Raw genomic sequence first — 55,932 nt, forward strand, 5'->3', positions numbered from 1 at the left:
TGTGGGTCGCCGACGAGGTGCAATGCGGCTATGGCCGCTCGGGCCGCTTCTACGCCTTCGAGCACTATGGCGTCGTGCCTGACGTGACGGCGCTGGCAAAATCGCTGGGCGCCGGCAAGGCGGCGGTCGGCGCCATGATCGCCAGGCGCGATGTCTACATGAAGGCCTATGGCACGCCGAAGACGGCGATGATCCACGCCATGGCGACCTTCGGCGGCATGGGCGAGGCCTGTGTCACCGCGATCGAGGGGCTGAACGTGCTCTATGACGAAGGCCTGATCGACAATGCGGCCTCGACGGGCGACTACCTCCTGCGGCGCTTGCAGGCGCTGAAGGAGAAGTATCCGAAGATGATCAAGGACGTGCGCGGCAAGGGGTTCATGATCGGGCTCGAGTTCCACGATTTCTCGCAGACGCTGCCGATGGTGCTGCGGCCGGTGGTCAGCGTGCTCGACGACAAGCTGAAGGGCTCGCTCTCGGGCTTCGTCGGCTCGCTGCTGCTGCGCGATTACGACGTGCTCGTCGCCTTCACCGAATACAACCGCAACGTCATCCGGCTGGAGCCGCCGCTGACCTGCCAGCGCGAGCATGTCGACCGCTTCGTCGATGCCTTCGACAGCCTGCTGTCGCGCGGCATCGTGGCTATCGTGAAGGATTTCGTCAAAAGCCAGGTTCGCTGAGCAGGACGATGCTGACCAGGCCGCCCATTGTCCCGACCAATCCGCTCGACCGGCTGACCGGCGCTGGCCTGGCGTGGGGCGAGGGGACCTATGCGCGGTTCGCCGCACCGATCGGGGCGGCTGCCTTCGCGCTCTATATCCTGCTGACGGCGGTGACGGCGTGGATCATGCCCGACGCCAACTGGGACATGGTGCCTTATCTGGCGATCGCCGAGGAAGGCAGCTATCCCGACCCGCAGGCCCTGCATGATTATGCCTACAGCGCGGTCAAGGCCGGCGTCTCGGCGGCCGACTACAAGACGCTGACCGACGATGGCGGTGGCTTCCGCAGCCACATGGCGGAGAACGCCGCCGACTTTCATTCGCTGCTCGGCATGTACCGGATCAAGTTCCTCTATGCCGAGATCCTGTCCGGCCTCAGCCATGTCGTGTCGCCGGTCGAGGCGATGCGGCTCGTCTCGGTGGTCTCGGTGCTGCTGTTCGGCGTCATCACGCTGCTCTGGCTGCGATCGGAAGGCGCGCTGGCGCTGGCGCCGGTGATCGGCGCGGTGCTGATCATGGCCGATTTCGGCGACGCGGCGCGGGCCTCGACGCCGGATCTGATGTGCGCCGCGCTCTTCCTCGGAGGGCTCTATGCCTATGTGCGCAAGCGCGAGGCGGCGACTGCGATCCTGCTCTTCCTCGCCTTCATGGCGCGGCCGGACAACATCGTCTTCCTGGCCATCTTCGCCGTGCTGCTGGCCGCCTTCCGGCAGAAGGCATGGGGCGCGCTCGCAGGCTTTGCCGCCTCTTTCGTTGCCTATTTCGCCATCTCGCATTGGGCCCAACACCCCGGCTGGTGGCCGCATCTGTGGTTCTCCACCATCGAGCAGCATTACAATATGGACGGCTTCGAGCCGCCCTTCTCGGTCGTGGCCTATCTCCGGGCTTTCGCGGTTTCGCTGCTGCGCGCCGTCACCATGAACAGTTGGGTAGGTGTCTGCGTGCTGGCGCTGGCCGGCTGGTATGCGCTCGGTCGCGCCGGCTTCCGGCTCGAGCGCCGCGCCGGCATCCTGCTTGCCGCGCTGGTGCTCGGCGTGCTGGCGAAGTTCACGGTGTTTCCGATCCACGATACGCGCATCTACTTCCCCAATCTCCTGCCGCCCTTCCTGCTGCTTGCCGGCCCGCTGATGGCGCTGTGGGCCTCGGCCGGGCAGCGCGGCGCCACGCAGCACGTCAATGCCGCAGACAAGCCCGGAGACACACAATGAGTTCCGTTTCCAGCCTGGCGCGCCTTGCGCTGTCGTTCGTCCTGCCCGCCGGGCTGCTCGATCGCGGACCGGCGTTGCGCGGCACGAAATTCCTCGCCAAGGCGGCGCTGAAGGCGCGCTTCGGTGGCAGACCGTTCCAGATGGTCAATGTCGGCGCCTGCGACGGCGCGCTGTTCGACGATGTCACGCCATGGCTGCACCGCATTGCGCGGGCGCGTGCCGTGCTGGTCGAGCCGGTTCCCTACAACCAGAAACGGCTGCGCGCCAACTATCCCGATACGGAACGCTTCATCATCGAGCCGGTGGCGGTGACCCGGACCAAGGGCTCGATCACCGTCCATACTTTCGATGCCGCGGCACTCGAGGCCGGTACGCTGCCGATCGAGTTCATCGGCTGCTCCTCCGTCACCGACACCAATCTGATGTCGGGCAAGAACGCCTGGGGCGAGGCGGATTCCAACTTCAACAAGTTCGCGCCCTATCTGAAGGACATCGAGGTGCCCTCGGAACCTTTGCAGACGCTGCTCGACCGCAACGGGATCGCCCATATCGACGCCTTCCTCGTCGACTGCGAAGGCGCGGACTGGATGGTGTTCGACCAGCTCGACCTCAAGCGCTACCGTCCCGGCATGATCAAGATCGAAGTCGGCGCGCTGCCGGCGGCCGAGATCGGCCAGGTCGTGGTCAAGCTGAAGACCGCCGGCTACCAGGTCGGCTTCCAGGCCGAGGACGTCTGGGCTTTCGCCTGACAAAACGCCAGTGACGGTCGGCTTCTGCCGAGGGTCGCGCCGTACCTGCGGCGTGTCGCAAACAGGCGGTAGCTCAATCCTCGTCCTCTGCATATTGTGCCCCATTCGAACGGGCGCTGGCGCGCCCGCTTACCACTTTGGAGTCACGGGCAATGGCAGGGTTTCCGGAAAAGGCGAAGGTCGTCATCGTCGGGCTGGGCGGGATCGTGGGCGCTTCGGTCGCCCATCACCTGATCGAGCGCGGATGGGACGATATTGTCGGCATCGACAAGTCCGGCATCCCGACCGATATCGGCTCGACGGCGCACGCCTCCGACTTCTGCTACACCACCAGCCACGACTTCCTGTCGTGCTGGACGACGCTCTATTCGATCGATTTCTACGAGAAGATGGGCCACTACGCGCGCGTCGGCGGCCTCGAGGTCGCCCGCGTCGGCGATGACGGGCGCATGGCGGAGATCAAGCGCAAGATCGCGTCGGCCAAATCCTTCGGCACCCGCGCCCGGCTGATCGAGCCGGCCGAGATCAAAGAGAAGTTTCCGCTGATCGAGGAGCATCTGGTGCAGGGCGGGCTCTGGGATCCGGATGCCGGCCTCGTCATCCCGCGCTCGCAGACGGTCGCCGGCAAGCTGGTCGACCAGGGTGTCGCCTCCGGCAAGCTCCAGTCCTTCGCCAATACGTCGGCCAAGTCGCTGATCGTCGAGAACGGACGCATCAAGGGTGTGGTGACCGAGCGCGGCACGATCATGGCCGACTATGTGGTCGTCTGCACCGGCATCTGGGGCCGTTTGACCGCGGCGCTGGTCGGCGAGGACCTGCCCGTCATGCCGATCGACCATCCGCTGACGTTCTTCGGCCCCTACAACGAATTCGCCGGCACCGGCAAGGAGATCGGCTGGCCGCTGCTGCGCGACCAGGGCAACTCCGCCTATATGCGCGACACCGGCGACCCCAAGACCGCCGAGGGCGGACAGATCGAATGGGGCTACTACGAGGAGACCAATCCGCGTCTTTGCCATCCGCGCGACCTTTTGGAAAAGGACCAGGCGCGGCTGTCGCCCTCGCAGCGCGACCTCGACATGGAGCAGATCCTGGCGCCGCTGGAGCGCGCCATGGAGCTGACGCCGATCCTCGGCGAGCTCGGCTACAATGAGGGCCACTCCTTCAACGGCTTGCTGCAGGTGACGACCGATGGCGGTCCGTCGATGGGCGAGAGCCAGAAGGTGAGGGGCCTCTGGTACGCGGTCGCCATCTGGGTCAAGGACGGCCCCGGCATGGGCAAGCTCATCGCCGATTGGATGACCGACGGCCGCACCTCGATCGACCATCACGCCATCGACTATGCGCGCTTCTACCCGCACCAGACGAAGGAAGAGTTCATCTGGGATCGCTGCACCGAGACGGCGATGAAGGTCTACAATCCGGCGGTGCATCCGCGCGAGCCGTTCTCCAAGGGCCGCGACATCCGCCGCTCGCCGTTCTGGGAGCGCGAGAAGGAGCTCGGCGGCTATTTCATGGAGCTGGGCGGCTGGGAGCGCGCCCACGGTTATGCCGCCAACGAGCACCTGCTGGAGAAGTATGGCAACCGCGTGCCGGTGCGCCAGGACGAGTGGGACAACCGCCATTTCTGGCGCGTTTCCAATGCCGAGCATCTGGCAATGAGCGAGGACTGCGGCATCGTCAACCTGTCGCACTTCTCGATGTATGACGTCGAGGGGCCCGACCACGTCGCGCTGCTGGAATGGCTTTGCGCGGCCAAGATCGGCGGCGATAACAACATCGGCAAGGGCATCTACACCCACTTCCTCGACGAGGAAGGCATGGTGCGCGCCGACTTCACCGTCATCCGCATGGCCGATCGCTGCCGGGTGATCGACGGCGCCGATGCCGGCCCGCGCGACTTCCGCTACATGCAGCGCACCGCTCAGGACAAGGGCTTCGACGTCACCGTCACCGACGTGACGGAGAAGTACGTCACCATCGGCATCTGGGGTCCGAATGCGCGCACGACCCTGCAGAAGGTGGTCGAGAACCCCGAGGGGCTGACACTGGAGAATTTCCCCTTCGCGGCGATCAAGCCGATCCGCATCGGCGGCAAGGATGTGACGGCCTTCCGCATCTCCTATGTCGGCGAGCAGGGCTGGGAGCTGCATATGCGCTACGAGGACGGCCTTGCCGTCTGGGACGCGCTGCGCTCGACCGGCGTCATGCCGTTCGGCGTCGAGACCTATGCCAATACGCGCCGCATGGAAAAGAGCCTGCGGCTGCAGAATGCCGACCTGTTGACCGAGTACAATCTGCTCGAAGCCGACCTTGCCCGTCCGAAGGTCAAGGAAAACGACTTCTGCGGCAAGGCCAAGCACCTGGAATACCGCGTGCGCGAACACCAGCCGGCCATGCTGTGCACGCTGGTGATGACCGAGAACGTCGATCAGAACGGCGTCGCGCGCTATCCGGTCGGCACCATGCCGGTGCTGGATCCGTCGACCGGCGAGACGCTGGTCGATGAGCTCGGCCGCCGCTCCTTCACCACTTCGGTCGCCTATGGCCCGACGATCGGCAAGAACATCGCGCTCGCCTATCTGCCCTGGGCCTATGCCCAGGAAGGGCGCAAGCTCAAGGTCGAATATTTTGGCGAGACCTATCCGGTCGAGGTTGCCGGCGTCGGCTACAAGCCGCTTTACGATCCGGAGAACCTGAAGCCGCGTAGCTGAGTTTTGCGAACCGCACGAAAGGCCCGGCCCTGTGCCGGGCTTTTCGCTTTGTTCCGCCGTGATTCTCGCTTACCGTTGCGGCATGTCTGCTTTTGCCAGTGCAAGACATCTCCTTCCGGGCTGCGTCGCGCTGGCGTTGGTGCTTGGCACGGCGCCGGCCTCCTCCGCCGAGCCTGTCGATATCGAACTGGTTCTGGCGGTCGACGTCTCGCTGTCCATGTCGCCCGAAGAACTCGAGATCCAGCGACATGGCTATGCGGCGGCCCTGACGCATGCTCTCGTGCTCAAGGCCATTGCCGATGGCGCCTATGGCAAGATCGCCGTCACCTATGTCGAATGGGCGGGCAGCAACTGGCAGCGTGTCATCGTGCCGTGGACGGCGATCGCCAATCGCGCCGATGCCGAGCGGGTGGTCGAGCAGCTCAACGCGCACCCGCCGGACAGCGCCAGGCGCACCTCGATTTCCGGCGCGCTGGAATTCGGCAGCGATCTTTTCGCCGAAAGCAGCTTTCAGGGCGCCAAGCGCGTCATCGACATTTCCGGCGACGGACCCAACAACCAGGGCGCGCCCGTCAACTTGGCACGGGACATCGTTGTGAGCCAAGGCATCACCATCAACGGGCTGCCTTTGATGACGCGGGGCGGCTTCACCGGCGCCTATGACGTCAACGATCTCGACCGCTACTACAGCGACTGCGTCATCGGCGGACCCGGCGCCTTCATGATCCCGGTCAATGACTGGACACAGTTCCCGGAAGCGATCCGCCGCAAGCTGGTGCTGGAGCTTGCCGGCGCGGCTTCGCCGCAATGGGCGGCGGATGAGGCTACCCATCCGCCGGTGGTCCTCGCCCAGGACAAGCCCGTCGCGGATTGTCAGGTTGGCGAGAAAATGTGGCGCGACCGCAGCTGGATGTTCGACAGCCGCTAGGGCAGGTCAGCTTTTGACAGTATCGGAGATCCGCTCCCCAGCATTGGTCTTGACGCAATTCCGGGCGGAAGACCGCTACGTACCTTTCCTGGAACTGCTCCAGTTGTCATGCCCCGCTTGCCTGTCCGGCGCGAGCCATGCAAAGTCGTCGCGTCGTGCCGATCTACGGCTTCCATGCGCAAAACGAGGAGACGTCCCATGAAACCTGTTGCAGTCCTGATGGCGGCCGCATCGCTGCTTTGCGCTGGCAGCGCCAGTGCACAGTTTTACGGTGAAGCGGGCTGCGCCATGTTCGAGGACTCGAATTTTCGCGGCCGCGCGCTGGAATTGGGGGCGGACGATTCGGTGAGCTTCCGTGGCGGCCAGTTCTGGAACGATCGCGTCTCCTCGGTGATTGTGAGCCGCGGCTGCACGCTTGTCGCCTATTCGGACACCAGGATGCGAGGCCGGTCGATCGAGATCAATCGCAGGGTCCGCGATTTCAGCAATACCGGCTGGAACGACCGCATCTCATCCGCCGAATGTTATTGCGGCGAGCGGTACTAGAATCGCTCAAGTCAGGCCGGGGCGGGGAACAGCTCCGGCTATTGGCTTTGGGCGCCGACCAGGCTCAAGCCGCCAGCAGCTGCTTGCGGTCGACGCGCTCCTGCTGCGGCGAGCGGGCGTAGAGCTCGCGGTAGCATTTGGAGAAATGCGAGGCGGAGACGAAGCCGCAGGCGACCGCCACCTCGACCACCGGCAACGACGACTGGATCAGGAGATGGCGGGCGCGGTCGAGCCGGATCTCCAGATAGTAGCGGGCAGGCGAGCGGCCCATCTCGGTGCGGAACAGGCGCTCGATCTGCCGGCGCGACAGGTCGACATGGTCGGCGATCTCGATCAGCGACAGCGGTTCGGAGAGGTTCGCCTCCATCAGTTCGATGATGGTCAGCACCTTGGAGTTCTGCACGCCGAGGCGCGCCCGCAGCGGCAGGCGCTGGCGGTCGGTCGGGCTACGCACGCGGTCGGTCAGCACCTGCTCGCACACCCGGTTGACCAGGCTCTCGTCGAAATCGTCGCCGATCAGCTTCAGCATCATGTCGAGCGCAGCGGTGCCGCCGGCGCAGGTGTAGATGTTCTGGTCGATCTCGAACAGGTCGGCAAAGACATTGGCCTTCGGGAAGGCCTCGGAGAAGCCAGGCAGGTTCTCCCAGTGGATGGCGCAGCGCTTGTTGGACAACAGGCCGGCTGCGGCCAGGATATGGGCGCCGGTGCACAGCCCGCCGACGGCGACGCCGCGATTGTATTCCTCGCGCAGCCAGGCGAAGGCCGACTTGTTCTGGTAGCGCTCGACATTGACGCCGCTGCAGACGATGGCCATGTTCGGCCTGTCCGGTCCAGCCATCTTCCTGCGCTCCTCCTCGAGCGAGGTGTTGACGGCGCATTCGACGCCGTTCGAGGCGCGCACCGGCTTGCCGTCGATACTGGCCAGGCGCCAGCTGTAGGCCTCGTAGCCGAGCATCCGGTTGGCCGACCGCAGCGGGTCGAGCGCCGTCGCGAAGGCGATCATGGTGAAGTCGGGGATGAGGAAGAATACGAACGATCTCTTGATCGGGTGCTTTACGGCATTCACGGGAAACCTCACGCGGCCATGACGCGAACAGGATGTCGCGAATAGCATAGCGACATCAGGAAAAACCATTCCTGTCAATCGGGTAGAGCGGTTTGGAGTGATTATATTTGCGACATGGGTCGCAAATGGGCAATTGCCTGGCGAATGGGCCCCGGCGTGCTACCGGAGCGGGCAGGCCGGCGTGGACCGACAGGCAAAAGAAACGCCGCCCCGGCGAGGCCGAAGCGGCGTGGAGGTCAACCTCGAAGCGGCGGCAGGGAGGCGCCGCGCTGAAGTCTTGATGTCAAGCGACGAAGCCGAGGCGCGCGGCAGCCATGGCGCCGGTCTGGCCGGGCATGGTGTTCGAAAGGCGCTGGCGCTCGAGCGCGGTCGTCAGGTTCATTTCGCGGCGGGCGAAGAGGCGGGCAAAAAGCTTCATTGTCATCTCCATTCGGTTGCTCAGACGGGTCGCCTTCGCTTGATGGAGTGGGGCAGCTCGTTTGCTGCGCGTGATATAGGCTTGTGTGAGTGAAAACTAAATCGCAAAAGCGAAGCACTTGTTATGAAAAGCGACACGGATTGCGACATTTTTGGGCAAGTTGCCCGGAATTTACGATTATTTACAATGCGTTAAATCGAAAACTGCGGTGTTATGCGATTGGCTCATATGCGTCATGCAGCCGTAGCATGGCTTCGAAAAATAATTTGAATGCAAACAAATTGGGCCCTCTGCGAATAGAGAAGGCCTGCCGGGCTGGGTTCACCGGGCAGGCCTTGGGTTTTTGATACACACGATTTACTTCGCTCCGGCCCAGGATCCGACACCGAGGCGCGCGCCGGACTTGGCGTCGGCGGCTTCCGGCCAGCCGATATCCTTCTGCAGTTCGATCGGCAGCGCATGGATGGCGCGTTCGGTCTGGTAGCGGGCGCGGGCCGCGCTGAATTCGGTCGCAAACCGACCGATGGACGACAGGATAGACATTTCATTCTCCTTTGCGTTGGACCGGGAATTGCCCGGCGGAAGCGTTAAGTCGGGTCTGTTTGAGCTTCATTTCATGTCGATTGCAGGTCTGTGCCGTGGTCGTTTCATGGCTGCTTTTGGCAACAGCCTGGTTCGATGGAGTTGACTATCCTCCCAAATTGGAGTTCAATCAAACGAAATGGAATGATCGTTCACATCAGAAAAATTGAAGGCTGATCCCGATGAACGCCCCGCTCAATCACCCCCTGCCGCTGCTCGATCTTGATGTCCTGCGCACCTTCGTGGCAATCGCCGAGACCGGCAGCTTCACCACCGCCGCCACAGCCGTCTTCCGCACGCCTTCGGCCGTCTCCATGCAGATCAAGAAGCTGGAGGACATTCTCGGCCGCTCCGTCTTCGCGCGCGACGCGCGCTCGGTGACGCTGACGACGGATGGTGAGATGCTGCTCGGCTATGCCCGCCGGCTTTTGTCGATCAACCGCGAGGTGGTGTCGAAGTTCATCATTCCCGACATTGTCGGCGTGGTGCGGCTGGGCTCGCCGGACGATTATGGCGAGCGCGTGCTGCCGCATGTCTTGAAGCGTTTCGCGCAGTCGCATCCCTCGATCGCGGTCGACGTCACCATCGACCAGAGCAGCAATCTGCGCCGGCGCATGGACGACCGGGCGCTCGACATCACGCTGCTGACCAACTCCTACAAGACCAGCGCGCTCGGCGCCGAGGTGCTGTTGACCGAACCGATCGTCTGGGCCGGCGCCAAGGGCGGCTGCGCGCATCTGCGCGAACCGCTGCCGGTGTCGCTGTGGGAAGAGGGCTGTGCGTGGCGGGCAGGGGCACTTGAGGCGCTCGGCCGCGAGGGCCGCAACTACCGGGTCGCCTATATGAGCGCGCACACGGCCGGCCAGCGCGCGGCGATCATGGCCGATCTGGCGGTGGCGCCGCTGCCGAAGTCCTTCCTCGGCAACGAGATGGTCGAGCTCGGGCCGAAGAACGGCATGCCCGACATCGGCACCTACAATCTCGCCATGGTGGTGGCGCCCGACGCCAGCGCGCCGGTGAAGGCGGTCGCCGACCACATCCGCGCGACCTTCGAGCTGTTCCGGGAAACCGGCAAGTTTTGAGCCTCGGCGGTAAGGCCGGCCCAGGGTCAGGTCGTGGCCTGACCCTGCAGCAACCAGCCGCGGGCCTTGACCGGGCGCGTCCTGGTTTCTCCATTCAGGAAGGCGACGATGCTGTCGCGCGCGCGCCGCGTCTCGGGCATCTCGATCAGCGGCCAGACGTGGAACATGCCTTCCTCGTAGACGACCTCCACCTCGACGCCCGCGGCGCGCGCCTTCTCGGCGAAGATCAGATTGTCGGGGCTGAGCAGGTCGTGCGAGCCGGTCAGAAGCAGCGTCTTCGGCAATACCGAAAGGTCGCCGTAGAGCGGGCTGATGTGCCAGTCGGCGCGATCGATGCCGGCGCTGTAGAGCCGGATCGCCTCCAGCCCGCCAGCAATGCCAAGCCACGGATCGTTGCGCTCGGCCTCGAACACTTCAGGGTTGGAGAGCGACATGTCGAGCCCGGGTGAGATCAGCACATGGCGCGCCGGCAGCGGCAGGGCGTCCTCAGCCGCCATCATGGTCAGCACCACGGCCATGTTGCCACCGGCGGAATCGCCCATGAAGACGATATCTTCGGCGTCCGTCTCGTCGAGCATCTGCCGGTAGACCTCGCCGACCATGCCGAACATGTCGTGGAAATCGTGCTCGGGCGCGATCGGATAGATCGGCACGGTGATGCCGTAACCCAACCGCTCGGCCATCTCGGCGATCAGCCCCCAATGATAGGAGGTGATCTGGAAGACATAGGCGCCGCCATGCAGATAGAGGATCCGCTTGCGCTCGCCGGGCCTCGGCGCGATCTCGTAGACGGGAAATCCGCTCACGCGGCGCTCGGCAATGTCGAGGCGGTGGCGCAGCGAAGCCGGCGGATGATGGTCCTCGGTCTTGCGCGCATAGGCGATCCAGCGCTGCAAGTTTTCCGGACTGGCAAAAGCCTTCTTGCGGCTATGCCTGAGGACGAAGGAAACGACGTGGCTTTTGAAACTGGGCATGCTGATACACGGACTTCGGCTGGAGCCGACTAAAAGAATTCCCCCTCGTTCCGAAGATCGTACCTTGTCCGCAAATGTCAAGATTTGCACGCGACGCAACACGCTTGTGTGATCCGACGACTGCCGGATTCAGCGCCGCGGCAGCAATGCCACACGCAATTTGTTGTCGCCGGCAGCCGGAGCCGTGCCACGACCCCGGCGCTTGGCCAGCAGCTTGCATTTGTCGGCAAAGGTCATCAGCGCGCCGACCCCAGAAGCAACTGCGCGAGCACGGCCTGCGGATCGTTCGGAGGCGACGCCGGCCAGCCGATATCCTTCTGGATGTCGAGGGGCAGGCTGTTCAGCGCCCGGATGGACTTGCTCCTGTTGTGCGCGTGCTTGATGGCCACGCCGTAGCGGCCGAGGCTTTCGAACATCGACATTTCTCATCTCCCTGAAACGTGGCGGCGGCCGAGAACTGCCGCGGCCGCCGTCTGATGTCCGTTAAATGCGCCACATATGTATCGGATGGATATCGCGAAAACAGCGATTTGGTTTCCGGATCGGGCGGTCCGGAAACATTTGCATGCAAATGAAAATAGAAAAGCCTGAAGATCGGCGAGAGGCCGCTAGCCTCGGCCGCGCCTTGCCGCATGGCCCTCGCGCGAACGACGGCGTGGCGCCGCGTCGCCGGCGATACCGTCCTCGCTGACCGTCTTCCTTGGCGGCAATTTCACCGCCGCCGAAAGTTTTGGAAACGGGTCGACCTTGTTCGGCAGCGCCATGGCGTAGACGAAGTGCTCCTGGAATTTCGGCTCCAGCGCGGTCTCGATCTTCTCGATCCGGCTCACCGTTTCCTCGATCTCGCGGCGGTAGCCGCGATTGAGCAGCGCCATGCGCGCGCCGGCGCCGGCCGCATTGCCTACGGCCGAGACCTTGTCGAGGTCGCAGTCGGGGATCAGGCCGAGCACCATGGCGTATTTCGGATCGATGAAGGAGCCGAAGGCGCCGGCGAAATGGATGCGGTCGACATGCTCGGTGTTCTGCTTTTCCATCAGCAGCTTGGTGCCGGCGTAAAGCGCCGCCTTCGCGAGCTGAATGGCGCGCACGTCGTTCTGGGTGATGGTGATCCGGGGCTCGCCATCCTTCAGCACGTAGGAGAAGGTGCGGCCGTTGGCGACGATGCGCGGCGAGCGCGCTGAGAGCGACCCGTCGACGACGCCGTCTTCCGAAATGATGCCGGCGAGATACATCTCCGCCACCACCTCAATGATGCCCGAGCCGCAAATGCCGGTGACGCCGGTCGCCTGCACGCTTTCGGCGAAGCCCGGCTCATCGGACCACAGCTCCGAGCCGATGACACGATATTTCGGCTCCAGCGTCTCGGCATCGATGCGCACGCGCTCGATGGCGCCCGGTGCTGCACGCTGGCCGCCGGAAATTTCCGCGCCCTCGAAGGCCGGGCCGGTGGGCGAGGAGGCGGCCACGACCCTGGTGCGGTTGCCGAGCACGATCTCGGCATTGGTGCCGACGTCGACGATCAGCATCATCTCGTCCTGGCGGTGCGGGCCTTCCGACAGCGTCACCGCCGCCGCGTCGGCGCCGACATGGCCGGCAATGCAAGGCAGCATGTAGAGGCGCGCGCCCTGATTGAGCTTGAGGCCAATATCGGATGCCTTGATGCGCACCGCGCCCGAGACCGCGAGCGCGAAGGGCGCGCCGCCGAGCTCGGTCGGGTCGATTCCGAGGAACAGATGGTGCATGATCGGATTGCCGACAAACACGGAATCCAGGATGTCGTTGCGCTGGACGTTGCCTTCGGCACAAACCTTGTCGACCAGGCTGGAAATCGCCTCGCGCACGGCGACCGTCATGCCTTCGCGGCCGTCCGGATTCATCATCACGTAGGAGACACGGCTCATCAGATCCTCGCCAAAGCGGATCTGCGGGTTGGATGTGCCGGAAGAGGCGGCGACGCGGCCGGACAGCAGCGACACCAGATGCATGGCGATGGTGGTCGAGCCGATATCGCAGGCAAGTCCGTAAGCCTCGTTCTTGAGGCCTGGCCACAGCGCGATGACGCGCGCGATATCGCTGTCGGCATCCTTGTAGATGGCGGCGGTGGCGGTCCAGTTGCCCTTGCGCAGGATGCCCTGCACCTGCGGCATCAGGTAGAAGTCGAACTCGAGGTTCTTGAAGCCCCAGTCCTTCATCAGCGCGATCTTGAGCCGGTCGAGATCGCCGAGCGGCTTGTGCATGTCGGGCTCTTCGATCTCGACATAGCACATGCGCACCGCCGTATCGCGGGCGATCACCCTGGTGTCGGCATCCTTGCGGATGGTCTGGGCGTTGATGACCGTGTCCTGCGGCACGTCGATGACGAGATCGCCGAGGATCTGCGCCGAGCAGGAGAGGCGCCGCCGCTCGGGAAGGCCGCGCACGCGCTCGTAGCGCTCCTCCTTGGCGCCCTTGGCCGAGATGTGGTCGTTGGAGGAGACGATCTTGTGCTTGGCGAAATTGCCTTCCTGCACCTCGATCTGGCAGCGCCCGCAAGTGGCGCGTCCGCCGCAGACGCTTTCGACATAGACGCCGAGCTGACGCGCCGCGTCGAGCACCGGCGTGCCGACCGGAAACCGCCCGCGCTTGCCGGACGGCATGAACAGCACGAGCGGATCAGTGATGTTGGCAGGCGAGTTCACGATTGCGCGCTTATCCCCTGGCCATCCGGGCCTCACGGCCGCCGCGGCGACGGCCGCCATTGCCGCCGCCTTCACCTGGCGCGTTGACCGCCACGGGTGCTGCGACCGCCTGGCCGCCTTCGGCCGGCTTGTAGTCCTTGTAGGTGCGGATCCAGTTGGTGCAGTTCTCGTCGGTGCCGTTCAGCACATTGGCGCCGCGCACGGCTTCCATTTCCTGCGGGCGCACCGGGTTCATGATCGCCGATGTCATGCCGGCGCCGATCACCATCGGGATGAAGGCGGCGTTGATGCCATGGCGGTGCGGCAGGCCGAAGGAGATGTTGGACAGGCCGCAGGTGGTGTTGACCTTCAACTCCTCGCGCAGGCGGCGCAGCAGCGCGAACACCTGGCGGCCGGCATCGCCCAGCGCGCCGATCGGCATCACCAGCGGGTCGACGACGACGTCATGGGCGGGAATGCCGAAATCGGCGCAGCGCTCGACGATCTTCTTGGCGACGGCGAAGCGGACATCCGGGTCCATCGAGATGCCGGTTTCGTCGTTGGAGATGGCGACGACCGGGACGTTGTATTTCTTGACCAGCGGCAGGATCGCCTCGAGCTTCTCTTCTTCGCCGGTGACGGAGTTGACCAGCGGGCGGCCCTTGGCGACCTTCAGCGCCGCCTCGATGGCTGCGGTGACCGAAGAGTCGATCGACAGCGGCAGGTCGACCAGGCCCTGCACGATCTCCAGCGTCTGTACCAGCAGCGCCGGCTCGGTGGCGTTGGGGTCGACGGCGGTGACGCCGGCATTGACGTCGAGCATGGTGGCGCCGCAGGCGGCCTGTTCCAGCGCGTCCTTGATGACGGTTTCGAAGTTGCCTGCCACCATTTCGGCGGCGAGCTTCTTGCGGCCGGTCGGGTTGATGCGTTCGCCGATCACGCAGAAGGGCTGGTCGAAGCCGATGATGATTTCTCGGGTCGCCGAGGCGACGATGGTGCGGGTCATGCGATCTCTCCGTCGTGATATAAAGAGTTCTTTATATCGTTATCTGATTTCGTTCAAGCGAATGGTCGCCGCTCGCGCCGTCAATGCGCGGTCTTCACCATGTCCACCTGGGTTTCGGTAATCTCGTCGTGCAGGATGTGGTCGAGCCGGTCGGCGACCATCTGGTCGTCGCGGCGGATTTCGCGCTTCCAAGGCTGGCGGCCCTTCAGCACGCCCGATTCATCGACGATCTCGGCGACGTACTCCTCCTGACGGTAGGCCATCACATGGACGCCGGAAACGCCGGGGATTTCCTTCACCTCGTTGATGATGTCGATGCAGAGCTGCTTGCCTTCCTTCTTCTGGTCCTGCGCGCCTTCCAGCCGCTTGATGATCGTGTCGGGAATATGAATGCCCGGCACGTTTGAGCGGATCCATTTGGCCGTCTTGGCCGAGGCCAGCGGCCCGACGCCACACAGGATGAACACCTTTTCGGTGTGGCCAAGATCGCGCGCCTTCTGCATGAAGGTTTTGAACATCGGCACGTCGAAGCAGTACTGCGTCTGCACGAACTGCGCGCCGGCGGCGATCTTCTTGCCGAGATGAATCGGGCGGAAATCGAAGGGCGGCGCGAAGGGATTGACGGCCGCACCCAGGAAAATCTGCGGCGGCGTCGTCAGCTTGCGGCCGGACAGGAACTTGCCGTTGTCGCGCATGATGCGGCAGGTTTCGAGCAGCGACATGGAATCGAGGTCGAACACCGGCTTGGCGCCGGGCTGGTCGCCGGCCTGGACGCCGTCGCCGGTGAGGCAAAGCATGTTGGCGACGCCCATCGCGGCTCCACCCAGCACGTCACCCTGGATGGCAATGCGGTTCTTGTCGCGACAGGCGATCTGCATGATCGGGGCATAGCCCATGCGGGTCAGCAGCGCGCAGATGCCGACCGAGGACATGTGGCAGTTGGCGCCGGACGCATCGACAGCGTTGATGGCGTCGACCCAGCCGTCGAAGATTTTCGCACGGTTGTAGACGTCTTCGGGATCGGCGCTGTCGGGCGGGTTAAGCTCGGTCGTCACCGCGAATTCGCCGCGCCTCAGCACACGCTCCAGACGGCCGCGCGAGGTATGGCCTGGCAAAGGATCGAGCGGCAGGTGGATGCCGGCCGGATTCTCGTCGCGCTGACGGGCGCTCATGCCGATGCTCCGGTCTTGGTAGCAGCCTGGGTCGTTTCGCGCGTAGCGGCGGCTTGCGCGGTGACCCGCAGCCAGGCCGAGGTTTCACGCAACGACTGGTCGACCGGCTTCTGCACGTCGAGGATCTTGTCGCCATGCACCATGTTGCGCGAGCCTTCCCAGGCCTTGACCCAGACGCAAGGCATGTCGGGCTCGACCTCGCAATTGCCGTTGGCGCGCACGCCGCCGCACGGGCCGTTGCGCAGCTGCTTCGGGCAGTTCATCGGGCAGGACATGCCGGTCGAGGACAAGACGCACTGGCCGCACATGCGGCAGTCGAACATGAAGCCCTTGACGCGCTTCTCGACGAATTTGACCGGGGCCTCGACGCGGCCATAGCCGATGCCTTTCCACAAGGGATGCAGCAGCAGGAAGATGTCGGCGAAGCGGCTGTAGAACCACTCGAGCAATCGCGAGTGCCGGATCGACCACAGCCGCACCGCGAAGGAGCGCTGGACGCGCCGCTGCGGCGATACGTCGGCCGGCTTGTAGTCGGATTTCGGCGCTGCCTTCTTGACCAGGGTGGCCTGGGTAACGGTCGGTTGCGCGTCAGACATTTTCTTTTCCGCCCGCCTTGACCAGAGCGACCAGCCGCTCGCGGTCGTATTTCGTGTCGAGTTCGTGGAAGGCCCTTTCGACCTCGGCCTCGAGATCGTCGCCAACCGGAACCGGATCGGCCTTGCGCCATTCGGCCAGATAGTCGTCGGTGCCGCCGGCGCCGGTTCGCATGGCGCACATGTCGATCGCCTCGGTGAAGCGCAGCGGCAGCTCGCGCTTGGCGTTCTGCCGGCCCTTCTTGACGATCACCTGGGCAGGGATGTCGCGCCAGTAGACGACGATCAGATCGGCCATGAATTCTCACTCCTCGAAGCTGCGAGCATTGCCGCATGCGCATGGGGGCCGCTTGTTATGGGACGACGCGCGCGCATTCAAATGCGACGCTATTGGAGGTCGCAAAAAGAAAGGTGAAATTCCTGGGGTTGGCGGATTACCAGACGCCGCTTTTCACGCCGGTCCAAAGATAGAACCAGATCGTCGGATGGTACCATTGTTTCGAGGGCAGGCGGGGATCGACGGTCGCGAGCTTGCCCGCCAGCGCATCGCCGACCGCTTCGACGCAAATGTCGCGCGAGAAGGCCGCCTGCCGCAGCGCATAGCTTGAAATGGTGTCGCCGGTTTCAGGCTTGCCGCGCGCCTGTCTGAGCACGCCGCCGGTGTCGACGCCGGCATCGACCAGATGCACGGTGGTGCCGAAATTGCCGGCGTCGCCAGAGGCCAGCGCCCAATAGCCGCCATTCATGCCGCGATATTTGGGCGCGATGCCGGCATGATAGTTCAGCACCGGGCATGGCATCTTCGCCAGCGTCTGCCTCGACAGCAGCCGGCAACCGGCAAGCAGCACCACGCCTGGCTGGATGTCCGCAATCGCCTGAAGCGACTCCGGCGCATTGGCCGAGGGGACGTGGATGATCGTCTGACCGGGTCTGGGCTCGACCTCCAGCTTCTGCTCTGCGATCAGCCGTATCGAATGGCTCGAAAAGAAGCGTTTGCCGAGCCGCGTCAGCACCATGGTGCCGAGTTGTCCGATGGCCGAGATCCAGCCTTGACGCCGAGCCCGGCCGAGAAGCAATTGCTTTTTGGATTCAGGCGTTTCGAGGATGACGCTGACAGGCCCAAGCCGGTCGGCGATGGTGTTGACGATCGCCCATATATGCGGGCCGCCCTCGGTGACGACGCAGATCGGCCGTGGATCCGACTTTGGCGCTGCCATGGTTCGTGCCGCCCCGCGGAAGACGTTCTTGCCAGAGCGCTCCGCGCGCCCGGATGGACGCGGCTTGCGCAAACGCGCGGCATGCTAGGCTGGCCGGGTTAATCCTTGGTGACGGCCCGATCGACGGAAGGAATCAGCGCTTGAATTCCATGATGTCGAGCTTCGATTCGTAGTAGGGCGCCGGGAATTCGATGCGCCATTCGCTGGCGCTGTTGCGGAAGGCATAGCCAACCTGGTCGCTTTGCGGGCCGCTGCCATAGGGCTTGGCCGGATCTTCGTTGACGGTGAAGGAGCCGAGATAGATGGAGCGCTTCTCGCCATCGTCGAAGAAGCGGCCCTTGGTGCGCTGCGAGCCGTTGATCTTTTCCAGCCTCCAGCCGGAGCCGTCATCGGTCACCTTGCATTTGAACCAACCGTAGATGACGAGCGGGCTCAAGCCGCCGGCCTTGATGGTGCGGCAACTCCAGTTGCCGGTCAGGTCCTTGTCGGAGAAAGCGACCAGCGGCTTGGCGAGCAGGCTATCCAACTGCTTGACCTCGGCCGGGTCGCCGGCCTTCGCCTCTTCAAGGGCGGCCTTGCGCGTCTCGCCATATTTGTCGAGCCGCGCCTTGTCGGCGGCGGTGATCAGCTTCTGCACCTCGCCATCGGCGTGAGCCGGCAGGGGAAGCGCGATAAGACCGAGGGCGGCAAACAGCAGGCGAGGGGTCATCAATACGTTTCCTCAAATCGATGGATGGAACAATTCTTTTCGTCACTGGCGCACAATTTACCGGTTCGCGGCCGCCTGTCATCCGTGCTTAACAGCGGCAACTGGCCAAAATGGCAATGCGATATTGCTCACGGATCGTCCGGATGGCTGGGCAACTCGCTGGCGCCACGGCTCGAAGCGAGGTCGCGGTCGGCGATCGAGCCGACGACTTGCGTGCGCGCAGAGGCACAGGGTTAAGACCGACCACCTCATGGCCGAGCGTCTTCGGAACTGTCCGCGACAATCGCATTGAAGCCATCGTCCACAGCGGCGCGCTGCACAAGCCGAACATCGAGCATTATGAGAATAGCGCCTTCGTGGCGACCAATGTGCAAGGGACGCTGAACCTGCGCGATGCGGCCGTGGCGTGCGGCGTCGGTCGTTTCGTCTTCACCTCGACGACGTCGCTGATGATCTCGCAAGCGATCCGCGTCGGCTTCCAGGGGCGGCGCGCGCAAGGCGGCCTGGTTGACCGAGGACCTGTCGCCGGAGCCGCGCAACATCTATGGCGTGACGAAGCTTTCGGCCGAGCATCTGTGCCGTCTCTACTATATCGAGCATGGGCTACCGGTGGTCGTCGTGCTGCGAACGGCGCGTTTCTTCCCCGAAGCTGACGACATGGCGCATGCGATCGAACAATCGGACGCCAACACCAAGGCGAATGAATTGCTGTTCCGGCGACTGACGGTCGACGACGGGGCCGAGGCCCATGTCGCGGCGCTGGAGAAGGCACAGCAGCTCGGCTTCTACATCTTCATAGTCTCGGCGCCGACGCCGTTTCGGCCGGAGGATTGCGCGCAACTGATCGCCGACGCACCGGCTGTCGTCGCGCGCTATTTCCCGGACTATCCGCGGCTCTATGCCAAAAAGGCTGGACGATGTTTTCATCGATCGACCGCGTCTACGATCCATCGCGTGCAAGGGAACGGCTGGAGTTTGTTTGCAAGACGAGTTTTGCCGACGTGCTTGCGGCACTGGCGGTCGAGTAGAAGCGCGGCTATCGTCGCGAGCATATCTTGGGGAGGCGCATGTGGGAGTGACGATCCACTTTGAGGGGCAGCTGCTTGGCGACGACAAATATGCTGCAGTGTTGCAGGAAGTCGCGGAGCTTGCCGTCAATCGAGGCTGGCCGTTTCGGGAAATAAATGAAGCCCGAATGGCTCTCAATCGGGTCGTCGATGAACGCAGCGTGGATTATCTCGGCCCGGTTACAGGAATAGAAGTTTTGCCACATCGCAGGTCGGATCCCCTACGGTTCGAATTCGACAGCAACCTGTTCATGCAGCAATATTGCAAGACCCAGTTTGCCGGGTCGGAGGCCCATATCGAAGTCATCGAGTTGCTTCGTAAGGTTGCCCCTCTGTTCGACAAATTCGATGTTTTCGACGAAGGCGAGTACTGGGAAAGCGGCGACCGTTCAATTCTGCAGGGCAATCTCGACACGGTCGAAGCCATGATCGCTGAGGCGATGCGCAAAGATCCGTCCGCAAGGGGCCCACTCCGGCTCGAAAGCGGCCGTGTCGTCGACTTCGTATCGGATCCGGACGCGAAATAACCCGAAGCCGGGGGACTAACGCACTTCCACCGGATGTGCCGCCGCCCGCGCCAGACCGCCCGTCAAATCGCCATACCCGGTCGAGCGGCGCTCGTAGGCCAGGCCGAGCAGGACCGCCGCCTTCTCGGCGACCTTGTCGAGCTCCGGGTCGTCGGTCTGGGCGATGTAGACCAGCTTCTGGTAGTTGCCGAAATAGTCCTTGATCAGCTCGGGATGCTTGTCGAGGCCGAGCGGCTTCATGAAGAAGGCATCGAACTGGCGGCAGAGGAAGTCGGTCATGTAGAACGACATCATGTCGTCGTCGGCGACCTTCGTGTAGGCATCCATGCCCTGGTAGAAGGCAAAGCAGTGCGGCCCGGCCATGCGCTCGACGCCGTGCTTCTCGCAGACCCGATCGAGCGTGCCGCCGGTGCCGCAGTCGGCATAGCCGACGAAGATGTGCCGATAGCCCTCGGCCTTGGCCTTTTCGATCGCCTTGTCCATCGCGGGCGGGATGCGGTCGGGATAGAAATGGAACTCGGCCGGCAGGCAGGTCAGGTCGAGATGGTCGAGCCCGAGCTGTTGCTTGACGGCCAGAACCTCGCGCGCGATCATCCCGCAGGCGATGACGAGCAGCCTGTCCGTTTGATTCGGTTCCTTTTTTTGCGTTTTGACCAAGTCGAGCTGGCTTTCGCTGCGGGGCTAATATCTGTCGAAGGAGACACCGTCTATGAAACTGCTACGCGTCGCGCCGATGGCCATGCTTGCCTGTGCGCTTGCACTTACCGCCTGCGCCAACACCATTCGGGGTGTCGGCAAGGATGTCAAATCGACGGCAAGGGCGGTCAAAGACACTGTCAACTGATCTTCAGCCTCATCCATCATCTGGGAACGAAAAAGCCGCGCTGCAAGGCGCGGCTTTTGCAATCCAACCTGATGCCTTGGGTCAGGCGGAAGCGCGAACGTTGTGCTTGCGCTTCATGAAGTCCTTGGCGGTCTCGACCGCCACCGCCGCGTCGCGGCAATAGGCATCGGCGCCGACGGCCTTGCCGAACTCCTCGTTGAGCGGCGCGCCGCCAACCAGCACGACATAGTCGTCGCGAATACCTTTTTCCTTCATCGTGTCGATGACCACCTTCATGTAGGGCATGGTGGTGGTCAGCAGCGCCGACATGCCGATGATGTCGGGCTGATGCTGCTCGATGGCGTCCAGATACTTCTCGACCGCATTGTTGATGCCGAGGTCGATGACGTCGAAGCCGGCGCCCTCCATCATCATGCCGACGAGGTTCTTGCCGATGTCGTGGATGTCGCCCTTGACGGTGCCGATCACCATCTTGCCCTGCTTCGGCGCGCCGGTGGCGGCCAGCAGCGGACGCAGGATGGCCATGCCGGCCTTCATGGCGTTGGCCGACAACAGCACCTCCGGCACGAACAGGATGCCGTCGCGAAAATCCTCGCCGACGATGCGCATGCCTTCGACCAGCGCCTCGGTCAGCACCTTGTAAGGCACCCAGCCGCGCTCGAGGAGGATGTTGGTACCTTCCTCGATCTCTTCCTTCAGGCCGTCATAAAGGTCGTCGTGCATCTGCTGCACGAGCTCGTCGTCGGAAAGCTCGGAAAGGATGATCTCGTCGTCGGACATTTTTTCTCGGGCTCCTTGCTGCTCTGAACGACTGTGGCAGCCTAAAAATCGATGCGCCAATACCTAACCCGCGAGGGCCGCGTATCCATAGCTGATTTGCGACTTCCCGCAAAAGGAAAGCGACCGCAAATCTATTGGAATTCTTGTCGATTTTGCGACAGGCGTTGGCGCTGGCTGGCCGTTTCGAATAGGGTGCATGGCTACGATCCGGCGAGAAGCAGCCGCACGCGGCCGCAATCCACTTCAAGGCCAGAACAAGTCAGGGAAGAACGATCATGAGCGAGAACGCGGCAGTCGAGCAGGAGCCGTCAACCGGCAGACGCGGGCGCGGCGCTGGCAGTGGCGCTGCGGCGCGCCGGGCAGCGCGCTCGGGCGGCGGTCCGGGCACCCAGCTCACCTACATCAAGCGCAAGATCAACGTCTATGAGGTCCTCAACGAGGAAGGGCTTGCGCTGATCGAGAAGAACACCGACACGGTGCTGGAAGAGATCGGCATTATCTTCCGCGACGACGCCGAGGCGCTCGCGCTGTGGAAAGAGGCCGGCGCCGACGTCAAGGGCGAGCGCGTGCATTTCCCCAAGGGGCTCTGCCGCTCGCTGCTCAAGACCGCGCCCTCCGTCTACACCCAACATGCGCGCAATCCCGAGCGTTCGGTGCAGATCGGCGGCAACGCGACGGTGTTCGCGCCGGTCTACGGTCCGCCCTTCGTGCGCGACCTTAATGGTGTCAGGCGCTATGCGACGATCGAGGATTTCCGGAACTTCGTGAAGCTCGCCTACATGGCGCCGTCGATCCACCATTCGGGCGGCACGGTGTGCGAGCCGGTCGACGTGCCGGTCAACAAGCGCCATCTCGACATGGTCTACAGCCATATCAAATATTCCGACAAACCGTTCATGGGCTCGGTGACCGCGCCGGAGCGCGCCGAGGACACGGTCGCGATGGCCAAGATCGTCTTCGGCGATGACTTCGTCGAGAACAACACCGTGCTGACCAGCCTGATCAACGCCAACTCGCCGATGGTGTTCGACGAGACCATGCTGGGCGCGCTGAAGGTCTATTCGCGCCACAACCAGGCCTGCATCGTCACGCCCTTCATTCTTGCCGGCGCGATGAGCCCGGTGACGGTCGCCGGTACGTTGACGCAGGTGCTGGCCGAAGTGCTGGCCGGCGCCTCGTTCACGCAGCTGATCAAGCCCGGCGCGCCGGTGCTGTTCGGCACTTTCGCCTCGTCGATCTCGATGCAGTCGGGCGCGCCTACCTTCGGCACGCCGGAACCGTCGCTGGTCTCCTACGGCGCCGCGCAGCTTGCCCGCCGCCTCGGCCTGCCGTTCCGTACCGGCGGCTCGCTCTGCGCCTCGAAAGTCCCGGACGCGCAGGCTGCTTACGAGAGCGCCAACACGCTGAACTCGACCATTCTGGCCGGCACCAACTTCGTCCTCCACTCGGCCGGCTGGCTCGAGGGCGGTCTCGCCTCCTGCTACGAGAAGTTCATGATGGACATCGACCAGCTCGGCATGACCCAGAAATTCTCCGAAGGTGTCGACCTGTCGGAGAACGGCCAGGCGATGGACGCCATCCGCCAGGTCGGTCCGGGCAGCCACTATCTCGGCTGCGACCACACCCAGGCGAATTTCCAGACCGCCTTCTACCGCTCGAACATTGCCGACAACAATTCCTACGAGCAGTGGCTGGCCGAAGGCGAGAAGACGGCACCGCAGCGCGCTAACGAGCTCGCCCGCCGCTGGCTGGAAAGCTACGAGGCGCCTTACCTCGATCCGGCGATCGACGAAGCCCTGAACGAGTTCATCGCCAAGAAGAAGGGCTCGATGGCCGACGCCTTCACCTGAAAGGAGCCCGAGTCAGGCCGGGCTAAAGTGGCCGACATCATCCACAAGGAAGTCTGGCGGAGCGCATTCTCCGAGCCGGACCGGAAGGGATGATGTCTTCGCGCGGCACGGTCGACGAGATCGCGGCCGCGCTCGCGGTTGATGGCCTGATCCTGCGCGGCGGCTTCCGTTTCACTGGCGAAGACACGGCACCTGCCGGACGCTCCGGCGCGCCCGCCAAGTCGGTCCTGCTGGTCGGGCAAGCGGGCAGTGCTCCCTGGCCGCATTTCCTGCAGTGGCGGGAGAGGCAGCCGCAGGCCATTGCCAATCCGCTCGACACATGGGCGCGCGAGGTGATCGGCTCTGTCGCGGATAAGGTCGGTGCGCGGGCCGTGTCGCCCTCAGACATGCCCTATCTGCCGTTCCAGCAATGGGCGATGCGGGCGGAGGGGCTGAGGCCGTCACCGCTCGGCATCCTCATGCATCCAAACTTCGGTCTTTGGCATGCCTACCGCGGCGCGCTGCTGTTCGAGGAGGCGATCGCTATCCCCGAAGCTGACGCGGCGATTCATCTTTGCGACGCATGTGTCGAAAAACCCTGCCTGAAATCCTGTCCGGTCGACGCCTATTCGGCGGAGGGTTTCGCGTACCAGGCCTGTCTGGCGCATGTGCGCGGCGATGGAGCGCCTTGCCGCACTGGCGGCTGCCTCGACCGCAACGCCTGTCCCTATGGCGCCGACTATCGCTATCCGGCCGATGTCCAGGCCTTCCACATGGCGGCGTTCGCCGGCCTTTAGGCAGCCGCACGCAAACTTGACTGCGATTGCGATGTCGTGGCTTGCCCTGACGGCCGGCGCGGATATCTATCGCCTGGCAACACGCGGAGCGCGCAATGACGAGGCAGGACATCGAGATCAAGACCCAGGATGGCACGGCGAAGGCACGGCTGTTTCGTCCAGCCGCCCCGGCCAAGGCTGGCGTCATCCTCTACATGGATATTTTCGGCCCGCGTCCGACGCTCGACCAGATGGCCGAGCGCCTCGCCGGGCATGGCTATGCCGCGCTGGTTCCCGATCTCTTCTACCGCAACGCGCCCTATGGTCCGTTCGACCCCAAGACCGCCTTTGCCGATGAAAAGACCAAGGCCGCGCTGTCGGCGCTGAGCGGCGGCACGACACAGGACATGACCATCCGCGACGGCGCCGCATTCCTCGATGCGCTGGCGGCCGAGGGGATCACCGGTCCGGTCGGCGTCGTCGGATACTGCATGGGCGGAGCGCGGGCGCTGAACGCGGCGGCGAGCTATCCGGACCGGATCGTTGCCGCGGCGAGCTTCCATGGCGGCAATCTGGCCAGCGATACCGCCGACAGCCCGCATCGCAAGGCGGCGTCAATCAAGGCCAGGGTCTATGTCGGCGTTGCCGGTGTCGACCGCAGCTTTCCGCCGGAGCAGTCGGCGCGGCTGGCCGAAGCGCTGAGAGTGGCCGAGGTCGACCACGCGATCGAGAATTATGTGGGAATGGGCCACGGCTGGTGCGTCGCTGATCACAGCGTCTACAACGCTGCCGGCGCCGAGCGCCACTGGAAGCGCTTGACGACGCTCTTTGCCGAGACGCTGGGCTAGGCGCAGCCTCCGCCGGCAAAAAAATCTTTCCATAACCCCAAGGATTAGCCATTAGCCTTCGTCCAACAGGCAAATGATGGCGATGATGCTGGACGAAGGCGAAGCCTCCGACACCGAATTGATCGGGCGGGCGAAGGGCGGAGACAGGGGTGCTTTCGGCAAATTGCTCGAAAGGCACTATGGCTTCGTCTATCGCGCCGCCTATCGCTGGTGTGGCAGGAAGGCGGACGCCGAGGACATCGCCCAAGAAGTCTGCGTCCGGCTCGGCCGGGCGATCCGCGACTACCACGGCAAGGGCGCGTTCACGACGTGGCTCTACACCATGACGCTGAACGCGGCGCGCGACATGATGCGCAAGAGCGCCCGCGACACCGTGAAGACCGAGGCCTACGGCGCATATGCTCTGATCGCGGGTGAGGCGGCGGCGGAACCCGAGGACCCGGCCGAAGCGCTGTGGGCGGCAGTACGCAAGCTGCCGGACAAGCAACGCGATGCGGTCCTGCTCGTCTATGGCGAGGGGCTCAGCCACGCGGACGCCGCCGAGGCGATGGCAATCTCGGAGACGACGGTTTCCTGGCACATCCATGAAGCGAAGAAACGGCTGAAGACGTTGATGCGTTCAGCCGGGGAAGTGTGACCATGGTCGACGACAACGAACTCGAGAGGCTGCGCAACATCATGGCACCGGCACCGGACGCCGAGGCGAAGGCGCGTGCTATCGCCGCCGCCATGCAGGCCTTCGACGAAGAGGAAAAAATCTCCGTCGCCGCCCAAGGATCGGCCAGTGGGCTTCGTCTCACAGAGCGAGCACAAAAGCTCTGGAGAGAGATCATGCAAAAGAAACTGATCGCCACGCCGGCCATTGCCGGGCTCGTCGCCCTGCCGATCGCCGGATACGCCACCTTGCAGATGTTGAGGGAACCGCCGCCGCGGATTGCCGGCGACGAGAAGATTACCGAGACGCTGGCCGACAAGCCTGCGACGAATGGGCCAGCGGCGAAAGGGCCGGCGACAAACGAGCTAGCGACGCTGAAGCCGATTGCCGAGGCCGACAAGCAGAAGAAGGATACCGACAACGAGAGCCGCGACGCCACGGAAGCGCTCGTTGCGCCGGCATCGCCGCCGAAGTCCGAAGCCGGCGGCCTCGCGAAGCAGGATGCGCTTCAGCGCTCCGAGCCGGCGCCTGCGCCGACGGCCAGCGGCGAGGTCGCGCTCAATGGCGCCGCGGCCCCCGTGGACGCCGCGCGCGCCGGCCGTGTGCCCGGCACCGCCGCCGAATCCAAGCTGATGGCGCAGCCTTCGACCCTGCCGGCTGACCAGATGCTGCCGCAGGAGGAAAACCGCGACCGCGTCGAGGATTTCAAGACCAATCCGGTGCACGCCGCGCTCGAGGATCCGGTTTCGACCTTCTCGATCGACGTCGACACTGCTTCCTATTCCTTCGTGCAGCGCTCGCTGAAGGAAGGCTACCTGCCGCAGGCCGATACGGTCCGCGTCGAGGAGATGATCAACTACTTCCCCTATGACTGGAAGGGTCCAGATGCGGCCTCGACGCCGTTCAACTCGACCGTCAGCGTCATGCCGACGCCGTGGAACGAGCACACCAAGCTGATGCACGTCGCCATCAAGGGTTTTGACGTCAAGCCGACCGAGCAGCCGAAGGCCAACCTGGTCTTCCTGATCGACGTGTCGGGTTCGATGAACGAACAGGACAAGCTGCCGCTGCTGCAGTCGGCTTTCCGCCTGCTGGTCAGCAAGCTGAAGCCCGACGACATCGTCTCGATCGTCACCTATGCAGGCGACGCCGGCACGGTGCTGATGCCGACCAAGGTCGCCGAGAAGGACAAGATCCTGTCGGCCATCGATCACCTGCAGCCTGGCGGCTCGACGGCGGGCGAGGCGGGCATCCGGGAAGCTTACAAGCTTGCCCAGCAATCCTTCGTCAAGGATGGCGTCAACCGTGTGATGCTGGCCACAGACGGCGACTTCAATGTCGGCCAGACAGATGACGACGACCTGAAGCGGTTGATCGAGCAGGAGCGCAAGACCGGCGTCTTCCTGTCGGTGTTCGGCTTCGGGCGCGGCAATCTGAACGACCAGATGATGCAGACCATCGCCCAGAACGGTAACGGCACCGCCGCCTATATCGACACGCTCGCCGAGGCCGAGAAGGTCCTGGTCGAGGACGCCTCCTCGACGTTGTTCACCATCGCCAAGGACGTCAAGATCCAGGTCGAGTTCAACCCGAACAAGGTCTCGGAATACCGGCTGATCGGCTATGAGACCCGCGCGCTCAACCGCGAGGATTTCAACAACGACCGCGTCGATGCCGGCGATATCGGTTCCGGCCATTCGGTGACGGCGATCTATGAGATCACGCCGAAGGGCAGCGGCGGAGAGCAGATCGACCCGCTGCGCTACGGCCAGGCGACAGTCAACAATGGCGGCGTCGCCAATGCCGACGAATATGCCTTCGTCAAGATCCGCTACAAGTTGCCCAACGAGGACACCTCGAAGCTGATCACCACGCCGGTGACGTCGGCCAACGAGGTCGAGTCCTTCGACCAGGCGGGCACCGACCAGCGCTTCTCCGTCGCGGTCGCGGCCTTCGGCCAGAAGCTGCGCGACGAGGATGCGACCGCGAAGTTCGGCTACGACAAGATCATGGAGATTGCCACCGCCGCCCGAGGAGCCGATCCGTTTGGCTACAGGTCGGAATTCCTGTCGCTTGTGCGCCTTGCCTCGGCGCTGGGCGGTAACCGGTAGTGGCAATAACGGCCGGTTCCTTTCAGACGGGGATCGTTCTGATACGGGGAACCGGCCTACGGGCGGGTGAGGCAGGCCGGCGAGGGAAACCTTGCCGGCCTTTTTTCGGATCTGTCGATAATCAGGTGAGGCCGGCCTGACCTGAATCTCAACAGATCCTGTATCTGGCCTCCGTTTTCGGCAGATCGTTAAATTGCGTGGTTTTTCTGGAATATGATCGAAATCCCCTCTTGTTACGAAAAGCTAATACACAGGCTTGTGGGGGCCAAAATTGCAGATCAGGTACATCGCGAATTCGACGCCGGCGGCAAGGGACGCGCAGGCGCCGGGTGCGACCGCTTCACCGATGCCATCGGCGGAAGCCCGGCGGATCAAGAGTGATGTCGATGCCGCCCGCACCACCGCGATGTCGGCCCTCAACAACGACCGCTTCCGCGTCATGCTGGAGCAGATCAGCGATCCCGGCGCATCGGGCGCATTGGTGACGATGGGCAGCGACGCCGGCAGCACCACCGACATCAAGACAGCGCTCTCGCGCTACGCCGAAAACAGCGAATAGCCGAAACGGCCGGTCGGTTCAGGCCCGCCCGCGACGGCGTTCGCGGCGGGCTTCGCTGGTCTCGGCGGTGTTGGGCGTCGCCACCTTGTTGCGCATCGGACCGATGCGCTCGACGATCGTCTCGATAGTCGGGCGGCTGGATTTGGTGTGGGCGTCGAGCGCATTGCGCATGGCGGCGAGATGCTGGAACGAGGTGCCGCAGCAGCCGCCGACGATCTTTGCGCCGGCATCGACAGCGAGCCGGACATAGTCGGCCATCAGCTCCGGCGTGCCGGAATAATGGATCTCGGTGCCGCGGAATTCCGGAATGCCGCAATTGCCCTTGACGATCACAGTCGCCTCCGGCCTGGCCTCGGTCATATCGAGCAGCGAGCCTAGGATGTCGGACGCGCCGACGCCGCAATTGGCGCCGACGCCGAGCGGGTTCTGGGAGAGCCCGTCGACGACGCCGTGTATGTCCTTCGGCAGCAGCCCCATCATGGTGCGGCCGGCGGTGTCGAAGGAGCCGGTGTAGGTGTAGGGCAGGCCGACGCGGATCGCGGCTTCCGCCGCGGCGCGGATCTCGTCCGGCGCCGACATGGTCTCGATCCAGGCGACTTCGGCGCCGCCCGCCTTGAGGCCCTCGATCTGCTCGGCGAAGGCGTCGACAGCCTCGTCATAGGTCATGGCGCCAAGTGGCACCAGCAATTCGCCGGTCGGGCCGACAGATCCGGCGACGATCACCTTGCGGCTGGCCTTGTCGGCAACCGCGCGCGCGATCTCGGCGGCGCGCTTGTTCAGCGCGTGCACGCGGTCCTGGGCATGGTGCAGCTTCAGCCGGTGGCGAGTGCCGCCGAAGGAGTTGGTCAGGATGATGTCGGCGCCGGCGTCGACGAAGTTCTGATGCAGACTGGCGATGGTGTCGGGCGCGGTCTCGTTCAGCAGCTCCGGCGCCTCGCCGGCTTCCAGACCCATCGCGAACAGATTGGTGCCGGTGGCGCCGTCGGCCAGCAGCACACCCTTTTCGGCCAGCAGCGCGTCGATGGGATTGGTCATGGGACTACGCCTTCCGGGAGTTCTAACTGAGATAAGGATATAAAGAACTCTTTATATGACGTCAATCTCAAAGCCGGCGGTCAGCCATCAAAATCGTACCTCAGCCAGCCTCTGCGCGAAGGCGGCCGCCTCATGCGCATTGATGTCGGCGGCGCGGATCAGATTGTCGAAATGGCTGGTCAAGGTGCGGATCGGCTGCGTGGCGTTCAGCACCAGATACATGTCGCCGACATAGATGGCGGCGCGGTAGGGCCCGAAGATGGTGTAGGGGATCGAGTAACGCATGCGCCCGTCATAGAGATACAGGCGGAAGGTCGGATAGAGATCGTCGAGCAGCGTCGCCATATGCAGAAGCTGCTTGCGGCGGTCGGCCTCGGGGAAGCGGTCCCAGACGCCCAGGCCGCGCGCGAAGATCTCCAGCGTGTGGCGTGGCATGCAGACTTCCATGTCGGTCTCCGGGCGCCTGGTATAGTCGATGCGGTACTGCGTCTCGCCCGCCTGCGCCTCGCGGCTCTTGTTGGTGATGCCGGCTTCGTATTCGACCAGCGCCTCGGTGCGCAGCAGGTCCGGGATGCCGGCCGGCACGTAGCGGATTTTCGTTCCCGCTGCCTCCGAGTGCCATTTGGCGAGCAGCGTGCGGTCGAAGCCGTCGGGCGCCTCCTCGATCTCCAGGCTCTCGCGGATTTCGCCGGTGACGCCTTCGTCATGGCTCAGGCCCAGCAACCAGTCGAGCGACACCTTGAACTCGGCGGCGATGTTGAGCAGCGTCTCGGCGCGCGGCAGGCGGGTCGATGTCCCGGAGAGCAATTGCGACAGCGCCGAGCGGTCGATGCCGACCGCCGTCGCGAAGGCTGACTGGTTCAGGTCGGAGCGTGTCAAGAGCAATTTCAGGCGTTCGCGGAAGAGGGTCGAGAGATCACGCTTGTCCATTGGCGCCATTCCTTGCTTGGGAGGAAAAATTTGCTCTGAGGCGGTCGAAGTCGCGTCCCAGGCGTAAATGAATCCCTAAGCCTGTTTACAATGTATAACATATGCGGCTGAAAATGCGCACTCGCAACAGTTTGTGCGCTTTGTCGCGTTGCGGCAACGGCAGGCTCCTGACACAATGCTGTCAGGAATCAAAGTGGTTCCGGCGACTGGAAGGGCAGTAGTCGATCGCATGGCAAGCATGACTAAGAAACACAGCAGTGCAGCGGCAATCGAATGGCCGACGGTGTTCCTCGCACTTTTCTGCTACGGCACATGGCTCGCCACCGGCTTCCTTCTCTGGCCATCCTATCCGCTTCTGGCGCTTGGCGTCCTGGCCCTGACCGCCGCGCTGCAATCCTCGCTGATGCACGAAGTTCTGCACGGGCATCCGACCCGCAATGCGCGGATCAATGAAGCCTTCGTCTTCCTGCCGATCGGCATGGTGTGGCCGTTCCGCCGCTTCAAGACAATCCATCTTCGCCACCATGCCGACGAGCGGCTGACCGATCCGCTGGACGATCCGGAGAGCTACTACCAGGCGCTCTGGATGCATGAGGAATTGCCGCCGGCGATGAAATTCCTGCTGAAGATCAACAACACGATGGTCGGCCGGCTCATTCTCGGTCCGTGGCTGTCGTCGATCGGCTTCTTCATTGACGACGCCAAGCAGATTGCTGCCGGCGACAAGACGATCCGCAAGGCATGGCTGCTGCATGCCGTCGGCCTTGCCGTGGTGGTGGCCATCGTGACGTTCGGCTTCGGCATTCCGCTCTGGCTCTACATCCTGGTGCCGGTCTGGCTCGGCCAGTCGATGATCTCGATCCGCACCTATGCCGAGCATCAGTGGTCGGAGCATCCGGAAGGACGCACGGTGATTGTCGAGCGCTCGCCGCTGTCCTTCCTGTTCCTCAACAACAACCTGCATTTCGTCCATCACAAGAGCCCGACCGTGGCCTGGTACAGGTTGCCGAAGCTGTTCCGCGACCGTCGCGACGAATGGCTGCGGATGAACAATGGCTATACCTATCCGAACTATTTCGCGTTGCTGAAGGCGCATGCCTTCAAGGCGAAGGAGCCGATCGTCCATCCGGTGCTGCGGCGCGCGCCGGAGCCGGGCCGGGCGTTCAAACCGAGGGTTCGGGCGCGCAACGTGAATGGGCTGGGCAGCGCGCCGGTTCCGGCCGAGCCGCCGAAGGAATGATCCCGGCATAGCCGCCCTGGCGGCATTCCACACGGCGGGCGGCTCGCGCCCGTGGTCTTGTCAGCTTTCCAAAACAGCGGTCAAATCCAGGCATGAGCGAATTCGTTGCGGCCTTGCCGATGTATGACTGGCCCGAGGCCAGGGGTGAGGTCGATGCGCAATGGGCACGGTTGCGCCAAGCCATCAGGCAAAAGGGCATCGATGCGCCTGAGCTGCTTGCGCGCGCCAACGGCGACCTGCCGCCGGTGCCCGGCGGCATTCGCGACGGTGCCGGCAAGGTCGTCGCGCCCGATCCTGCGACGCTGCCGGCGGACGAACTCGATTTCCATGGGCTCTGGTTGCATCCGGCGCTGCTGTTCGGTCAGACCTGCTGGGGGCCGATGGAGCTTGGCCTCGCAAGCCATGTCCAGGTGATCGGCCAGCCCAGCTACGATGCCGTCGAGGGCGGGCAGGGCGAACTCTATTCCAGCGCCATCGTCATGCGGGCGGACGGCGGATCGTCCGTCGCGTCGCCGGCCGACGGCAACGCCTCGATCCCGCTCGATCTCATCCGCGGCAAGCGCTTCGCCTTCAACGATCCGGATTCCATGTCGGGCCTGCTCGGGCTGACGCGCGACCTGGAGGCGACGGGCGAAAGCCTGGACATTTTTGCTTCGCAGATCCAGAGCGGCGGGCATCGCTCCTCGATCGTCGCCGTTGCCGAGGGCAGGGCCGATGTCGCGGCGATCGACTGCGAAAGCTGGGCGCTGGCCAAACGCTTCGAGCCTGCGGCACGGCGCGTGAAGGTCGTCGGCTGGACCAGGCGGCGCAAAGGCCTGCCGTTCATCACCGCGCGCGCCACACCGCAGAAAACGGTGGCGGCGCTGCGCGAAGCGATCGCCAGCCTCGGATAGGCTCAGCCCAGCAAGCGCTCGTCGAGCGGATAGCTCGAAAGCTGCTGGTTGCCGGTCTCGGTGATCAGGATCTGCTCCTCGATCTTGACGCCCTCGCGTCCGCCCAGGCGGCCGATATAGCTTTCGACGCACAGCACCATGCCGGGTTCGAGCACGCCGTGCGGCGTATCCTCGGTCCAGTCGCTGGCATGCGGCAGCGTTGGATATTCGTCCGCCAGCCCGACGCCGTGGAAGAGCACGCCGTAGCGGGTCGGGAAACAGTCGCCGGGCGGCACCGCTGCACGCTCGACAAGCTCGCGGAAGGAAATGCCCGGCCGCATCAGCTCGGTGTTGTGGGCGATCTGGTCGGCGGCGATGCGGAACAGATCGCGCTGCTCGTTCGACGGTTTTCCATCGCCGCAGAGCCAGGTGCGCGAGAGGTCGGCACAGAAGCCATACGGGCCGATCAGGTCGGTGTCGAAAGCGACGAGATCGCCGTCCTCGATAACGCGCGACGAGCATTCCTGGAACCATGGATTGGTACGTGGACCCGAAGACAGGAGCCGGGTCTCGATCCATTCGCCACCGCGAGCGATGTTGCCGCGATGCAGTTCCGCCCACAGTTCGTTCTCGGAAATGCCTGGCTTCAGCGCCTGTTCCATCTCACCCATCGCCGCCTCGCAGGCGACGATGGCGCGGCGCATGGCGAGGATTTCGTCAGGCGACTTGATCAGCCGTGCGCTCTCCATCACCGCCTCGCCATTGCCGATGCTGACGCCGAGACGGGCGAGCTCTTCGACACCTTCCGGATTGATGTGGTCGACGGCGATGCGGCGGTTGCCGCCGCCGTGTTCGGCCACGAGATCGGCGATGCCGGCGGCCCAGCGACGGACTTTCAGCGGCGTCAGCTCGCCGCTGTAGAGATACATCCACGACACGGCCGGCCGCACCTCGTCGACGACGCCGGAATTATCGGACAGGTGCTCGCAGGAGAAATAGTCGAACAGCACCACCGGTCCCTCGGTGGCGACGAAGCAGTGGCGGGTCGGATTGTGCGCGACCCAGAGCTGCATGTTGGTCGAGTCGGTCGCGTAGCGGATGTTGACGGGGTCGTAGAGCAGCGCGCCGGCATAATCGCGCCGCTTCAACTCGGCGCGGATTCTGTCGAGCCGATATTTGCGCATGGCCGCAAGATCGGGAGCGGCGATGCCGGCCGCCTGCCACTCGGCCTCGGCCAGCGCGCCGTAACCCAGCACATGCTGGTTGAGCGAGGCGGCCTTCTGGCGGGAGACCTCGCGCAGCGCCTCGACGGAGCCGGCCGCATCCGGTTCGAACGGCATGATCTTGCGATGGCGGCCGAAGCGTTGCGTCTCCATGCGGGCTCCCCTGGGGCTGCTATTGCGTGGCGCCAGCGGTCGGGCCGGCCACCTTCTTCAATCTCGTGACCGTCACTTGGCGCGTGGGCGGCATGCTGCCAAGCAACTGGGGCACCGCAACGCGCCGATGGATGGTGTCCATCGCATAGCCGGCCTTGGTGATCCTGTCGAAAATTACCGAATTCGGCTCCTGGTCGTCCATCAGGACAAGCACGGCCGGTTCGCGGATCGACTGGGCGAATTCGGGTATCTCGTCGTCGAGCACGACGAGATCGGGGTCGACCAGGCGCAAATTGCCGGCCCAGAACCAGCTTGAGATCACGGTGCGAACCGGCCCGTCGGAGGTCAGCTGGCTGTAAAGCGAATGGTAGTCCATCCGCACGATGCGCCCGCGGTTTTCTCCGCCATACAATTGCATGTACCAACTTACCGGCAGCACCAGCATGGCAAGGACGGCGCCGACGAAGACGATCGTACCTTGCGTCTTCCTGCCCCTGTCGCCCATCGCATCCAGGCGCATGGCAAGGGCTGCGGGCAGCAAAATGAAAACGGGAAGCATCCAACGATCGCGAAATTGAGTCACGCCACCTGCCAGCACGAGCAGCAGCGTGATCAGCAAGGCAAAAGCAATCGCGCGCCAGAGCAGTTTCTCAGGCCAGGGTCCGGGCTGTGACGGCGGCGCGGATTTCCTGATTGCCAGCAAGAACGCAACGGCAAAGATCGCAATCGGAAGCCCGGCGAAATTGAGTATCGCCTTGACCAACCCGAACACGCCGAGCGATGCCGTCGCCGCCGCGCTGCCACCCTCGGCAACGCCGAAGCCATCGCTATGCGACAGCAGGTCTTCAAGATGCGTGAGGCTCCAGTGCAATGTCGGGAGACAGGCAAGGATCGCCACCACCACGCTGATCAGGAAGCGGCGGTCGAAGATCGCCTCGCGCGTTTCACGCAGCGACAGCGCCGCCACGAACAGCGCCGCGAGAAAGATCACATTGTTGTACTTCGACAGCATCGCCGCGGCCGTTGCCAGGCCAAACAACGCATAGGCGGCGACGGATCGCCGTTTCAGCACCTCGACCAGCGCGAGGAACAGCACTGACGAAAAGCAGACTATGGCGAGCGAGTGGGTGAGGGCATGCTGCATTTCCCAGACGATCTGCGGAAAGAGTAGCAGGCCGAACATGGCAGCGGCGGCTGCACGATTCGAGAAGCCGAGCCGGCGTACCGCGGTGAAGTATGCGGCGAGCCCTCCGGCCAGCAGACCATACTTCACGATCTTGAGGGCGAGGATGCTGGTTCCGACCAGCGAGGCCGTCAAGTGGGCAAGCCAGGTGTAGAGCGGTGGTTGCGAGCTGCCGTAGCCAGCCGCCAGGACCCGCATCACCATCAATTGTTCGGATTCATCGACGCCGAGGCCAGTGCCCGCCCAGTGGGACGACAGCGTCATCACCACGACCTGGACGACGCAATATAGGACGACGAAAGCGAGCCCGGCATTGAATGGACCGGCTTTGTCGTCGCAAAGCCAGTCGGTCCATTTCTCTAGATACTGCAAGGACGTGGTCTTCCCATCGCGGATACGCCAATGGCCGGTTGGACCGTGTTTGGTCGAAAAGCCACCTACACGATCCAGCACGTCATGTCGCCTTGCTAGAGCAATTCCAGGAAAAGTGCGGAGCGGTTTTTCGTCCGGAATTGCGTAAAAACAAATACTTAGAGCGGGTCAGCGGTTCTATCAAAAGCTGAACCGCTCTACGTGCGCATCTTCTCGCCGCTCGGGTCGAAGGGCGGCTCGACATTGATGCGGGCCGGACGGCGGTGGCCGAGGATCTCGATCTCGAACAGGCCGGCGCTTTCGTCCTCGGCCAATGCCGCCGGAACATAGCCCTGCGCCATCGATTTCTGGACGTAGTGCGCGTAGCCGCCCGAGGTGACCCAGCCAACCACACGCCAGTCGCCGTCGACGATGCCGCGCACGGCGGAGGCGCCTTCGGCGGCCCTGGAGCCACGCACTTCCTTGCCTGATGTGTCAAAGCGCGGCGCGCCATAGCCATGCGGCTTCTCCACCGTGCCGTAGTCCTTGCTGACCTTGGCCCAGATCGGCTCGTCGCCCATCACGTCGGCGTCGGCTGCATCGACGATGAAGGAGACGCGGCGCAGCTTCGGGCCCTCGGCGTGCTCCTTGGCGGACGCCTCGCGGCCGATGAAGTCGTTCTTCTCCAGCTTGATGAAGCGGTCCATCGAGCCTTCGAACGGCCCGTAGATCGGGCGCAGTTCGCGGAACCAGGTCGGGAAGTTCTTTTCAAGGCGCATCGAGAGCAGGGCGCGCATGCCGAAATCGACGAGACCAAACTCCTCGCCAGCTTCCTTGATCGCCTTGTAGACGAGGCGCTGATAAGCGGGCGCCATCCAGATCTCGTAGCCGAGGTCGCCGGTATAGGTGATGCGGTTGACCATGCAGGGCGCGCCGCCGACGGCCATCTCGCGGAAATCCATGAAGCGGAAGGCCTTGGTGGAGATGTCGACATCCACCAGCTTCTGCAGCAGGTCGCGCGATTTCGGCCCGGCGATCGAAAGCCCAACAAGCGTCTGGTCGAAGCGGTGGATGCGCACCGAACCGTCCTTCGGCAGGTGCTTCTCGAACCAGCGCATATGGTATTTCTGCGCGGCCGACGAGCCCCAGATCATGAAGCGGTCCTCGCCGGATTTGGCGATGGTGAAGTCGCCGATAAGCTTGCCGAACTCGTTGACCATCGGGGTCAGCACGATGCGGCTGGTCTTCGGCATGCGGTTGGTCATCAGCCGGTTGAGGAAATCCTCGGCCGCCGGTCCGGAGACCTCGTATTTGGCGAAATTGGCGATCTCGGTGACGCCGACCTTCTCGCGCGTGGCGCGCACCTCCTCGCCGATCGGACCGAAATCGTTGGAGCGGTGGAAGGAGACGATGTCCTTCGGCTCGGTACCTTTCGGCGCGAACCAGAGCGGGGTCTCCAGGCCCCACGAGTCGCCCATGACGGCATTGTTGGCGAGCATGGTGTCGTAGAGCGGCGTCGTCTGCGCCGGCCGGGCGGCCGGCAGCTCCTCGTTGGGGAAGCGGATCGAGAAGCGCCGCGAATAATTCTCGCGCACCTTGGCGTTGGTGTAGCGCAGGCTGGCCCATTCGCCGAAGCGGGCGACGTCCATGCCCCAGACGTCGAATCCCGGATCGCCATGCACCATCCAGTTGGAGAGCGCGAGGCCGACGCCGCCGCCCTGGCTGAAACCGGCCATGACGGCGCAGGCGCACCAGAAATTGGTCAGGCCCTGGACCGGGCCGACCAGCGGGTTGCCGTCGAGCGCAAAGGTGAACGGGCCGTTGATGATCTGCTTGATGCCGGCCTTCTCGATGCCAGGGAAATGCTTGAAGCCGATCTCCAGCGACGGCGCGATGCGGTCGATGTCGGGCTGCAGCAGTTCATGGCCGAAATCCCAGGGCGTGTTGACCGGCGACCACGGCTTGCAGGCCTTCTCATAGGTGCCGAGCAGGATGCCGTTGCGCTCCTGACGGGTGTAGATCTCGCCCTTGAAATCGAGCACGCCGATCATCTCGCGGCCGGTCGACTTGTTGAATTCCTCGACCTCCGGCATCGGCTCGGTGAGCAGGTACATATGCTCCATCGCCAGCACCGGCAGTTCGACGCCGACCATGCGGCCGATCTCGCGTGCCCACAGCCCACCGCAGTTGACCACATGCTCGGCGTGGACCGTGCCTTGCTCGGTGACGACGTTCCAGGTGCCGTCGACTTCCTGCGTCAGCTCGACGACGCGGTTGCGCAGCACGATCTCGGCGCCGAGTTTCTTCGCCGCCTTGGAATAGGCAATGGTCGTGCCGGACGGATCGAGATGGCCTTCGACCGGGTCCCACATGGCGCCGACGAAGTTCCTCTCGTCCATCAGCGGGAACATCGCCTTGGCTTCCGACGGCGTGATCAGCTCGGTGTCCATGCCGAGATAGCGGCCCTTGGCGTGGGCGAGCCGCAAAAAGTCCATGCGCTCAGGGGTATCCGCCATCATCACGCCGCCGGTCAGGTGCAGCGAGCAGGACTGGCCGGAGATCTCCTCGATCTCCTTGTAGAGCTGCACCGTGTAGGCCTGCAGCTTGGCGACGTTGGGATCGCCGTTCAGCGTGTGGAAGCCGCCCGCCGCATGCCAGGACGAGCCCGAGGTCAATTCCGAACGCTCGATCAGCATGATGTCGGTCCAGCCGGCCTTGGCCAGATGGTAGAGCACCGAGCAGCCAACAACACCGCCGCCGATGACAACCGCTTTGACGTGAGATTTCATAAAGATAGGTCCGTTTTTGAAGAGATTGAATCGAGGGAGCGGGGCGTGAAAACAAAGCGGAGATCGGATGCCGCGATGTTTTCGGCCAGCCTGCCATCAAGCGCGGCAAGGATGGTTTCACAGACGGAAGTACGATGTTTCAGGACGTCATGGTTCCAGATGCGCAAGATCGAATAACCTTGAGCGCGCATGAAGTCGTCACGGCGGCGGTCATATGTGCTGCCGGCGTGTTGGTGGCCGTCGATTTCAACGACAAGCCAATTCTCGCGGCAAGCGAAGTCGGCAAAAAAAGGGCCGATGGAAAGCTGGCGCGTAAAGCGATAACCGCCAAGCTTGCGCGCCTTTTGTTCAAGCCAAAGCAATGCTTCCGCTTGGTTGCCTGACTGCCGCAGGTTGCGTGCTCGCTTCGTTGTCCCTGTTTTGCGGCGGCTGCGCGTTTCATGAACGGCTTCCCCCACTCCGTCGCCGCTTCGCGGCGCCACCTCTCCCCCCTCCGGAGGGAGAGGAAGGGCGCCAGCCGACATAAACTCACGCCTTTCCTCTCCCCCGTCGATCGGGGGAGAGGTGTCGAGCGCAGCTCGACGGAGTGGGGGTCGACCGTTCATCAAGTCCATACGAAGGATCAGCTCACCAACAACATAAATGATCAAAAATCGGTCGGCGCGCCGCCTTCGGCGCGGCGCTTCTCGACGAAGTCGTTGAGCTCTTCGCGGATCGCCGGGTCCAGATAGGGTTCTTCGTAGGACGCCAGCCGTTCCTTCCAGACCTTGTTGGCCTTTTCCAGCGCCGTCGGCGAGCCGGCTTCGGCCCAGGTCTCGAAATTGCGCCAGTCGGAGAGGATCGGCGAGTAGAAGGCAGTCTTGTAGCGGTCCTGTGTGTGCTGGGTGCCGAAGAAGTGACCGCCGGGGCCGACCGACTGGATGGCGTCGAAACCGAGAGCTTCTTCAGAAAGGTCGAGCGGGGTCAGGAATTCGGCCACCATCTGCAATAGGTCGATGTCCAGAATGGTCTTCTCGTAGGAGCAGCGCAGGCCGCCTTCGAGCCAGCCGGCGCCGTGCATCATGAGATTGCCGCCGCCCTGGATGGCGCCCCACAGCGAAAAGACGCTTTCATAGGCGGCCTGCGCATCGACGGTGTTGGCCGCGCAGGTGTTGGAGGTGCGGTAGGGGATGTTGTAGCGGCGGGCAAGCTGGCCGCCAACAAGCTGCGCCTTCATGTATTCGGGGGTGCCGAAGGCCGGTGAACCGGACTTCATGTCGACATTGGAGGTGAAGCCGCCATAGCCGACCGGCGCGCCCTTCTTCACCATCTGGGCGAACGCGATGCCCGACAGCGCTTCGGCATTCTGCTGCACAAGCGCGCCGGCGATGGTGACGGGCGCCATCGCGCCCGACAGCGTGAACGGCGTCACGATGACGACCTGGCCCTTGCTCGACATCTGGATGATGCCTTCCATCATCGGCACGTCGAGCTTGAGCGGCGAGTTGGTGTTGATGATGGTGAAGACGGAAGGCTCTTCCAGCATCTGCTCATGGCTGACGCCGCGCGCGATCCTGGCGATCTCGATGCCGTCGACATTGCGCTCCTTGCCGAGCGAATAGATGTGGAACACCTTGTCGGTGAGCGTGGCGAGGTCGCGGATGCATTCGAGGTGGCGCACCGACGGATGGATATCGGTCGGCTCGACCGGATAGCCGCCGGTGCAGTTGAGGATGTTGTGCATCTGTGCCAGGCGCAGGAAGTTGCGGTAGTCGGCCTGGTTGCCCGGGCGGCGGCCGCGATCGAGATCGGAGCAGTTCGGCGCCGAGGCCATCATCGACAGGATCACATTGTTGCCGCCGAAGCGCACATTGTGCGCCGGGTTGCGGGCATGCAGTGTGAATTCCGACGGGCAGTTCGAGATCAGATCCAAGATCATGTCGCTGTCGAAGCGCACCCGCTCGCTGCCCTCGGTCACATCAGCGCCATGTTGCTTCATGATGCGGCGCGCTTCGTCATGCAGCACGTCGACGCCGATTTCCTTCAGCACCCGCAGCGAGGCGAGGTGGATCGATTCCAGCTCGTCGTCCGAGACCAGCCTGGTCGGCGTCAGCGGGTTCCTCAACTGGCGGAAGGGCGGCTGTTCGAACGCCGCCAAGCCGCCGGCGCGCTTGCCCGCGCGCCCGCCACGGCGAGCGCGATCAGTTGCCAGTGCCGGTTCGGCGGGGTGAAGGGCAGCGGTCATGAAAAGCCTCATGGAATGCGAAAGTGAGCGGCATAATGGACCGCCGCCAATGCCACTGGTACGGAGGCGGCGACCACTAGGGCGAGGGAAGCGACATGATGGAAGGGCTACCGGGCGCCTAGCCTCGCGCAACGTGAAGCCTGTTACAGTTCCGTCTTTTACTTCTGCTATACTTGCACGCCGAGCGTCTTGCGGGGGGAAGCTATGCCTGACGTCATCAAAGTGCGTGCGGCGACCAACAACGAGGTCGCCTTCCTGGCCTGGGATATTGACGGGATGATCCCAGGTTGCCTCGGCTTCGAGATCGTCCGCCTCTATCCGGACACCGGGGAGGAGCGCTGCCTGGCGGCGTGGGTGCCGTTCAAGGGACAGCGCAATCCAAGGTGGATACCCCAGGACACCGGCGTCTGGCCGGTTCAGAAGACCTTCTGGCGCGACCTCACGGTGCGCCGGCGCCGCGACAGCATCACGATCAGGCCCGAAGGCGAGATGATCGCCTATCGCGTGCGCCCGGTCGGCGACATGAAGCCAGGCCTCGAACCTGTGCCGGTGCGTCCTGACCAGGTGGTGGACGGCAAACCTGCCTATACCGGAACGCCGCGGCCGCTCGGCTATCTCGGCCAGGGCGCCGTCAGCCCGCCGATCTTCCTCGGCCAGATGTTCGGCAAGGCGCGGGTCGCCTTTACCAACGGCGTTTTGTCGACGCAGTGGATGTCGCGCGCACTGGCGGAAGCCGGCATCAAGGTCGGGCAGCGCGACAAGATCAGGGCGGAACTGCAGAATCCGAAAAGCAAGATACGCGCCTATCTTCAAGGCGATGTGCCTGAGGTACTGACCAGCTTGTTGGAGCGCGCCAAGAGCCAACACGGCTCCGTCAGGCTTGCGCTCTACGAGCTTGGCGACGACGCATTGTGCGACGCCATCGTCGCCGCCAAGGATGTCGTCGAGGTGATCCTTTCCAACTCGGGCAAGGACGATCAGACCAAGGAATGGGATTTCGGCAACGCGCCGTTCAGGAAGCGTCTGCGCGACGAGGGCGTCGCGGTGACGGACCGCCTGTTCAACAACAACCATATCGGCCACAACAAATTCGCGGTCTATCGCGATGCTCAGGGCAAACCGCAGGCGATGATGACCGGCAGCACCAACTGGACCTCGACCGGCATCTGCGGCCAGTCCAACAACGCCTTCATCCGCGACGATCCGGCGATAGCGGAAGTGTTCAATGCCTATTGGGAGCGCATGAAGGCCGATGTGTTCCCGCCGCCGGCGAGCGAAAGCGCCGCCGGACATGTGGCGCAAAAGCAGGGCGTGCCGTTCCGCGAGGAAAACCACCTTGCGAGCCCGTTGGACGGCGCTACAGCAGCGCTGGACGGCATGACAGTGTGGTTTTCGCCCAACGATCCCGAGCGCAGCAAGAAGGACATCTCGGTGCGCCCGGTCGACCTCGATGACGTCTTTGTCCGCATCAAGGCGGCGAAGCGCGCGGTGCTCTTTCTCGTGTTCAATCCGTCGCGGCTCGGCGAGAACTCGATCGTCGACCAGGCGGTCGCGGCGGCGAAGGCGGACCCGAAGCTGATCGTGCAGGGCGCGATCAGCGACGAGACTGCGATGCCCAACTATGTCGCGCCGACCAAGGATCCGGTGACCCACAAATCGAACAAGGACGGCAAATCGCCCTTCGTCTATCCGGAGAAGGTCTGGGAGGCGCCGAACGTCTCGATCGTCAGGGCGGCGAACCTGACCGGCGCCACGATCGCCCGCGATTTCCAGGCGGAGGTGCTGACCGTCGGCCATGCCATCGTGCACGACAAGATCGTCATCATCGACCCGATGGAGGACAACGCGACCGTCATCACCGGCAGCCATAACCTCGGCTACAAGGCGTCCTACGAGAACGACGAGAACCTGGTCATTGTCGAGGGCGACAAGACGTTCGCCGCTGCCTATGCGGTGCACATGCTCGACGTCTTCGACCACTACAAGTTCCGCGCCTGGCGCCGGACGATCGGGAAGGGCCCCTCGGCCGACGATGGGATTTCCATCGACGACAAGTGGCTGAAGCCCTATGCCGACGGCAAGAAGGGGGCGATCGCCCGCTACTTCCCGTAACCTTTGTCTGAGTGACCCCCAAGCGTCTGGCCGTTGGCGCAAGCGGATTTCGCCACCGGCCCTTCCTTTTGCCGTGCCGAGCCGCTAGCCGGATCGCATGCCGCCCGAGGGCGAGCGATTCAAACGGATGGCGCAATGGTCGCGGCGAGCGATGGCGAAGCGAGAACGCGATGGGCAGCACTGGCTGGAGTCACTACGGCGCTAGCCATGTTCGGTGCGGCGCAAGGGTTGAGCTATCCGCTGTTCACGCTGCTGATGCAGCGGCAAGGCCTGTCGCCGGCGCTGATCGGCCTCTCCGCCGCGATGATGCCGGTCGGCCTCATCCTGTCGGCGTCGTTCGTGCCGGCGGCCGTGCGTATGGTCGGTGCGCGCAACCTCGCAGTCGGCTGTTCGCTGATCGGCGCGCTCTGCTTCCTGGCGATCGGCTATCTGCAGAACTGGATCGCCTGGTACGTGCTGCGCTTCCTCGTCGGCGTGGTCATCAATCCGCTCTATGTGCTCGGCGAGGTCTGGGCGCTGTCGCTGGCGGCGCCGTCGCGCCGCGGCAGGGTGATGGGCGTGTTCAACGCGCTGATGGGGGCGGGGTACGCCGCCGGACCGCTGATCCTGATCACGCTCGGCGCATCGGGCTGGCCGCCATTCATCGCCGCCATAGCGGGCTTTTGCCTGTGCGCGCTGATCTTGCGCGCCGTTTCCTCGCAACTCACCGGTTTCGAGGATGACGGCCAGGCTTCCGGCGGCATTGCCGGTTTCGCCAGGCTGGCGCCGGCTCTGCTGCTTGCGGTGCTGGTCTCGGGCGGTGCAGCAGAGCACCTATGCGCTGATCCCGGTCTTCGGAACCGGCTACGGCCTGCCGGAGGCGAAGCTCGCGGCGCTGGTGACGGCGCTATCGGCGGGCAACATCCTGCTGCAGATTCCGCTCGGGCTGATGGCCGAGCGCTTCGGCGGCCGCGCCATGATCGTCTTTTGCGCGCTGGCGACCGCCGCCTGCGCGCTGTCGCTGCCATTGCTGATCACGACGCCGCTGGTCTGGCCGGTGCTGGTGGTGATGGGCGCAGTCGGCTACGGCGTCTACACGATGGCGCTGGTCGAACTCGGCAGCCGTTTCAAGGGAACGCTGCTTGTGGCCGGAAACGCCGCCTTCGCGCTGATGTGGGGCGCCGGCGGCATCGTCGGCCCGCCCGGCGCTGGCGCGCTGATGCAGGCGGTCGGCCCGCTCGGCCTGCCGGCGGTGATCGCCGGGCTCGATGCGCTGCTGGTGGGTTTCGCACTCTACAGATCGGCCAGTCGCCGAAGCTCCTGACAGGTTCTGGCTGGAGGAAGCAGTTTGCGCCAGGCGAGGGGCTTACCGCTGCCCAACCGAACGGCTAAGGCTGCCGGCGGAGGAAGGGCCATGAGCGCCGCGGAAACGAACAGCGACGAGACGATGCAGTGGGCGGCGATCACTGGGGTGATCGCGACCGTCTCGGTCTTCGCCATCGCGCAAGGGCTCTCCTATCCACTGCTGAGCTTCATCCTGCAGCGCCAGGGCGTCTCGCCGGCGATGATCGGCCTTTCGGCGGCGATGACGCCGGTCGGTTTCATCCTGTCTTCGCCGCTGATCCCGGCGCTGGCGCGCCGCTTCGGGGCAGGGCGCACTGCGCTCACCTGTGCCGCGCTTTCTGCCCTGGTGTTGGCGCTGGTCGGCTGGACGCAGAATGTCTATCTGTGGGTTCCGCTCCGCTTCCTGATCGGCGTGGTGACCAATCCACTCTATGTGCTCAGCGAAATCTGGGTGATCGCACTCGCCCCGCCGTCGCGCCGCGGCCGCGTCATGGGCGTCTATTCGACCGTCATCTCGGCCGGCTTCGCGACGGGGCCGCTCTGCCTGCTGGCGGTCGGCACCGAAGGCTGGCCGCCATTCCTGGTCGGCATTTGCGCTTTCACCTTCTGCGGCGGCTGCCTGGCGCTGGTGCTTGGGCGCCTGCCCAAGGTCGACGAGGCCGGACAACAGGTTTCAGTGATCGGGTTCATGCCGCAGGCATGGCTGCTGCTCGCCGCCGTGGTCGTGGCCGCCGGCTTCGAGCAGGCGGTGCTGGCGCTGCTGCCGGTCTACGGCACCCACTACGGCATCGCCGAGGCGCGCATGTCGGCGCTGCTGTCGACGATGATCGCCGGCAACATTGCCATGCAGGTGCCGCTCGGCCTGCTGGCCGAGAGGCTGACAGCGCGGCTGGTGCGATTCCTGTGCGTGGCGCTGACCGTACTCGGCTGCGTGCTCTTGCCGCTGCTAATCGAGACGCCGCTGATCTGGCCGTGCGTGTTCATCTGGGGTGCTGTCTCCTACGGCATCTACACAATGTCGATCATCGAGCTCGGCGAGCGTTTTGCCGGCTCGGCGCTGGTTGCCGGCAATGCCGCGTTCTCGCTGATGTGGGGCGTCGGCGGCATCCTCGTGCCGCCGCTCACCGGCGGCGTCATGGATGCGATCGGCGCCTCCGGCCTGCCGATCACGCTCGGCGCGATCTGCGCGGCGCTGGCGATGGCGAGCGTCATACGAAAGCGGTTAGTATAAGACCAGGTGCGCCTCAGTCGTCCTGCCGTCTGAAAATGGCCCAGAGATCGCAGTCGGCGTGGCGTTCCGGCGGATAATATTTGCTGCGCAATGCCCGCTGAATTTCCACGGCGCGTTCAAACTCCGGGATCAGTCCGACACTGGACAGTTCCGAATTCGCAAATGCTTCCGGAAAGCCACCGCAATTGGTCAATGCGCTGTTGCCGACGTCCTTGTCCATCAGATCGTAGCCAAGGAATGCAAACCCCTCCCAATTAAGGGAGCGTACTTCCTCCGAAGGTCGTCGGATCACTCCAAGAATGTTCAGCTTGCGCATGTCGTCGAGTTCGGAAAGGAGGAAGTCCAGATCCACGAAGAAATTGAGCATGTTGTCTTCGTGAACGATGTAGGGCCAGTGGGTATCCTTCGTTTCTGGGACCGCGAAGTGGCAGAGCATCCCGTCGAGCGTAGCGACCTCGGTGAGCTGAGTGAGGCCCGACCATTCGATATAGTTCTTCCACGCAGCGCCGTCGGATGGACCGAACTTCTCGGTCGCAATGTAGAGACGTTGCATGGCGTTTCTCGCTCCCCTGGCTGGAGCCTAGCTCCCACAGTCGCCGGTGCCGTTGGTTTTACGCATTCCGGTTGAATGTCGGTAGCGCCATGCCGATGTTTGTGGCACCGAGCGTGACGAATTTTTCGGAGACCACATGACCAAACCGATCGCACCAAGGCAGCAAGATGCAACTGGCGAGACCCAGGATCCTTTTCTCTGGCTAGAAGACCGAAACGGCAAGGAGGCGCTCGACTGGGTGCACGGCCAGAACGGGCTGACCGTCGCCGAATTGCAGGGCGATCCCGCCTACCAGGCTTCTTTCGAGACCGCGCTCGACCTGATGACGGCCGAGGACAACATCGCGGTCGGGGCAGCGATCAACGGCCATGTCTACAATTTCTGGCAGGACAAGACCAACGTGCTGGGCCTGTGGCGCCGCACGACGGTCGCGTCCTACAAGACCGACAAGCCCGAATGGGAGACGATCATCGATTTCGATGTGCTCTCGGCAAAAGAGGGCGTCAAATGGGTGTTCAGCGGCGCGAGCCGGCTTTACCCGGATTTCAGCCGCTGCCTGGTCAGCATGTCGCCGGACGGCGGCGATGCCAGCGAGATGCGCGAGTTCGACATCGCGGCGAAGTCCTTCGTCGAAGGCGGGTTTCGTGCGCCCGCTTCGAAGTCGGGTTTTTCCTGGCTGGACGAGGACACCGTCATCGTCTCGGCTGCTTTCGAGGAGGACGACAAGACCCAGTCCGGCTATCCGCGGGTGGTCAAGCTGTGGAAGCGCGGCACCACGCTGGAAGACGCCACTCCGATCTTCGAGGCCGACAAGCAGGACCTTGCAGCTGGCGGCGGCGTCGAGATCGATGGTGACCGGCGGCACCTGTTCCTGGCTCGCACCATCGATTTCTTCTCCTCGCACAGTTTCCTGCGGCTCGCTTCCGGCGAGAACCGGCGCATTCCGCTGCCAGACGACGTGAGCGACACGGCGATCTTCCAGAGACAACTCGTCTTCGGCGTGCGCAGCGCCTGGACAGCGCCGGATGGCACGCGCTGCCTGCCCGACGGGCTCTATTCGGTGGATTTCGAACGCTGGATCGACACCAATACGCTGGGGCCGGTCGAAACCGTGCTCGCGCCGGCGCCTCGCGTCTCGATCGCCGGGCTTGCCCGCACCGAGCAGCGGCTGTTCATCAACCTGATGGACAATGTGCGCGGCAAGGTCGTGGCCTGCGACCGAACGGGCAAAAGCTGGTCGCTGAAGCCGGTTGGCCTGCCGGAAAACGGCAATGTCGGCATCAGTCATGCCGAGCATTTCGGCGCCAGCGTCTCCTTCTCCTTCACCGATTTCCTGACGCCGAGCTCGATCATCTGGTCGGACGACGATGGCGAGACGCTGAAGACGGTGAAGGCGCAGCCGGCGCGCTTCGATGCCTCGCCCTTCATTTCCGAACAGTTCGAGGCGCGCTCGAGGGACGGCACGATGATCCCTTATTTCGTGGTCAGGCGGCGCGACCGGAACGGGCCGGTGCCGACGCTGCTTTACGGCTATGGCGGCTTCGAAGTGCCGCTCTTGCCCGGCTATGCCGGCGTGCGCGGCAGGCTGTGGCTGGAGAAGGGCAACGCCTATGTGCAGGCCAACATCCGCGGCGGCGGCGAGTTCGGTCCGGCCTGGCACCAGGCGGCGCTGAAGGGCAACCGCCAGAAAGCCTTCGACGATTTCGCGGCGGTGGCCGAGGATCTCGTCAATCGCGGCATCACGACGGCGGCGCGGCTCGGCATCCAGGGCGGCTCGAATGGCGGCCTGCTGACCGGCACGTCACTGACCCAGCGTCCCGAACTGTTCGGCGCTGTCATCATCGACGTGCCGCTGCTCGACATGCTGCGCTATACCGAACTGCCGCCGGGGGCTTCATGGATCGCGGAATATGGCGATCCGTCGAAGCCAGAAGAGGCGGCGTGGCTGGCAGCCTACTCGCCCTACCAGCACGTCGCCGCCGATGCCGCCTATCCGCCGGTGCTGCTGATGACTTCCACGGCCGACGACCGCGTCCATCCGGGCCATGCCCGCAAGATGGCGGCGCGCCTGCAGGCTGCCGGCCATACCAGGACGCTGCTCTTCGAGGAAACGGAGGGCGGGCATGGCGGACGCGGCGATCGTCGTCCGCAGGCCGCGCAAACGGCGATGCGCTATGTCTTTCTAGAGCGGGCGCTGGGCAGCACGGCTTGAATTCAAGGCCACAGGCGGCTTAAGGTGCCGCCATGGCTCGCATGAAGACATCTGGCGCCGTTCGGGGCGCGGTGACACCGTCACCGCGCACGCTTCGTGCCGAGCTGCTCAGGCTTTGCGCCCGCATCGGCTATTCGCCGCCCGCCTGCCTCTGACGAATCCGCCCCGGCGCCCGCCGGATTGATTCAAGAGGAAAGATAAATCCATGACCTATCAGAATTATTCGCTGAAGCAGCTTCAGCAGATCGACGCCGCGCATCATCTTCATCCGTTCACCGATCACAAGGAGCTGCGCGAGATCGGCTCGCGCATCATCACCCGCGCCGACGGGCCGTTCATTTACGATGCCGAAGGGACCGAGATCCTCGACGGCATGGCCGGCCTTTGGTGCGTCAATGTCGGCTATGGCCGCAATGAGCTGGCCGAGGCCGCCTATGCGCAGATGAAGGAGCTGCCCTACTACAATTCCTTCTTCAAATGCTCGACGCCGACGCCGGTGCTGTTGTCGAAGAAACTGGCGGAACTGGCGCCGAAGCATGTCAGCCAGGTGTTCTACGGCTCGTCCGGTTCGGAGGCCAACGACACGGCACTCAGGCTCGTGCGCCACTACTGGGCGCTCGAAGGCAAGCCGGAGAAGAACCGCGTCATCTCGCGCAAGATGGGCTATCACGGTTCGACCATTGCCGGCACCTCGCTCGGCGGCATGGAGCCGATGCACAAGCAACTCGGCGGCGCCGTTCCCAACATCGTCCATGTGATGATGCCCTATGCCTACGAGCTCGCACTGCCCGGCGAAAGCGACCATGATTTCGGCCTGCGCGCCGCCAAGGCCGTCGAGGACGCCATCCTCGAAGCCGGAGCCGACAAGGTGGCCGCCTTCATCGGCGAGCCGGTGATGGGCGCCGGCGGGGTCAAGATCCCGCCGATGAGCTACTGGCCTGAGGTGCAGCGCATCTGCCGCAAGTATGACGTGCTCCTGATGCTGGACGAGGTGATCACCGGCTATGGCCGCACCGGCGAATGGTTCGCGGCGCAGACTTTTGGCATCGAGCCCGACACCATCACCACGGCCAAGGCGCTGACCTCCGGCTACCAGCCGCTGTCAGCGCTGCTGGTTTGCGATCGCATCGCGGCGACGCTGGTCGAGAAGGGCGGCGAGTTCTACCACGGCTACACCTATTCCGGTCACCCTGTGGCGTGCGCCGTGGCGCTGAAGAACCTCGAGATCATCGAGCGCGAAGGCCTGGTCGAGCGGGTCAGGAACGACACCGGTCCCTATTTCGCCCAGGCGCTGCAGGAGCGCATCGCCGGGCACAATCTGGTCGGCGAGGTGCGCTCGATCGGGCTGATGGGGGCGATCGAGATCGTCAAGGACAAGGCGACCAAGGAACGCTTCCTGCCGTCTGGCAGTGCCGCCGTCGTCGTGCGTGACCATGCGATCGCGCAAGGCATGATGCTGCGCGCCACCGGCGACACGATGATCCTGTCGCCGCCGCTGATCTGGACGCGCGACACGGTCGATATGGCCTGCGAGCGCATCGCCAAGGCGCTCGATCTTGCGGAGGCCGACCTCCGCAAGCGCTGAGCCGCAAGTTTTGCCGGGCGCCCCAGAAACGGGGCGCTCGGCGCCCTCTGATCAAGTGCGAAACGCAAAAACCGCGCTCCAACGGGAACGCGGCTTTGCCAGATACGCATGGCGTTTCGCTACGAGCGTACTTGCGAAACTTACGGGCTCCGGTACGCGAGACCTGATCCGGAGCGCCGGGCGGATGCGATATGTCCGCCTCGCAGTCCGTTTTATAGGCACATCGTTACCGGCGGGTTATCGAGACCTTAAGCAAATCTAAATTTGCCGGTTTTCGGCAAAAAAATCTGCTAATAAGCCTTTCAAAGCAGGATGTTACGCCGGATCGCCGCGCAGGAAATTTATAATGCCGGAAAAATCGGCGCCGGCATTCCCCTGCGCGTTGAACAGCGCGTAGAGCTGCGTCGCCTCGGCACCGAGCGGCGTCACCGCGCCAGCACCTTGCGCTGCCTCCTGCGACAGCTTCAAGTCCTTCAGCATGAGGGCCGCGGCGAAGCCTGGCTTGTAGTCGCGGTTGGCGGGCGAGGCCGGCACCGGGCCAGGCACGGGGCAATATGTGGTGAGCGACCAGCATTGCCCCGACGAGGTAGAGGCGACGTCGAACAGCGCTTGGTGCGACAGCCCGAGCTTTTCCGCCAGCACGAAGGCTTCGGCGACGCCGATCATCGAGATGCCGAGGATCATGTTGTTGCAGATCTTGGCCGCCTGGCCGGCGCCGTCATCGCCGCAATGGACGATGCGGCCAGCCATCGGTTTGAGGATAGGCTCCGCCGCCGCGAAGGCGTCCTTCGAGCCGCCGGCCATGAAGGTCAGCGTGCCGGCGGTGGCGCCGCCGGTGCCGCCGGAGACCGGCGAGTCGATCGACAGCAGGCCGTGTTTGCTGGCGACGGCATGGGCCTTGCGGGCCGATTCGACATCGATGGTCGAGGAATCGATGAACAGCGCGCCCTTCTTCGCCTTGGGTGCGATGTCCCCGTAGACCGACAGCACATGCTTGCCGGCCGGCAGCATGGTGATGACGACGTCGGCGTCCTTAACCGCAGCGATTGCATTGGCCATCACGGTCACGCCGTGCTCTTTCGCAACAGCCAGGTTCTCGGGAACGAGATCGAAGCCCAGCACCGCATGCCCTGCCTTGACCAGGTTAGCGGCCATCGGATTGCCCATATTGCCGAGGCCGATGAAGGCGATGGTGGTCATGACGGCGCTCCGTGACTTGGGGTTAGGCAGTAGGCAGTAGGCAGTAGGCAGTAGGCAGTAGGCAGTAGGCAGGGCTATTCGGGCGCAAGTTTGCTTATGAGTTGGCGAAGCATTTTTCCGATGGCCTCGGATACTGACAGCAACTGATAGGCCTGATCACGCGTGGCTAGACCGACGCGTTCAGCGATCTGGAGGTGCGTCTCGAACTCTTTCAACGAACCTTGAGCAATCCTGAGAAATTGCTGATAAGAGCCTCTGTTGTCTCGTCCATAGCCTTCCGCGATGTTTGCGGGGATAGAGGTAGCCGAGCGGCGGATCTGGCTGGTCAACCCATACAATTCCTCTTTTGGCCGTGCCTTGGTTACGGAGTAGGTGGCGACGGCCAGATCCATCGCCTGCTGCCACACGATAAGATCCTTGTACGAATTGATCTTGCCGGTCATCGTTTTCTCTACTGCCTACTGCCTACTGCCTACTGCCTACTGCCTACTTCTTTACCGGCCGATCAGCGCGCGCGCGATGATGACGCGCATGATCTCGTTCGTGCCTTCGAGGATCTGGTGGACACGCAGATCGCGCACCAGCTTCTCGACGCCGTAATCGTGCAGATAGCCATAGCCGCCATGCAATTGCAGCGCTTCGTTGGCCACATTGAAGCCGACATCTGTGACGAAGCGCTTGGCCATCGCCGACCATTTGCCGGCATCCGGCGCCTTGCGGTCGAGCTTCGAGGCGGCGGCGTAGAGGAAAATGCGCGCCGCCTGCAATTCGGTCTCCATGTCGGCGAGCCTGAACTGCAGCGCCTGGAACTGGTTGATCTTCGAGCCGAAGGCCTTGCGCTCGGCTGTATAGGACAAAGCCTTGTCAAGCGCCGACTGCGCGCCGCCGAGCGAGCAGGCGGCGATGTTGAGACGGCCGCCATCGAGGCCGGCCATGGCGATGCCGAAGCCTGCGCCTTCCGTGGCAAGCAGGTTTTCGGCTGGCACCTTGCAATCCTCAAAGATGACCTGGCGGGTCGACTGCATGTGCCAGCCCATCTTGTGCTCGTTGGCGCCGAAGGAGAGACCGGGCGCGTCCTTAGGCACGACAAAGGTCGAGATGCCTTTCGGCCCGTCGACGCCGGTGCGCGCCATAACGACATAGATGTCGCTGTCGCCGGCGCCGGAGATGAACTGCTTGGCGCCGTTCAGCACATAGTCGCCGCCGTCTTTAACCGCGCGCGTCTTCAGCGCCGCGGCGTCCGAGCCGGAGCCGGGTTCGGTCAGGCAATAGCTCGCCAGCCAGTCCATCAAGGTCAGCTTCGGCAGGAAGCGTTGGCGCTGCTCCTCGCTGCCGAATCGGTCGATCATCGACGCGGCCATGTTGTGGATCGAGATGAACGAGGAGAAGGCCGGATCGGCGCGGGCGAGTGCCTCGAAGATCAGTACGGCGTCGAGCCTCCCGAGGGCCGAGCCGCCGACATCGTCGCGGACATAGATGCCGCCTAGGCCGAGCGGCCCCGTTTCGCGAATCACGTCGGCCGGGAAATGCTTCGCCCGGTCCCAGTCGAGCGCGTTCGGCGCGACACGGTCGGCGGCGAAGGCCTCGGCCATTTCCTGTATGGCGCGCTGCTCCTCGTTGAGTTCGAACTGGCTGGTGCTCGCATCGACCGCGGCGTCCATGGCGTGCTCCCTGTCGTTTTAGGCCTTCTGGCCTGTCGTTTTTGGCTTTGCGCGCCATTCAATCTAGACCAATGATGCCGCCGCGCAACCCGCCCGCGTACGCACCGGCTGTGCATGGATCGACCAACGGAGCATGGCGTGACGACGGTCTTCGATGAACTGCTCGACCGCTTCCAGGCCCATCTCAGGGCCGTGGATAGCGCTCTGGTTGGCGACGTCGTCGCCCGCATCGATTGGCACATGCCGGCGCGGCCGCTGCAGCCGCACCCGCTCGCCTGCCTGCGCCATCTCGACCGCATCGCCGAACTTTCACCGCCGGACATCCGGCCGCTTTCGCGGTTCGTGGCGGAGCATCGCGGCGATCTGCGCTGGGGCCAGACCTACAGCGTCTCGGATTTCGGACAGGCGTTCCTGGACAATTACGGCTGGCTGGAGGTTTTCGGCACGCGCGGCCATTTCGTCAATGACGAGATTGCGGCCGGCCTGTTGATCCTCGGGCCCGGGATCGTCTATCCCGACCACCATCACATTGCCGAGGAGATCTACATTCCGCTCACCGGCGGCACGGAATGGCACAAGGGCGAAAGCGGATTTCATGTTCGCGGGGCCGGCGAGGTGATCCACCATCCTTCGAACGTCAGCCATGCCATGCGAACGGGCCAGGAGCCGCTGCTCGCGCTCTACATCTGGCGTGGCGGGCCGCTGGCGCAGAAGTCGACCATCCCCGGCACCGTCGCGCAGGGCAGGGGCTGATGGCTGCCAGGGCGATCATGCTGCAAGGCACCGGCTCCGATGTCGGGAAAAGCGTGCTGGTTGCGGGGCTCTGCCGCGCGGCGAAGAAGCGCGGGCTGAAGGTGCGGCCGTTCAAGCCGCAGAACATGTCGAACAATGCCGCCGTCGCTGAGATTCCGGGCGACAACAAGGCCGGCGGCGGCGAGATCGGCCGCGCGCAATGGCTGCAGGCGATCGCCTGCGGCGTGACGCCGACCGTCCATATGAATCCGGTGCTGCTCAAGCCGCAGAGCGATGTCGGCTCGCAAGTGGTGGTGCAGGGCAAGGTGTTCGGCGAGGCGCGGGCGCGCGACTACCAGGCGATGAAAGGCCGGCTGATGGACGCCGTGCTGGATTCCTGGGCGAAGGTCGGCGAGGGCGCTGATCTTGTCATCGTCGAAGGCGCGGGCTCGCCGGCCGAGATCAATCTCAGGAGCCGCGACATCGCCAATATGGGGTTTGCGACACGCGCTGGGGTGCCGGTGGTGCTGGTCGGCGACATCGATCGCGGCGGCGTCATCGCTTCCGTCGCGGGCACGCATCTGATCCTGCCGGAAGAGGACCGGCGCATGATCGTCGGCTACCTCATCAACAAGTTCCGCGGCGATGTCTCGCTGTTCGAGGACGGTATCAAGTCGATCGAAAAGTTCACCGGCTGGCCTTGCTTCGGTGTCGTGCCGTGGCTGAAGGCGGCGGCGAGGTTGCCGTCGGAGGATTCGGTCGTGCTTGAGCGGCTGGCATCCGGCGAGAAGCGGGCGCTGAAAGTGGCGGTGCCTATGCTGTCGCGCATCGCCAATTTCGACGATCTCGACCCGCTGAAGGCTGAACCGCAGGTCGAGGTGGTGTTCGTGCCGCCCGGAAAGCCGCTACCCGCCGATGCCGGGCTGGTAATCATTCCCGGCTCGAAGTCGACGATCGGCGATCTCTTAAAATTCCGCGACAATGGCTGGGATCGCGATCTCCTTGCCCATCGCAAACGCGGCGGCCATGTCGTCGGCATCTGCGGTGGGTTCCAGATGCTCGGCCGCAAGGTCAGCGATCCAGCCGGCATAGAGGGCAGCGTCACCGAGGCTGAAGGGCTCGGCCTGCTCGACATCGAGACGGTGATGGAGCCGGAAAAGACGGTGCGCAACGTCAGCGCCCGCTCCGTGCAGTTCGACCTGCCGCTCGAGGGCTACGAGATCCATCTCGGCCGCACCACCGGTCCGGACATGGCGCGGCCATCCGCCATCATCAACGGCATCGATGACGGCGCCATCTCCGCCGACGGCAAGGTGGTCGGCACCTATCTGCACGGGCTGTTTTCCGCCGACGCCTTCCGGGCAAGGTTCCTGGAAAGCCTGGGCGTCAAGGGCGGCGGCATCGATTATCGCGCCAACGTCGAGCGGGCACTGGATGAGGTCGCGGCCGAGCTGGAGAGCCATCTCGACTGTGATGCGATTTTCGGGCTGGCGCGTTGATATTCAGGTGAGGCCGGCCTGCAACTGCCGCCTTCCTGCGCTGCGCTTCCGATGCTCACGTACTTTAAGTACGCTCCGCTTCGGTTCTCGGAAGTCGCCATTTTCGGCACGGCCTGATCTGAATCTCAACACGCCTCAGGCTGGCTCATGCCTTCTCACCAGCCTTCGGCCAATAGGTGCCGAAGGACCAGACATTGCCTTCGGGGTCGCCGCAGATGAATTCGCGGCTGCCATAGTCGCGGTCGGTGAGGTCCTGCAGGATCGTGGCGCCGGCCTTCTTTGCCCTGGCGCAGGCGGCGTCGGCGTCATCCACCGCGACATAGATCGACTTGCCGCCGCCGGAGCCTGGCGCGCCGACCATCTTGCCGTAATCGTCCTCGCGCGCGGTGCCCAGCATGATCATCGAGGCGCCGAAGACGAGTTCGGCGTGGTGCACGACATCGCCATCGCCATAACGGGCGCGGACAGTGAAGCCGAAGGCGTCGCAGAGCCAGTCGATCATCTTCGCGGCGTTCTTGTAACGCAGGGCAGGGTAGAGACGGGGTGCTTCGGTTGCGCTGGACATGACGGTCTCCTTCATGGGTTGCTCGATAACCCAGTCTCGGCGAAGGCCGCTCCGGCGTCTTGAAGAAATGTTACCTTGGCAGAGAAAGAGCCTACGCCGGCACGGCCAGCGCGGTCGGCGGTTCACCGGCAAACTGACGGAATTCGCGCGCCAGATGCGCCTGATCGGCATAGCCGCAATCGGCGGCGATGCCGGCCCAGTCACCGGCCTCCTGTCTCGACAGGCTGAGCGCGCGGTTGAAGCGTACGATGCGCGACAGCGTTTTCGGCCCGATGCCGATCGCGTCGGAAAATTTCGCCGCGAGATGCTTGCGGCTCCAGCCGAGCTCGTCGGCAAGCACCGAGATCCGCGTGCATCCGCCAGAACCGATGACTTCCCGGTAGGCCCAAGCGACCTCGGCCGACATCCGCTTCGCCTCTGCCAGGCGGCCGGCGACGAAGCCTTCGGCGATGGCGAAGCGCGCACTCCAATCCCTTGCCTCGCCAAGCCGTTCGCGCAGCGCAATGCCTTCGAGGCCGAGCACATCATCGATCCCGACCATGCGGTCGGTCAGTTCGCTCATCGGCAGGCCAAAGAAGCGGCGGGCGCCGAGCGGGGTGAAATTGATCTGCACGCAGCAGGCGCCGCCGAAGGATTCGATCACTACCGGGCCGGCATAGAGGCCGGCGGCAAAGCTGGCAAAGCGGTCATTGTCGCCGGGATCGCGCCCAAGCCCGATGGCGAAGGGTTCGGCGAAGCTGATGACCAGCGGCACGGTCAGCGAGGCATATTCGACGTTGCGGGAGCGGACTGGCAGCATCTCGCGATAGCCGCATATGTCGGTGATTGCGTCCGCAAGCCACGGGCCAGGCACTCGCCGCACCATCTCGAACCTTCCGGTTTCGGAAGGGTCCCGTTCATGATGGCGCTCTGTCTCAGTC

Annotated in this window: 53 protein-coding genes and 1 pseudogene (2 of these 54 running past the window's edge); 27 read left to right on the forward strand and 27 right to left on the reverse strand. The window is 63.9% G+C overall.

The window, feature by feature from the left end:
• The 6 genes from JG743_RS14285 to JG743_RS14310 form a co-directional block, all read left to right on the forward strand.
• Window positions 1–680, forward strand: partial view of an aspartate aminotransferase family protein gene (locus JG743_RS14285; RefSeq protein WP_446720893.1) — the 3' end only. 793 nt of this gene lie to the left of the window's left edge; the window shows 680 of its 1,473 coding nt (coding positions 794–1,473); its start codon lies beyond the left edge, outside the window; the stop codon is at window positions 678–680.
• Between the two features lie 8 nt (window positions 681–688).
• The gene (locus JG743_RS14290; protein WP_202301430.1) at window positions 689–1,930 is read left to right on the forward strand and encodes a hypothetical protein; all 1,242 of its coding nucleotides are present in this window, start codon (window positions 689–691) and stop codon (window positions 1,928–1,930) included.
• Window positions 1,927–2,679: an FkbM family methyltransferase gene (locus tag JG743_RS14295; protein ID WP_202301432.1), complete on the forward strand. Its 753-nt coding sequence runs from the start codon at window positions 1,927–1,929 to the stop codon at window positions 2,677–2,679. The genes JG743_RS14290 and JG743_RS14295 overlap by 4 nt, the downstream gene beginning before the upstream one ends.
• 152 nt (window positions 2,680–2,831) lie before the next feature.
• Window positions 2,832–5,393 (forward strand): GcvT family protein, encoded by a 2,562-nt coding sequence (locus tag JG743_RS14300; RefSeq protein ID WP_202301434.1) that lies wholly within the window; start codon window positions 2,832–2,834, stop codon window positions 5,391–5,393.
• 82 nt (window positions 5,394–5,475) lie between these two features.
• Window positions 5,476–6,321: a DUF1194 domain-containing protein gene (locus tag JG743_RS14305; RefSeq protein ID WP_202301436.1), complete on the forward strand. Its 846-nt coding sequence runs from the start codon at window positions 5,476–5,478 to the stop codon at window positions 6,319–6,321.
• 198 nt (window positions 6,322–6,519) lie between these two features.
• Entirely contained in the window at window positions 6,520–6,867 is a 348-nt protein-coding gene (locus tag JG743_RS14310; protein WP_202301446.1) for a peptidase inhibitor family I36 protein, read from the forward strand.
• 64 nt (window positions 6,868–6,931) lie between these two features.
• Here the strand turns inward: JG743_RS14310 and JG743_RS14315 are convergent, their stop codons facing one another.
• The 3 genes from JG743_RS14315 to JG743_RS14320 all read right to left on the reverse strand — a co-directional run bounded on the left by JG743_RS14315 (window position 6,932) and on the right by JG743_RS14320 (window position 8,894).
• The gene (locus tag JG743_RS14315) at window positions 6,932–7,870 is read right to left on the reverse strand and encodes a GlxA family transcriptional regulator (RefSeq protein ID WP_446720908.1); all 939 of its coding nucleotides are present in this window, start codon (window positions 7,868–7,870) and stop codon (window positions 6,932–6,934) included.
• 346 nt (window positions 7,871–8,216) lie between these two features.
• Window positions 8,217–8,351, reverse strand: coding sequence for a hypothetical protein (locus JG743_RS34585; protein ID WP_263482030.1), 135 nt, complete (start codon window positions 8,349–8,351; stop codon window positions 8,217–8,219).
• A gap of 357 nt (window positions 8,352–8,708) precedes the next feature.
• Window positions 8,709–8,894 carry a hypothetical protein gene (locus JG743_RS14320; RefSeq protein WP_202301450.1) on the reverse strand — a complete coding sequence of 62 codons (186 nt, stop codon included), beginning with the start codon at window positions 8,892–8,894 and terminating at the stop codon, window positions 8,709–8,711.
• Between the two features lie 221 nt (window positions 8,895–9,115).
• On the opposite strand from JG743_RS14320, the gene JG743_RS14325 reads away from it, so the two are divergent.
• On the forward strand, window positions 9,116–10,015 hold the full coding sequence (locus JG743_RS14325) for a LysR substrate-binding domain-containing protein (RefSeq protein WP_202301460.1): 900 nt from the start codon (window positions 9,116–9,118) through the stop codon (window positions 10,013–10,015).
• Window positions 10,016–10,041: 26 nt separating this feature from the next.
• Here JG743_RS14325 and JG743_RS14330 read toward each other — a convergent pair whose 3' ends face one another.
• From JG743_RS14330 to JG743_RS14370, 9 genes are all read right to left on the reverse strand, one after another.
• Window positions 10,042–10,989: an alpha/beta hydrolase fold domain-containing protein gene (locus tag JG743_RS14330; protein ID WP_202301462.1), complete on the reverse strand. Its 948-nt coding sequence runs from the start codon at window positions 10,987–10,989 to the stop codon at window positions 10,042–10,044.
• Between the two features lie 236 nt (window positions 10,990–11,225).
• Window positions 11,226–11,411 (reverse strand): hypothetical protein, encoded by a 186-nt coding sequence (locus JG743_RS14335; RefSeq protein ID WP_126054091.1) that lies wholly within the window; start codon window positions 11,409–11,411, stop codon window positions 11,226–11,228.
• Between the two features lie 186 nt (window positions 11,412–11,597).
• Complete coding sequence (locus JG743_RS14340; RefSeq protein ID WP_202301464.1) at window positions 11,598–13,727, reverse strand: ASKHA domain-containing protein; 2,130 nt, start codon at window positions 13,725–13,727, stop codon at window positions 11,598–11,600.
• The gene (locus tag JG743_RS14345; RefSeq protein WP_202301466.1) at window positions 13,678–14,652 is read right to left on the reverse strand and encodes a methyltetrahydrofolate cobalamin methyltransferase; all 975 of its coding nucleotides are present in this window, start codon (window positions 14,650–14,652) and stop codon (window positions 13,678–13,680) included. The genes JG743_RS14340 and JG743_RS14345 overlap by 50 nt, the downstream gene beginning before the upstream one ends.
• A gap of 80 nt (window positions 14,653–14,732) precedes the next feature.
• Window positions 14,733–15,824 (reverse strand): methylenetetrahydrofolate reductase, encoded by a 1,092-nt coding sequence (locus JG743_RS14350; protein ID WP_202301468.1) that lies wholly within the window; start codon window positions 15,822–15,824, stop codon window positions 14,733–14,735.
• A complete protein-coding gene (locus JG743_RS14355) occupies window positions 15,821–16,420 on the reverse strand; it encodes a methylenetetrahydrofolate reductase C-terminal domain-containing protein (RefSeq protein WP_202301470.1) in 600 nt (199 codons plus the stop codon). The genes JG743_RS14350 and JG743_RS14355 overlap by 4 nt, the downstream gene beginning before the upstream one ends.
• Window positions 16,413–16,715 (reverse strand): virulence factor, encoded by a 303-nt coding sequence (locus JG743_RS14360; RefSeq protein ID WP_202301472.1) that lies wholly within the window; start codon window positions 16,713–16,715, stop codon window positions 16,413–16,415. The genes JG743_RS14355 and JG743_RS14360 overlap by 8 nt, the downstream gene beginning before the upstream one ends.
• Window positions 16,716–16,851: 136 nt before the next feature.
• A complete protein-coding gene (locus JG743_RS14365) occupies window positions 16,852–17,634 on the reverse strand; it encodes a formyl transferase (protein ID WP_202301474.1) in 783 nt (260 codons plus the stop codon).
• Between the two features lie 133 nt (window positions 17,635–17,767).
• Window positions 17,768–18,343: a DUF4893 domain-containing protein gene (locus JG743_RS14370; RefSeq protein ID WP_202301476.1), complete on the reverse strand. Its 576-nt coding sequence runs from the start codon at window positions 18,341–18,343 to the stop codon at window positions 17,768–17,770.
• Window positions 18,344–18,486: 143 nt separating this feature from the next.
• On the opposite strand from JG743_RS14370, the gene JG743_RS34155 reads away from it, so the two are divergent.
• Genes JG743_RS34155 through JG743_RS14380 form a run of 3 tightly spaced genes read left to right on the forward strand, consistent with a single transcriptional unit; the run spans window position 18,487 to window position 19,937 of the window.
• Window positions 18,487–18,996, forward strand: coding sequence for an NAD-dependent epimerase/dehydratase family protein (locus tag JG743_RS34155; RefSeq protein ID WP_244673138.1), 510 nt, complete (start codon window positions 18,487–18,489; stop codon window positions 18,994–18,996).
• A complete protein-coding gene (locus JG743_RS34160) occupies window positions 18,893–19,435 on the forward strand; it encodes a hypothetical protein (RefSeq protein ID WP_342215719.1) in 543 nt (180 codons plus the stop codon). Before JG743_RS34155 ends, JG743_RS34160 begins: the two co-directional genes overlap by 104 nt.
• Window positions 19,413–19,937 (forward strand): hypothetical protein, encoded by a 525-nt coding sequence (locus JG743_RS14380; RefSeq protein WP_202301478.1) that lies wholly within the window; start codon window positions 19,413–19,415, stop codon window positions 19,935–19,937. Before JG743_RS34160 ends, JG743_RS14380 begins: the two co-directional genes overlap by 23 nt.
• Before the next feature lie 15 nt (window positions 19,938–19,952).
• On the opposite strand, the gene JG743_RS14385 is transcribed toward JG743_RS14380, so the two are convergent.
• Window positions 19,953–20,594, reverse strand: coding sequence for a DUF1638 domain-containing protein (locus tag JG743_RS14385; protein ID WP_202301480.1), 642 nt, complete (start codon window positions 20,592–20,594; stop codon window positions 19,953–19,955).
• Between the two features lie 52 nt (window positions 20,595–20,646).
• Here JG743_RS14385 and JG743_RS14390 point away from each other — a divergent pair, with 52 nt between their 5' ends.
• Window positions 20,647–20,781 (forward strand): EncA/B family entericidin, encoded by a 135-nt coding sequence (locus JG743_RS14390; protein ID WP_202301489.1) that lies wholly within the window; start codon window positions 20,647–20,649, stop codon window positions 20,779–20,781.
• An 81-nt stretch (window positions 20,782–20,862) separates the two neighbouring features.
• On the opposite strand, the gene JG743_RS14395 is transcribed toward JG743_RS14390, so the two are convergent.
• A complete protein-coding gene (locus tag JG743_RS14395; protein WP_202301491.1) occupies window positions 20,863–21,561 on the reverse strand; it encodes a corrinoid protein in 699 nt (232 codons plus the stop codon).
• 275 nt (window positions 21,562–21,836) lie between these two features.
• On the opposite strand from JG743_RS14395, the gene JG743_RS14400 reads away from it, so the two are divergent.
• From JG743_RS14400 to JG743_RS14425, 6 genes are all read left to right on the forward strand, one after another.
• A complete protein-coding gene (locus JG743_RS14400; protein WP_202301493.1) occupies window positions 21,837–23,411 on the forward strand; it encodes a trimethylamine methyltransferase family protein in 1,575 nt (524 codons plus the stop codon).
• Window positions 23,412–23,503: 92 nt separating this feature from the next.
• The gene (locus JG743_RS14405) at window positions 23,504–24,187 is read left to right on the forward strand and encodes a 4Fe-4S dicluster domain-containing protein (RefSeq protein ID WP_202302617.1); all 684 of its coding nucleotides are present in this window, start codon (window positions 23,504–23,506) and stop codon (window positions 24,185–24,187) included.
• A gap of 95 nt (window positions 24,188–24,282) precedes the next feature.
• A complete protein-coding gene (locus JG743_RS14410; RefSeq protein WP_202301495.1) occupies window positions 24,283–25,014 on the forward strand; it encodes a dienelactone hydrolase family protein in 732 nt (243 codons plus the stop codon).
• A 76-nt stretch (window positions 25,015–25,090) separates the two neighbouring features.
• Window positions 25,091–25,651, forward strand: coding sequence for an RNA polymerase sigma factor (locus JG743_RS14415; protein WP_202301497.1), 561 nt, complete (start codon window positions 25,091–25,093; stop codon window positions 25,649–25,651).
• Between the two features lie 2 nt (window positions 25,652–25,653).
• Window positions 25,654–27,780 carry a vWA domain-containing protein gene (locus JG743_RS14420; RefSeq protein WP_202301500.1) on the forward strand — a complete coding sequence of 709 codons (2,127 nt, stop codon included), beginning with the start codon at window positions 25,654–25,656 and terminating at the stop codon, window positions 27,778–27,780.
• A gap of 271 nt (window positions 27,781–28,051) precedes the next feature.
• Window positions 28,052–28,339 (forward strand): hypothetical protein, encoded by a 288-nt coding sequence (locus tag JG743_RS14425; protein ID WP_202301502.1) that lies wholly within the window; start codon window positions 28,052–28,054, stop codon window positions 28,337–28,339.
• Window positions 28,340–28,357: 18 nt separating this feature from the next.
• Here the strand turns inward: JG743_RS14425 and bmt are convergent, their stop codons facing one another.
• Together bmt and JG743_RS14435 are read right to left on the reverse strand one after the other, a co-directional pair.
• Window positions 28,358–29,374 carry a betaine--homocysteine S-methyltransferase gene (gene bmt, locus JG743_RS14430; RefSeq protein WP_202301504.1) on the reverse strand — a complete coding sequence of 339 codons (1,017 nt, stop codon included), beginning with the start codon at window positions 29,372–29,374 and terminating at the stop codon, window positions 28,358–28,360.
• Between the two features lie 87 nt (window positions 29,375–29,461).
• Window positions 29,462–30,304, reverse strand: a complete 843-nt coding sequence (locus JG743_RS14435) for a helix-turn-helix domain-containing protein (protein WP_202301506.1) — start codon at window positions 30,302–30,304, stop codon at window positions 29,462–29,464.
• 238 nt (window positions 30,305–30,542) lie between these two features.
• Here JG743_RS14435 and JG743_RS14440 point away from each other — a divergent pair, with 238 nt between their 5' ends.
• Together JG743_RS14440 and JG743_RS14445 are read left to right on the forward strand one after the other, a co-directional pair.
• Window positions 30,543–31,544 carry a fatty acid desaturase gene (locus tag JG743_RS14440; RefSeq protein WP_446720894.1) on the forward strand — a complete coding sequence of 334 codons (1,002 nt, stop codon included), beginning with the start codon at window positions 30,543–30,545 and terminating at the stop codon, window positions 31,542–31,544.
• 92 nt (window positions 31,545–31,636) lie between these two features.
• A complete protein-coding gene (locus JG743_RS14445; RefSeq protein WP_202301511.1) occupies window positions 31,637–32,437 on the forward strand; it encodes a phosphate/phosphite/phosphonate ABC transporter substrate-binding protein in 801 nt (266 codons plus the stop codon).
• 2 nt (window positions 32,438–32,439) lie between these two features.
• Here the strand turns inward: JG743_RS14445 and JG743_RS14450 are convergent, their stop codons facing one another.
• From JG743_RS14450 to JG743_RS14470, 5 genes are all read right to left on the reverse strand, one after another.
• On the reverse strand, window positions 32,440–33,792 hold the full coding sequence (locus JG743_RS14450) for a M24 family metallopeptidase (protein ID WP_202301513.1): 1,353 nt from the start codon (window positions 33,790–33,792) through the stop codon (window positions 32,440–32,442).
• 19 nt (window positions 33,793–33,811) lie between these two features.
• Complete coding sequence (locus tag JG743_RS14455) at window positions 33,812–35,347, reverse strand: ArnT family glycosyltransferase (RefSeq protein WP_244673140.1); 1,536 nt, start codon at window positions 35,345–35,347, stop codon at window positions 33,812–33,814.
• 197 nt (window positions 35,348–35,544) lie between these two features.
• On the reverse strand, window positions 35,545–38,115 hold the full coding sequence (locus tag JG743_RS14460; RefSeq protein WP_202301515.1) for a GcvT family protein: 2,571 nt from the start codon (window positions 38,113–38,115) through the stop codon (window positions 35,545–35,547).
• Window positions 38,112–38,597 (reverse strand): endonuclease domain-containing protein, encoded by a 486-nt coding sequence (locus JG743_RS14465; RefSeq protein WP_244673141.1) that lies wholly within the window; start codon window positions 38,595–38,597, stop codon window positions 38,112–38,114. The genes JG743_RS14460 and JG743_RS14465 overlap by 4 nt, the downstream gene beginning before the upstream one ends.
• Before the next feature lie 164 nt (window positions 38,598–38,761).
• Entirely contained in the window at window positions 38,762–40,339 is a 1,578-nt protein-coding gene (locus JG743_RS14470) for a trimethylamine methyltransferase family protein (RefSeq protein ID WP_202301519.1), read from the reverse strand.
• Between the two features lie 204 nt (window positions 40,340–40,543).
• On the opposite strand from JG743_RS14470, the gene JG743_RS14475 reads away from it, so the two are divergent.
• The 3 genes and pseudogenes from JG743_RS14475 (at window position 40,544) to JG743_RS14485 (ending at window position 45,005) form a co-directional block, all read left to right on the forward strand.
• Window positions 40,544–42,451: a phospholipase D-like domain-containing protein gene (locus JG743_RS14475; RefSeq protein ID WP_202301521.1), complete on the forward strand. Its 1,908-nt coding sequence runs from the start codon at window positions 40,544–40,546 to the stop codon at window positions 42,449–42,451.
• Between the two features lie 135 nt (window positions 42,452–42,586).
• A pseudogene (locus JG743_RS14480) lies at window positions 42,587–43,754 on the forward strand (MFS transporter).
• A gap of 90 nt (window positions 43,755–43,844) precedes the next feature.
• Window positions 43,845–45,005: an MFS transporter gene (locus tag JG743_RS14485; protein WP_202301523.1), complete on the forward strand. Its 1,161-nt coding sequence runs from the start codon at window positions 43,845–43,847 to the stop codon at window positions 45,003–45,005.
• 13 nt (window positions 45,006–45,018) lie between these two features.
• On the opposite strand, the gene JG743_RS14490 is transcribed toward JG743_RS14485, so the two are convergent.
• A complete protein-coding gene (locus tag JG743_RS14490) occupies window positions 45,019–45,558 on the reverse strand; it encodes a hypothetical protein (RefSeq protein ID WP_202301525.1) in 540 nt (179 codons plus the stop codon).
• 136 nt (window positions 45,559–45,694) lie between these two features.
• On the opposite strand from JG743_RS14490, the gene JG743_RS14495 reads away from it, so the two are divergent.
• The 3 genes from JG743_RS14495 to JG743_RS14505 are packed head-to-tail and all read left to right on the forward strand — an operon-like array spanning window position 45,695 to window position 49,355.
• The gene (locus JG743_RS14495; protein WP_202301527.1) at window positions 45,695–47,770 is read left to right on the forward strand and encodes a prolyl oligopeptidase family serine peptidase; all 2,076 of its coding nucleotides are present in this window, start codon (window positions 45,695–45,697) and stop codon (window positions 47,768–47,770) included.
• Between the two features lie 32 nt (window positions 47,771–47,802).
• The gene (locus JG743_RS14500; RefSeq protein WP_202301529.1) at window positions 47,803–47,925 is read left to right on the forward strand and encodes a capsid protein; all 123 of its coding nucleotides are present in this window, start codon (window positions 47,803–47,805) and stop codon (window positions 47,923–47,925) included.
• Window positions 47,926–47,975: 50 nt separating this feature from the next.
• Window positions 47,976–49,355 (forward strand): aspartate aminotransferase family protein, encoded by a 1,380-nt coding sequence (locus tag JG743_RS14505; RefSeq protein WP_202301531.1) that lies wholly within the window; start codon window positions 47,976–47,978, stop codon window positions 49,353–49,355.
• Between the two features lie 315 nt (window positions 49,356–49,670).
• Here JG743_RS14505 and mmsB read toward each other — a convergent pair whose 3' ends face one another.
• From mmsB to JG743_RS14520, 3 genes are all read right to left on the reverse strand, one after another.
• On the reverse strand, window positions 49,671–50,555 hold the full coding sequence (gene mmsB / locus JG743_RS14510) for a 3-hydroxyisobutyrate dehydrogenase (protein WP_202301542.1): 885 nt from the start codon (window positions 50,553–50,555) through the stop codon (window positions 49,671–49,673).
• A gap of 74 nt (window positions 50,556–50,629) precedes the next feature.
• Entirely contained in the window at window positions 50,630–50,998 is a 369-nt protein-coding gene (locus JG743_RS14515; protein ID WP_202301544.1) for a four helix bundle protein, read from the reverse strand.
• 51 nt (window positions 50,999–51,049) lie between these two features.
• Window positions 51,050–52,216 carry an isobutyryl-CoA dehydrogenase gene (locus JG743_RS14520; RefSeq protein WP_202301546.1) on the reverse strand — a complete coding sequence of 389 codons (1,167 nt, stop codon included), beginning with the start codon at window positions 52,214–52,216 and terminating at the stop codon, window positions 51,050–51,052.
• A 138-nt stretch (window positions 52,217–52,354) separates the two neighbouring features.
• Here JG743_RS14520 and JG743_RS14525 point away from each other — a divergent pair, with 138 nt between their 5' ends.
• Complete coding sequence (locus JG743_RS14525) at window positions 52,355–52,969, forward strand: dimethylsulfonioproprionate lyase family protein (RefSeq protein WP_202301548.1); 615 nt, start codon at window positions 52,355–52,357, stop codon at window positions 52,967–52,969.
• Window positions 52,969–54,447: a cobyric acid synthase gene (locus JG743_RS14530; RefSeq protein ID WP_202301550.1), complete on the forward strand. Its 1,479-nt coding sequence runs from the start codon at window positions 52,969–52,971 to the stop codon at window positions 54,445–54,447. Before JG743_RS14525 ends, JG743_RS14530 begins: the two co-directional genes overlap by 1 nt.
• Before the next feature lie 145 nt (window positions 54,448–54,592).
• Here the strand turns inward: JG743_RS14530 and JG743_RS14535 are convergent, their stop codons facing one another.
• The gene (locus JG743_RS14535; protein ID WP_202301553.1) at window positions 54,593–55,012 is read right to left on the reverse strand and encodes a VOC family protein; all 420 of its coding nucleotides are present in this window, start codon (window positions 55,010–55,012) and stop codon (window positions 54,593–54,595) included.
• A gap of 91 nt (window positions 55,013–55,103) precedes the next feature.
• On the reverse strand, window positions 55,104–55,932 hold the 3' portion of the coding sequence (locus JG743_RS14540) for a helix-turn-helix domain-containing protein (RefSeq protein ID WP_202301554.1). 5 nt of this gene lie beyond the right edge of the window; 829 of the gene's 834 nt are visible here — the last part of the coding sequence; its start codon lies beyond the right edge, outside the window; it ends in the stop codon at window positions 55,104–55,106.

Origin of the sequence: Mesorhizobium sp. 131-2-1 (assembly GCF_016756535.1) — a bacterium.
Classification (GTDB): Bacteria; Pseudomonadota; Alphaproteobacteria; order Rhizobiales; family Rhizobiaceae; genus Mesorhizobium.

Bases quoted from the DNA above. Each gene is read 5' to 3' on its own strand.
- JG743_RS34155 (WP_244673138.1), top strand. From the start codon at position 18,487: ATGGCTGGGCAACTCGCTGGCGCCACGGCTCGAAGCGAGGTCGCGGTC.
- JG743_RS14485 (WP_202301523.1), top strand. From the start codon at position 43,845: ATGAGCGCCGCGGAAACGAACAGCGACGAGACGATGCAGTGGGCGGCG.
- JG743_RS14350 (WP_202301468.1), bottom strand. From the start codon at position 15,824: ATGAGCGCCCGTCAGCGCGACGAGAATCCGGCCGGCATCCACCTGCCG.
- JG743_RS14415 (WP_202301497.1), top strand. From the start codon at position 25,091: ATGGCGATGATGCTGGACGAAGGCGAAGCCTCCGACACCGAATTGATC.
- JG743_RS14390 (WP_202301489.1), top strand. From the start codon at position 20,647: ATGAAACTGCTACGCGTCGCGCCGATGGCCATGCTTGCCTGTGCGCTT.
- JG743_RS14365 (WP_202301474.1), bottom strand. From the start codon at position 17,634: ATGGCAGCGCCAAAGTCGGATCCACGGCCGATCTGCGTCGTCACCGAG.
- JG743_RS14450 (WP_202301513.1), bottom strand. From the start codon at position 33,792: ATGGAGACGCAACGCTTCGGCCGCCATCGCAAGATCATGCCGTTCGAA.
- JG743_RS14395 (WP_202301491.1), bottom strand. From the start codon at position 21,561: ATGTCCGACGACGAGATCATCCTTTCCGAGCTTTCCGACGACGAGCTC.
- JG743_RS14370 (WP_202301476.1), bottom strand. From the start codon at position 18,343: ATGACCCCTCGCCTGCTGTTTGCCGCCCTCGGTCTTATCGCGCTTCCC.
- JG743_RS14340 (WP_202301464.1), bottom strand. From the start codon at position 13,727: ATGGCGGCCGTCGCCGCGGCGGCCGTGAGGCCCGGATGGCCAGGGGAT.
- JG743_RS14360 (WP_202301472.1), bottom strand. From the start codon at position 16,715: ATGGCCGATCTGATCGTCGTCTACTGGCGCGACATCCCTGCCCAGGTG.
- JG743_RS14490 (WP_202301525.1), bottom strand. From the start codon at position 45,558: ATGCAACGTCTCTACATTGCGACCGAGAAGTTCGGTCCATCCGACGGC.
- JG743_RS14330 (WP_202301462.1), bottom strand. From the start codon at position 10,989: ATGCCCAGTTTCAAAAGCCACGTCGTTTCCTTCGTCCTCAGGCATAGC.
- JG743_RS14460 (WP_202301515.1), bottom strand. From the start codon at position 38,115: ATGAAATCTCACGTCAAAGCGGTTGTCATCGGCGGCGGTGTTGTTGGC.
- JG743_RS14315 (WP_446720908.1), bottom strand. From the start codon at position 7,870: ATGATCGCCTTCGCGACGGCGCTCGACCCGCTGCGGTCGGCCAACCGG.
- bmt (WP_202301504.1), bottom strand. From the start codon at position 29,374: ATGACCAATCCCATCGACGCGCTGCTGGCCGAAAAGGGTGTGCTGCTG.
- JG743_RS14440 (WP_446720894.1), top strand. From the start codon at position 30,543: ATGACTAAGAAACACAGCAGTGCAGCGGCAATCGAATGGCCGACGGTG.
- JG743_RS14405 (WP_202302617.1), top strand. From the start codon at position 23,504: ATGTCTTCGCGCGGCACGGTCGACGAGATCGCGGCCGCGCTCGCGGTT.
- JG743_RS14295 (WP_202301432.1), top strand. From the start codon at position 1,927: ATGAGTTCCGTTTCCAGCCTGGCGCGCCTTGCGCTGTCGTTCGTCCTG.
- JG743_RS14305 (WP_202301436.1), top strand. From the start codon at position 5,476: ATGTCTGCTTTTGCCAGTGCAAGACATCTCCTTCCGGGCTGCGTCGCG.
- JG743_RS14445 (WP_202301511.1), top strand. From the start codon at position 31,637: ATGAGCGAATTCGTTGCGGCCTTGCCGATGTATGACTGGCCCGAGGCC.
- JG743_RS14535 (WP_202301553.1), bottom strand. From the start codon at position 55,012: ATGTCCAGCGCAACCGAAGCACCCCGTCTCTACCCTGCCCTGCGTTAC.
- JG743_RS14300 (WP_202301434.1), top strand. From the start codon at position 2,832: ATGGCAGGGTTTCCGGAAAAGGCGAAGGTCGTCATCGTCGGGCTGGGC.
- mmsB (WP_202301542.1), bottom strand. From the start codon at position 50,555: ATGACCACCATCGCCTTCATCGGCCTCGGCAATATGGGCAATCCGATG.
- JG743_RS14520 (WP_202301546.1), bottom strand. From the start codon at position 52,216: ATGGACGCCGCGGTCGATGCGAGCACCAGCCAGTTCGAACTCAACGAG.
- JG743_RS14325 (WP_202301460.1), top strand. From the start codon at position 9,116: ATGAACGCCCCGCTCAATCACCCCCTGCCGCTGCTCGATCTTGATGTC.
- JG743_RS14495 (WP_202301527.1), top strand. From the start codon at position 45,695: ATGACCAAACCGATCGCACCAAGGCAGCAAGATGCAACTGGCGAGACC.
- JG743_RS14505 (WP_202301531.1), top strand. From the start codon at position 47,976: ATGACCTATCAGAATTATTCGCTGAAGCAGCTTCAGCAGATCGACGCC.
- JG743_RS14400 (WP_202301493.1), top strand. From the start codon at position 21,837: ATGAGCGAGAACGCGGCAGTCGAGCAGGAGCCGTCAACCGGCAGACGC.
- JG743_RS14320 (WP_202301450.1), bottom strand. From the start codon at position 8,894: ATGTCTATCCTGTCGTCCATCGGTCGGTTTGCGACCGAATTCAGCGCG.
- JG743_RS14345 (WP_202301466.1), bottom strand. From the start codon at position 14,652: ATGACCCGCACCATCGTCGCCTCGGCGACCCGAGAAATCATCATCGGC.
- JG743_RS14435 (WP_202301506.1), bottom strand. From the start codon at position 30,304: ATGGACAAGCGTGATCTCTCGACCCTCTTCCGCGAACGCCTGAAATTG.
- JG743_RS14500 (WP_202301529.1), top strand. From the start codon at position 47,803: ATGGCTCGCATGAAGACATCTGGCGCCGTTCGGGGCGCGGTGACACCG.
- JG743_RS14290 (WP_202301430.1), top strand. From the start codon at position 689: ATGCTGACCAGGCCGCCCATTGTCCCGACCAATCCGCTCGACCGGCTG.
- JG743_RS14410 (WP_202301495.1), top strand. From the start codon at position 24,283: ATGACGAGGCAGGACATCGAGATCAAGACCCAGGATGGCACGGCGAAG.
- JG743_RS14530 (WP_202301550.1), top strand. From the start codon at position 52,969: ATGGCTGCCAGGGCGATCATGCTGCAAGGCACCGGCTCCGATGTCGGG.
- JG743_RS14475 (WP_202301521.1), top strand. From the start codon at position 40,544: ATGCCTGACGTCATCAAAGTGCGTGCGGCGACCAACAACGAGGTCGCC.
- JG743_RS14515 (WP_202301544.1), bottom strand. From the start codon at position 50,998: ATGACCGGCAAGATCAATTCGTACAAGGATCTTATCGTGTGGCAGCAG.
- JG743_RS14420 (WP_202301500.1), top strand. From the start codon at position 25,654: ATGGTCGACGACAACGAACTCGAGAGGCTGCGCAACATCATGGCACCG.
- JG743_RS14335 (WP_126054091.1), bottom strand. From the start codon at position 11,411: ATGTCGATGTTCGAAAGCCTCGGCCGCTACGGCGTGGCCATCAAGCAC.
- JG743_RS14470 (WP_202301519.1), bottom strand. From the start codon at position 40,339: ATGACCGCTGCCCTTCACCCCGCCGAACCGGCACTGGCAACTGATCGC.
- JG743_RS14310 (WP_202301446.1), top strand. From the start codon at position 6,520: ATGAAACCTGTTGCAGTCCTGATGGCGGCCGCATCGCTGCTTTGCGCT.
- JG743_RS34585 (WP_263482030.1), bottom strand. From the start codon at position 8,351: ATGAAGCTTTTTGCCCGCCTCTTCGCCCGCCGCGAAATGAACCTGACG.
- JG743_RS14355 (WP_202301470.1), bottom strand. From the start codon at position 16,420: ATGTCTGACGCGCAACCGACCGTTACCCAGGCCACCCTGGTCAAGAAG.